Source organism: Caenispirillum bisanense (assembly GCF_900230255.1).
Lineage (GTDB): Bacteria > Pseudomonadota > Alphaproteobacteria > Rhodospirillales > Rhodospirillaceae > Caenispirillum > Caenispirillum bisanense_A.
This window is the reverse complement of sequence record NZ_OCNJ01000006.1, coordinates 335,319-380,146: the sequence shown is the minus strand read 5'-3', so window position 1 is coordinate 380,146 and position 44,828 is coordinate 335,319. Positions and strand designations below refer to the sequence as shown.

Genomic DNA, 44,828 nt, shown 5'->3' with positions numbered 1-44,828 from the left:
ATGGTGTCTGTCAGTATGCCTAGTCATACTCACAGTCAACAGCGAGCCGCCGCCCTACGCCAGCCCCTCGACCGCGACATTCGGCGGAGGGTTACTCTCCAGCCGCCGGGCCCACCTCCTCCCTGCAGCGTAAGCCCTACCTCCTCCCCGTCTGCCGAAGGCCTGGTACCCCTCGACGAAGCGCGGCGGACGAAGGCCGCGGCGCCTCACCCCTGCTGTGCCTGTGTAAGACGCATCTCTCGTCGGCCCTCCAGGGCCGCAGGCCGCCCCCAGGCCCAGCCGGTAGGGGTTACTTCCGCCGGCTCCGCCGGCACCTGTCCCACTAGGCCTCGACCCTCTCTCCCGCCAGCAGTGGTCGATGAACTCCAGTTGCGCCAGGGTGAGGATGCGGTTGCGGTCGAGCGACGGCTGGAACGAGAAGTCGAAGTCCGCCAGCGTCTTCACCTTCGTCAGCCGCGCCATCTGCAAGGCGGCCTTCACGCGGCGGCCCTCGCGGCCGGTGTATTCCTCGGCCAGCAGGGCGTCGAGGGCCTCCAGCGGCGAGACCTCGCCGCGCTCCAGTTGGCGGATGATGTGGTCGAGGATCTCCAGGGCGCGCGGCATCTTCAGGCCGACCAGGTGGCGCCGGAGACTTTCGACGGTGGAGGCCGATCCGGTCGGGGTCATGGCCGCGCCTCCGTCGCCAGGCGCCGTCCGATCTCGGCGTAGACGTCAAGCGGACGTCGCGGCACCTGGCTGCCTGCCACGCCGATGACGAGCGGCGGCGCCTCGCGCGGGGTCTGGCTGTTGGGCGGTGGTGGCGCCGTCCGGTGGCCGTCGGCGATGCGGCGCTGGCCGCCGCCGTCGAGCACCAGGTGGCTGGCGATCAGCCTGTCGTCCTCGAAGATCCGGATCTCCTCGGCGAGGACGTGGACCTCGACGGCGCGCCGCCGGGTGCAGTCCGGCACGCTGTAGAGATTGCCGCCGACGGAGACCATGCCGTCGCGGGTGATGCGCCGCTCCAGGCTGAGGACGGCGCGGAAGGGCCCGGCCGGCAGAGGCTTGAGGGTGGGCTGCTCCTCGCGGAAGTGCTCGACGACGATGCGCCGCGTGGTGGCGTGACGGCGGGCACTGGCCTCCTCGGTGCGCCACTGATCGAACTGACGGTTCAGGTTTTCGAGGTTGCGGAAGGTGCGGCCGAGGAAGAAATCTTGCCAGACCTAGCGGAACGGCCACTCGCCTTTGCCCTTGGTCTTGGCGCGGTACGGGCGGCACGCCTCGGGCACGAAGCCGTGGTGGGCGGCGAAGGCGAGCATCGTCCTGTTGTAGACGATGCCTTCCACCTCATCGCCCTGGACGGCTGTTTTCATGCGGTCGAACAGGACCTGCTCGGGCACGCCGCCGATGGCGGTGAAGGCGCCGGCGAGGCAGCGCAGCACCGTCTGGATATCCTGGTGGGGGACGAACCGGCCCCACAGGAAGCGGCTGTGGCCGAGCACCAGGGAGAACAGCCACACCACGCGCTCCGCGCCGGGCTCATCGGCGAGGGTGGTGCGGAAGTGGGCGAAGTCCACCTGGGCCTGGCGGCCGGGCGGCGTCTCGAAGCGGCGCTCGAAGCCGGAGCTGGTGGCAGGGCGGACACTGCGGACGTAGGTCTTCACGGCGGTGTAGCCGCCGCTGTAGCCGAGCTCGCGGATCTCGCGCATCAACCGCTTGGCCGTCAACTCCGGCAAGGCCTGGACGCGCTGGCGCAGGTAGTCGCGCCAGGGCGCGATGACCGGCTCCTTCGGCGGTCGCGGCCTGTAGCCCGGAGCCTCCAGGCCGCGCTCGATGTACTTGCACACCGTCTTGCGGTCGAGGCCGGTACGCCGGGCGATGGCCGACAGGGTCAGGCCCTGCCGGTGAAGATCGAGGATCATGACGACGTCCCCAAGTGTGACCACCGCATCCTCCGGCCCCGCTGCTGCTGAGGGGGATCATGGAGGATCGGCGAGCGCGTGACCCTGGGGGCGCGCCCCCAGGGTCACGCGCTTGTTGCGCCTGCATGGAGATTTTTCAAACGCCACATTTGGGGAGTATTCATCCGGCGCTCACATACGTCAAGCTCAGCCGCGCGAAGAAGCTCGATGCGCTCGCTGCTGAGCCGTCGCGTTGCCGTCACCTCGATCGTCACCGTTCGCGGTTCCCCGTTGTGCATCACCACGATCTGGTCGACCAAGAGGCTGTTGCCCATACGTACCGCCGGGTCGCGGTCGATGACCTGAGTGAGTGCATCGTTCGGCAGCTGGATCCTGGCGCGATGGCTCAGCGCTGCCCGCAGCACCCGCATCGCCAGGCGCAGTTCAGCATCGGTAGATGACAATCCTGCGGCAGACGCGCCGGCGGCCAGTACGCACCGGGCGCCGGGCTGGTGCGCAAAATGGTGGTCCCGTTCCTCACCCCTTCGGGCGATAAGCGACGCCCCGCACTCCGGGCAGGTGCAATCTGCGGCGAGGCCAGATGGGACCTGCTCGATGGACACGAGGTGCTCGCCGCGGACAGCCCAGGCGATATGGACGTCGGACATGGCGAGACCCTAAGATAGGTGCATCTGCTACTCGTCGTAGCATTCGTTGCGCCGCCGGCAACCGGAAAGAGACGGCACGGCCATTTGCCTTCCGCCGTCACCCCATCCGCGTATGCGCCGCACCTACCTTGTCCATCCTCTAAGCTGCCCCACTCCGCGCGTTCCAAGCCAAACTCTCCGCGCGTCGCCCAGTGCGTCCATACTTGCGTTCCCAGTGCGTCTTCCGTGCGTTCCAAGCTAAGTTCTTCTCACATTCCCAGTGCGTCCTCCTCCATGCTCCAGGTCAAACTCTCCGCATGCTCCAGGTCAAACGCTTCTCACGTTCCAAGCCAAACTCTCCGCGCAGCGCCCGGTGCATCCTCCTCGACATTTCCGCGTCAAACCCCCTCACGTCCCCCGTCAAACTCCCGGCGCGACGCCGTTACGTCCTCCCTGCGTTCCAGGTCAAACTCCCGCTGCATCCGGCTTGGCATCGAGCCCATGCACGCCGTCAAACTCTCGGCGCCAGGCGCGGATGGTCATCCCCATCATCCAGGGGCAACCGGAGAGGTGGCCCCAGGAATCCCGACAGGATGCTAAGCTGGTCCGCGACTGTCTGAAGGACCTGGATTGATGGGGAAAGTGACGAGGAAGCGCTACTCGGCCGAGTTCAAGGCGAAGGTGGCGCTGGAGGCGATCAAGGGGGAGCTGACGCTGGCGGAACTGGCTGCCAAGCACGGCATCCACCAGACGATGATCGCGGCCTGGAAACGGCAGGCCATCGAGGGAATGGCGGCGACGTTCAGCGGGAAGGCTGAGGCCGCGGGCGCGGCCAGTGAGGCTGAGGTGGCGAAGCTCCACGCCAAGATCGGGCAGTTGGTCGTGGAGCGCGATTTTTTAGCCAAGGCCTTCGGTCGATGAGCGTCGAGCGAAGGCGGCAGATGATCGAGCTCGACCATCCGGTCCTGTCGATCGCCCGGCAGTGCGCCCTGGTGTCGATCAGCCGGTCGTCGTTCTACTACAGCCCGACGGGCGAGAACCCGCTGAACCTGATGCTGATGCGGCTGATCGACGAGGCGTTCCTTGAGTGCCCGTTCTACGGCTCCCGTCAGATGGCCCGGCACCTGCGCCGCCACGGTTACGTGGTCGGGCGCAAGCGGGTCTCGCGGCTGATGGCGAAGATGGGCCTGTCGCCGATCTACCAGAAGCCGCGGACGAGCGCGCCGCATCCGCAGCACCCGATCTACAAGTACCTGCTCCGGGGTTTCGCGATCACGCGGCCGAACCAGGTCTGGTGCGCCGACATCACCTACATCCCGATGCGGCGCGGCTTCCTTTACCTGGTGGCGATCATGGACTGGGCCACCAGGAAGGTGCTGTCGTGGCGGCTCTCCAACACGATGGAGGCGGACTTCTGCATCGAGGCGCTGGAGGAGGCCCTGGCGCGCTTCGGCACACCGGAGATCTTCAATACGGATCAGGGCAGCCAGTTCACCAGCCCGCGCTTCACCGACATCCTGAAGGACAGCGGCGTGCGCATCAGCATGGACGGCCGCGGGCGCTGGATGGACAACGTCTTCATCGAGCGTCTCTGGCGGTCGATAAAGTACGAGTGCGTCTATCTCCATGCCTTCGAGAACGGCTCCGAGTTGCGCGCCGGCCTGGAGCGCTGGATTTCCTACTACAACACCCGGAGGCCCCACTCAGGCCTCAATGGACAAACGCCCGACGAGGCGTATCATCGCGCCGCACCGGCACCGTCTCCGGGGCGCGCCCCGGAGACGGTGCCGGCAACGGCCCTGGCGGCATGATCATGAACCGCGACTAGCTTAGTTCGGCCGCCAAACTGTCCGAACAACCGGGGCCACCTCTCGGCACACATCCGCCGTCAAACTCTCGGCCATGCCAGAGGTCAAGCTCCCCGCACATCCAACGTCAAACCTCCAGGGCATTCGGCGGGTGAACCATTGTGCGGCGGCGCGATGATCTCCTGCATGGCCGGCCCATGCTGCAGACGACGGCCACGGGGCGAAGTTGCCTCACCGAGGCCGATGACCGTGGGGCAAACCTGCTGCGGCAGTTGCGCGCTTGGCTGATGGCCGCCGCCATGGTCTGCGTGAATGCGGCTTGGCGTCATGCGGGCGAAGCCGGGGTGTTTTTCCAATGCCGGGACCGGCGGGCGCGGGGTACTCGGCCCGCTGATCGGCGGTTTGACTGCCGACGGTAAGGGTGGGGCCGATGCGAACCGGCGCCGTGGTGGGGCTGAAACAGGTAGGGCATGCGGGCGGCGTTGGCCGCCATGGTGGCGCTGAAGCCGGCGGACGGGTAGGTGGCGAAGACCGCCATGGTGATACTGAAAAGGCCGAGGATACGGGCGGCGTTGGCCCCATGGTTTGCCGACGATGGCGCAGGAGGTGCTGCTGGTGGCGCGTGGATCTCCGGCGCGCAGCCGGCGGATCATGACCGCGTCCAATGCTGTGCATGAGGCCCATGGGCGGAGGAGCAGGGTGGGGCGTATTCGGATGGGCGTAGCTGTAAACGGGAGGGGGAGGGCGGGGCAACCAGGGCGGCCGCGCTGCCCGGATCTCTTGGGCGGGTCGATTTGCGCAGGTTTGGCTGGGAGGGAAGTGGAGGTTTGACGGGTGAGAGCGCCGCGCTCAGCAGGACGTGCTGCACGGAAAGTCCACATGCTCACGTGCCATCTTGCTTCCGCAGCACTTCGACGAGCCGAGCCCTCACGACCTCGGCGGCCCGCAGCAGGCCCCGGGACCCGCGGCGCCCTCACCCCCGCGGTGCCAATGTCCGCCCACCCCATGCCGTACCGGCTGAGCCCGTCTATTCCAGGGTCATCGAGGCCAGCACATGCATATACAGCCGGAAGTCGTTGTGCGTGTCTATCACCGCCTGCCGGAAGGCGTGGCGCGCCAGGTCGGCGGCGCCGGCGGGTCCCTCGTAGTCCGGCGGCAGGCGTCCCGTCACCAGCGCGTCGATGGCGACCTGCAGGGCCGCGCAACCGTCCACCAGGTGGGCGTAGGCGACCCTGCCCGAGCCCGCGCTAACCATCAGCAGCGTCCATGCCAGGTCGTCCCGGTAGCTCCGCTGCGCCTTGACCGTCGCAGGGCGGCTGGCTATCGCTCCGCGCAAGATGAATTACTCAGCCCGCCCGAGTAAATCCCGCGCCTTCTCGGGAAGATCCGCGTGCTGTAGACTGTGACGATCTATCCCACGATCTCGCGGCCGTACAGCAGCAGGCCGGCATGGCCGATTGGCTGCCCGATGTCGGATACGCCGTAGATCAGCCGGGCGCGGCCGTCGTCGGAGCGAACCTTCGTCATGCGCCGGCGCATGGCGGCTTGATCTTCGGTGGCGCGGGGGCCGACGTGGCCGAAGGTGAGGGAGCGGGGGAGGGCGCGTGTCCGGGGCATGCTATTGCCCGGCGGGCCAGAATTCCGCGTCCATGATCTGCTCGAAGGTCCACGGGCAGGTCGCGGGGAAGGTCTCCTTCGGCAGGCCCGTCTCGGCCTTGGCAGAGTTCCGAGCGCGCTCGTACGCGCCGCTGATCGCCTCGTCCAGTATGGCTTTCAGGCTTGGATTGTCCTGCAGATGATCGGCGACATCCAGCCGCTGGTTGACCACGGTGACTTCCCAGCTCGCGCCACGACGGCTGGGCTGATGCTGCCATTTGAGCAGATGCAGGAGCAGGACCGTCAGGCGGCTGACGAGCTCGCGCTTCTCGGTCTTGCCCATGCTCTCGATCTCCTCGGCGATGTGCTCGATGTCGGCCGCGGCGAGCTTTCCCGCACGGAGAAGGGCCGCCTGCTCACGCGCCCAGGCGTAGAAGTCCTGCTCATACAGGGCGGAACCGGTCATGGCTGCATCCCTTGGTGTCGACTGCAGCCCCATGATGTATCAGACACGGGCCAATCACGCTACCCGAGTGGCGCCTTCACCCTGCGGCGATGCAGTACTTCCCCCGCACGGCTGTCTCGATTGCTTCCGCATCCCCACCGCGGCGCACCAGCGCCTCCAGCACCAGCAAATCCTCGGCCAGCGGCAGCGGCATCGCCTGCAGCTCTTAGGCACTGACGGCGACACCGCCCGACGTCGAAAACGTCCTTCCTGAAGTGCTTGACGAGCCTCTTCGCGTAAAGCGGACCGATGCCGCGGATCATACTCGAGCCCAGGTACTTCTCGATGCCTTCGAACGAGGAGGGGGCCGAGGTCTTCAGATAAAGTAGGTCTTCAGCTGCAGGCCATGTGTCCGGTAGTTGACCCAGGCGCCGATCGCCTTGCTCCACTCACCGGCCGATATCGTGGCAGCGTACCCGACCACCGTCACCAGATCCCGGTGCCCGCCAGCTTTTCCCCGCAGAACGCATAAGCCGCTGTGAGCGCTGTGGAAGGTGACGCGCTCGAGGACCCGTCGTCGTTCGGCTTGGCGTCCGCCATGGCCGTCAGCGGCCGGGGATCTGCGGTGGATCGGCCACCTCGTCGGCACCGCCTCCCTCACCATGGACCTCTTCGCGGATCACGCGGTCGGTGACCTCGGCGAGATAGCTGGTCAGCGCGTCGTCCAGCTGAGAGAACTCCGGCCAGAACACCGTGTCGATGAACGTCCGCGGCGCCTTGATCATGACCGTCTGGCGGTGTTGCCGCCGATAGCGGAACGGGCGCAGGCCATAGCGGCGGGCGAGCGCGCAGAAAAGCTGCATGGACCAGGTGTCGGGGATGCTGAACTTCATCTCCACCAAGGCTTCGGCCTTGGCTGTATCGGCCAGCCGTTGACGGATGCGGTCGGCCGCCGCCCCCGCTGCGGCCTTCTCGCCGGCGGTCTTGGCGCCGGCGAAGAGCGCTTCGATCTTCCGCAGCTTCTCGCGGAGCTCGTTCTCATTGGTCATTGATTCGATCGTGCCAGTCTGCTGCCCGAGCGTCTGCTGCGGAGCAGAACCAGCGGTCTCCCTCGCTTTTGTCCACTCGCTACTGATCTTACCAGGCTCCGCCGCGTGCTTGGTAGTGAGATGGCCCCCATGGTTTGGACAGCGAAGAGCGGTCTGCTGGCTCTGGCTGATCAGGGGTGATGGTCGTCAGGCCGCGTTCTGCGCCGGTGGAGGGGCTCGCCCCTCCACCGGCGCAGCGGCCATGAATACCTCGTCCGGGGTCCGGTAGGCCAGAGCCTGGTGGGGCCGCCGACTGTTGTAGAGGGTCAGCCAGCGGCCGATGCCCAGGCGGGCCTCGGTGCCGGTGGCGTAGGCGCGCAGATAGACGTCCTCGTACTTGAGGCTGCGCCACAGCCGCTCGATGAAGATGTTGTCCATGCAGCGCCCGCGGCCATCCATGCTGATGCGCACCGCGGCGCTCTCCAGCACGCCGGTGAAGGCAGTGCTGGTGAACTGGCTGCCCTGGACGCCCTTCTGTTCGTCAAGCGGCAACCTGCGTCTGGTTTATTTCCCGTAGCCTGTTTCTGATCAGGGAAAAGACTTCACGCGCGATGTAGCGCTTGAGGCAGCGAATGGCTTCGAGCTTGGAATGCCCTTCGGCGAGTCGCCTGGCGACGTAGGCCTTGGTTCGCTCCTCGGTGCGCAGACGGCCGATTGCGATGATATGGAGGGCGCTGTTGGCGGCACGGTCTCCGCCGCGATTCAGTCGGTGCCGATTCGTCTTCCCGGATGACGCGGGGACAGGACTGACGCCGCATAGGGCGGCAAAGCTGGCCTCTGACGCGAGACGCTCGGGATTGTCGCCAGCCGTTATGAGCAATTGCGCCGCCGTGCCGTGGCCGATGGCGTTGCAGGCGACGAGATCAGGAGCGAGCTCGTTGACGATACGCGCGATCATGACGTCGAGGTCGGCGACCTCGTCGTGTAGCTCAAGGTATCGCCGGGCAAGGGACTTCAGCGCTATCCGGTGCGCCGATAGCGGAGTCCGGTAGTCCGTGAGGTCCGGCCGCCATGCCGCCAGCGTTCGGATGAGGCGCATGCGCGTCATCTTCCGCAGCGTGTCGCGCAATTCCTCGGGCGCGGAAATGATGGTGTTGCCGATCAACTGCAAAGCCACGCGGCGCGCTGCTACCGCCGTCCTACGGCAGGCCCTGAGGACGCGGAGAGCCTCGATCATGCCGTCGCGCCGCTTCGGGGTGACCACCCGCATCCCAGCGAAGGCGGCGTGGGCAGCCGCTTCAGCGTCAAAGTCGTCATTCTTGCCCCGACGGCGCCGGTCGGCTTTGTCGGGTGCCGTTACTTCCAAGACCTCAATGCCGGCGGACTGGAGATGGCGCAGCAATCCTGCGCCGTACGTGCCGGTGGATTCCACGCCGACGCGGTCAAGCCTGCCGAAGGATTGCATCCACGCCACCATCTGGCGGTATCCGTGGCGGGTGGTCGCGAAGCTGGCGGTGCCGAGGAGCCGGTCGCGCTCGTCGACCACAGCAGCGACGTGAAGGTCTTTGTGGGTGTCGACACCGCCGACAATGCGGCGGTCATGCTTTGTGTCGTCCGGCGCCATCATGCCTCTCCTATGGAATTCCGTGTCGGAATCTGCGAGCGGCTTCGCGTGGCAGGGCGCCTGGACAAGACAGTCAAGCGACAGAACGTCAGGCCCTTCTCGGGTCACATGCGCCAGCGAGGCGAAACCTCGCCGCAGGGCATCGCGGACGGCGGACAGGTCCAGGGGAAGGCATGGCAGCCGATCAGTGTTTGGGTCACGCCGCGTCGAGATGCCCTGCGGGGTCAGCCACGGTAGCCGGTTCATCCGGGCAAGGCTCTGGCCGGCGTGGACGACTGACTTCGGCACACTGACTGTCGGTGTTGAAGATCTCCGGCCGGCCGTGGCAGGCCATGGCGGCCTCCAGCGCCTCGACGCAGAAGTCGGCGTGCAGGGTGTTGGACAGTCGCCAGGACAGCACCTTGCGACTGGCCCAGTCCATGATGGCGACCAGATACAGAAAGCCCTTTGGCATGGGGATGTAGGTGATGTCGGCGCACCACACCTGGTTGGGCCGGTCGATGGTGATGCCGCGCAGCAGGTACGGCCATACCCGGTGCTCGGGGTTGGGCTGGCTGGTGTTGGGCCGGCGCGACACCACCTGCAAGCCCATCACCCGCATCAGGCGCCGCACCCGCTTGCGGTTGACCACGAAGCCCGTGCGGCGCAGGTGCGCCGTCATCTTCCGCGAGCCGTAGAAGGGCGTCTCGGTGAACTGCCGGTCGATCTCGGCCATCAGCGCCAGGTCAGCACTGTTGTCGTTGGCCGGCCGGTAGTACAGAGACGACCGGCTGATACCCAGCAGGGCGCACTGCCGGGTCAGGGACAGGTCCGGATGGTGGGGAGTGATCATGGCTCGACGCTCCGTCCGGCTCAGCGCCCGAGCCTGCGAGACAAAAAATCGTTTTCCACCATGAGGTCCATGAGGTCACGTCCCCGGTCGTGGTGTAGGTGATGACGGTGGTCACCGGCGATCTTGCGGTAGGGTCGGGTTGCGACAGCCAACCTGAACCGAGGACCACCGATGACCGAAGAGATGATGAGCCTCCGCAGCCTCGTGGAGAAGACCCCGGATGCGGATCTGCTGCGGGAAATGATCGGCTTTGCCGCCGAACGCCTGATGGAACTGGAGGTCGGCGCCCTCACCGGGGCCGGCTATGGCGAGAAGAGCGCCGAGCGGCTGGCCCAGCGGAACGGCTACCGCGACCGCGACTGGGAGACGCGCGCCGGCACCGTCGAGCTGCGCATCCCGAAGCTCCGGAAGGGGAGCTACTTCCCGGGCTTCCTGGAGCCTCGCCGGATGGCCGAAAAGGCCCTCACGGCCGTGATCCAGGAAGCCTACATCCAAGGCATCTCGACGCGGTCCGTCGATGACCTGGTGAAGGCCATGGGCATGACCGGGATATCCAAGAGCCAGGTTTCCCGCCTGTGCGAGGACATCGACGTCCGGGTGAAGGCGTTCCTCGATCGGCCCATCGAGGGCGACTGGCCCTACCTCTGGATCGACGCCACCTACGTGAAGGTCCGGGCGCAGGGGCGCATCGTGTCGGTCGCCGTGATCGTCGCCGTCGGCGTCAACACCGACGGTCGTCGCGAGGTGCTGGGCATGGACATCGGCCCCTCGGAGGCCGAACCCTTCTGGACAGCCTTCCTTCGCAAGCTTGGCCGCCGCGGTCTGCGCGGCGTCAAGCTCGTGATTTCCGACGCCCACGAGGGCATCAAGGCGGCGGTCAGCAAGGTGCTCACCGCCACGTGGCAGCGGTGCCGGGTGGGGCCGTTGAGAAAGCCTTGTCCGCCATGCGGCGGGCAGAGACACTTCTGGTTCCGGCTCGCGTTCAAGAAGGCCCGGACGAAGATCATAGAAATCGCGCCAAGAATGGCTGCGGCCAGCCGCTTCAAGTTGATGGCGGCGGCCGTGAGGTAGGCCTGGACACGCATGTTCCAAAGCCCACGGCGGACGGCTCTGGAGAGGCCATGGCAGCCTTTGGATTCCCCATGGACTCCTTCAACCTTCCAACAATGTCGCCGGTAGAGCTCGTAGTCGCGGTCGGTCCAGTTTTGGCGTCGTCGGCGCGCCCGGAGGAGTGCCGCATAATCATCGCCGAGCACCACCGCCTTGTTTGACCGGCCCTTCGACAAGCATAACCGGGCGAGGTCGCATCCACGGCAGTCCCTCGCCCGCGACGTGAAGAAGCGCCCGTGCTTGGTCCGCCGCCCTGCCTTGAGTTTCTTCCCTCTCGGACACTTCAGGACGTCATGGCGCGCGTCGTACTTGAACCGGCGCATGGGAACCGGTGATCGGATCGGTTCCGCCTTTGGCGGGATGACCGCCTCGATGTTCTTTTCCTCCAGCCGGGCGTAGACCTTGGCGTAGGCGTAGCCGGCATCAGCCGTCACCGTTTCGGCCGGTACGCCGGTAACCGCCTCGATCCTGCCGATCGCCGGCAGCAACTCGCTGCCTTCGTTCTCTTCGCCGGTGGTGATGTGGACGTCGAGGATAACGCCGGACTGATCATCCACCGCGGTGTGCTGCTTGTACGCGGGTTCGAGCCGCCGGTTGCGTCCGTTTGTCGCCATCGTCGCATCGGGATCGGTGGTGCAGACCTTTTTGTACTTCCCGGTCTTCTTCGAGTTCCGCTCGCCCTCGGCTTCTTCGCCATTCTCCTCTTCAACGCGTTCCGTCCAACGCCGCGCAAGGGCCTCCCAGCTCACGTCGGCACGGACCAGCGACGCATCGACATGAACGACGTCGCCCTTGGCGATCTTGGCCGCCAGGCACGCGGAGACCGTCCGCTCGAAGATCCGCCGGAACCGCTCTTCGCCCCAGCGCTGCCTGATCCGCGTGAGGCTCGAATGGTGAGTCAGGCGCTCGGTTAATCCGAAGCCGGCGAACCAACGGACGGCAACATTGACCTGTGCCTCCCGCATCAACTTCCGGTCATGGACGAACCCGAGAAGGAAACCGGCCAGCATGAGCCGGAGCGCAGCCTCGGGATCAATCGAAGGGCGCCCGTAGCCCGCGCTGTAGAGATCCTGCACGTCGCTTCTGATCCACGAAAGATCAAGGACCCTATGTACCCGTCGAAGGATGTGATCCTCGGGCACCAGGTCACGAAGCGATCCGACGAAGAACTCGAACTGCTCAGCCCCGCGTTCCGACAGCATCTCGCGCCTCGATCATCAACTTCCTGACCGAGGGAATCATGAGCCGGGAGGTTTTTCAACAGCCCCCGGGTGCATTTCATGCGCAACCTCCTCGCCCATTCCGGGCGAAGCGGCCGCCGGGTCGTCTCGGCTTTTGTCGCCACGGCCTTCGCCCAGGACGACGCCGAGGCCGCCCACCAGCAGTGGCGCCGGGTGGCAGACCAACTCAGGCCCAAGGTCCCCAAGCTCGCCGGCTTCATGGACGAGGCCGAGCACGACGTGCTGGCCTACATGGACTTCCCGCTCCGGCACCGGGCGAAGCTGCACTCCACCAACCCGCTCGAACGCCTCAACGGCGAGATCAAGCAGCGCACCGAGGTCGTCGGCATCTTCCCCAACGAGGACGCCATCGTCCGCCTCGTCGGCGCCATCCTGCTCGAACAAAACGACGAGTGGGCCGTCCAGCGCTCGCGCTATATGACGCTGGAAACCATGGCGCCCATGAGCGATGATCCCGCTGTCAGCCTGCCGGCCATGGACCCCTGACACCACGATCCGGCCCATCCTGGATCGCCCGTGGCCCCGCGTCAGCTACACCATCTCCCGGGACACGATCCACCATGAGCTTGCCGATCTGCCGGTAGAGGTCGTCGGTAACTGCCGTGGCCTCCTTTTCAGCCCGACCGCCACCCTTCTCAAACACCGCCGCCGAGCCCTCGGTGAGCTGGCGCTTCCATTCGTTGACCAGTGTCTGGTGGACGCCATGCTTCGCCGCAATCTCGGCCACCGTCAGTTCGCCCCGCAGGGCCTCCAGCGCCACCTTCGCCTTGAAAGCCGCTCCGTGGTTCCGACGCGTCTTGCTCATGCTCATTGGTCCTTCTTCTCGTCATCGACGATCAGAACCAGAGCCAAGCTCCTTGTCCAGTTTTCCGGGGCCACCTCACTGTGGCCGTCGATGATTTGGCTGACCTGCTCGGGCCGAACGCGACGCTACTGGCCGACAAGGCCTACGACAGCGATGCCGTCCGCGCTCTCGCCGAGACAGCCGGTGCGTGGGCCAACATCCCGCCGCGCCGGAACCGTAAAGGGACCTTTGTCTTCAGCAAGTGGGTCTACCGCCAGCGCAACTTGGTGGAGCGCTTTTTCAACAAACTCAAGCAGTTCCGTGGTATCGCCACCCGATACGACAAGCTGCCGGAAAACTATCTGGCCGCCATCAAACTGGCCTCAGCCCGTATCTGGCTGCGCAGTTATGAGTCCACGGCCTAGCACGGATCAGCCGGCACAGGGAGGCGGCACACGCCCAGCAGGGCGCCGGGAGGAGCCGACCGGTACAGGAAGGGTGCTTCTCTGGTAGGGGTGTCCGCCCAACCGCAGAGGCCTCCCAAGCCACAGCCCTACAAATTCCGTTACCCCAGTGTTACCCTGGCGTCCTGCGGCTGCCGGATCAGGAAAAGAATGGGTCGCCAAACCATTGATCTGGCGACCCTTTTCTGGTGCCGGCAGCAGGGTTCGAACCCGCGACCCCCTGATTACAAATCAGGTGCTCTACCAGCTGAGCTATACCGGCGTTCCTTGAAATCTCTCGCTTTTCTCTTCGGCTGTCAAGGGCCTCTTGCTGTCGGGCTAGCATCTGGGCTAGCATCTGCGCGTCGTCAGTGGAGGGCTAGCATGAAGCTGAGGGATTCCGCAATCCGGGCTATCAAGCCAACGTCCGAGCGCGAGAGGTATCGCTTCGACGGTTACCCTGGCCTCGCTCTACGTGTTACGCCACGGGGCGTCAAGACCTGGGTGTATCATTACCGGGTCAGAGGCACGGGAACGCAGCGAGAACTGACGATTGGCAGGTTCGACACGATCGGTGAAGCCGATATCCGCGAGCGTTACAACGACCTGAGAAAGCGCGTGGCTCGGGGAGAAGATCCCGCCGCGCCGCCACCTCCTAAGCCGCAGGTTCTCACCGTCCGCGACCTTGTCGACTTCTACTTCAAGAAAAAGGCGGAACTCAACGAGCCGGTCCGGGCTAGCTCAGAGGCCGAGGCGAGGCGCCTCCTGAGCAAAGACATTCTCGATGCGTCCTGCGGAGACGGATCGGTGTATGGCGATCTGCCGGCCGACCAGCTCACCGAGGACATGATCAGGGAGATCCTGGCGCGGATCGTAGGTCGCGGCGCTCCGGTGGTGGCAAACCGCCTCCTGGCCTGGCTCAAGAAGGTCTATGCGATCGGCGTTTCCGAGAAGAAGGTCACTGAATCGCCGTGCCGCCATATCCGACGTCCGCACCGCGAGAAGGAGCGGTCGCGCGTGCTTTCGCTCAAAGAGTTCGGGGACCTGTGGAGCGCCCTGTGGAGCGACACCGCAATCTCGCGGTCGATCAAGCTCGCACTTCTGTTCTTGATGATCGTTCCGGCGCGGCGCAGCGAGATCCTGAAGCTCAAGGCCGGCGATATCGGCGCTGACGGCTTCGTCGAGCTACAGCCCGAGGACGTGAAGCAAGATCGCTTGCAGCGCTACTACATCCCGGAGCCTGCGAGAAAGCTGGTCGACGGGATCGAGGAAGGGTACCTGTTTCCGTCGCCTCGAGTGCTTGACAGGCCGATTGCCGGGAGATCGATCAGCCAAGCCGTGCGGCGCTATTTCACTGCGTGGGGCTTGAAGAAGTTCACGCCCCACGATCTGCGCCGCAGCTTATCGACTTTCCTGGCTAGTAGCGGCATCGACAAAAACGACATTAGCCGCATCCTTGGGCACCAGGTCGATGGCGATGTTACTGGCCGAATCTACGTGCAGTTCTCTTACGATCCGGTCAAGAGAGAGGCCGGTAGGGCCCTTGAGGCCCTGTTCAGCAATGTGCTGAGTGATGAGCCGGCGGCGTCCATGCAGGAGCATGAGCAACGCTCTTCTGCTTCTGCCACTCAACCCACGCCTCGATCTCCGACGACAGGTAGAACGCGGCAGAAAGGCCCACGTACCGCCGGCTCTGTGGGAACCCGCCGTTCCGCATGAGGCGATACATCGTTGCACGGCTGAGGCCCGTCATCTCGAGGACGGCCTTCTCTCGCAGCAGCTTCTCACTCTGAACTTCGTTCATGTTCTTGGTCCCTTGTCGACCGCACTTTCAGCGGCCCCATGTTGGCTCACGAGGGATCAGATAGTCCTGGCGCGGCGGCTGATAAGCCTGAATCTGCGCGGCCTACTCATTTTTTCAAGACACGTGGAAACGCCATGGTGCGCCCTCGGACGGCGTTTTTTGTCCGCGGACAAATGATGCCAGGGTACGGTCGGGAAACCCTGGTTGTCCGCGGACAAATGGCCGTCTGGGGGTCGTTTGGCGTATTTGTCCGCGGACAAACGTGGTTCTTCGGCTCAGGTTTTGCCCGCGGACAAGCCCACCATAGCGCGGCGCGGCGCAACTATATGGAATTATATTTCGCGCCATAATCGCGATGTGGGGCTCTCGAGGGCATTTTGTCCGCGGACAAACGACCGACGACCGTGCCGGTGAATCCTCATTTGTCCGCGGACAAACGATCCCGCGGCCGTCCTGCCCCGCTTTTGTCCGCGGACAAACGCCGCCATTAAGAAAAATGCGCCCCTGATGCGCCGCGCGAGCTTGACCTGCACGGCGATCCAGGTTCCGTGCTTGGCACATTGCCGCGACACGATTAAGCTTGCGACAATTGGGACGGCGTCCAGAGAGGGAGCCCGCCATGACCCGTCGCCAGAGGACGGCCGTTGCTCTCGCCGAACTGCCGGCATACATCGTCGCTGCCCTCGAGCGCCAGGCCGCCGAAACTGATCCCGAGGCCATGGCGCTCGACCGCCTGCTCACCGAGGATCCCGGTGAATGGATACCGGCGACCGCGGCCCTGCTTGGCACGGCACCGCAACCCGGTGGATCATGGCGCGCTTGGTCCTACATCTTGATCTGAAAGAGCGATGGACAGTCGCCGCCATGTTGGCAGTTATCTTTCCCGGCGGGTTCAGCGCTTAGGGTAGGAGCAGCACGAGAGAGAGGGGGCTTCGGCCCCGTTCTGAACTGGACGTTCACCGATTCCTGCCACCGTACAGGAAGCACGCCGCCGCGGGGCCAGCGCATCATGTCGCACAAAACAATCCTCCGGTTTCGGCCGGAGGTCTGGCGACGCAAGGAACAGCGAAGTGGGTTGGGTGAGGTGCGGAAATAGATCGGGCCAGGTGCCATTCCCCGTGAAGTAACCCGGACCAGCACTGCTCCACACGATACTGAAATAGGCTCCGGTCATTCGCCGGTAAGCTCTTCTCTGACTGCAATGACGTGCCTTAGCTTGCTGAGGCCATTCTCAACCGGAACATGCTGAGCCACCAGCTCGTGCGTCAGGCCCAGGATCTCTGCTGCGACGTCGACCTCAACATCTCGATCCCAATCAACGATCCCCTCGCGCGCCATGGCGTCCCTGAAAGCGGGGTCCCGGGCCAGTCGCTGCTTGATCGTCTCGTTGATGTCTGTCATTGGCACAACGCGAGTTGGTCACGTAGTTTAGCGAGACGGTCGATCCAGTCCCATGACGCAGGATACTCCTCCGCCGGCAGACGCGCCAGTTCCTCTGCCACCGCCGGCCCGGCCTTAGGCCATGGTGGGTATTAGAGATCGTTGTCGTACATCCGGCCAAGCAGCTCGTCAGCAGAACTGCGGCCACGGCTCGCGACGTTAAGCTGCGCATCCTTGACCTCCGCTGTCTTCTCGGCCTGGTCCGCTTGAGCGGATCGCCGCCCCGCCCGGTGCGCGAGCAGGAACGGCGCCACCGTCCCGAGGCACTCGACCAGGGCCGACAGGATGCCGGCCAGGGCTCCCATCACTTCTTGCCGATCTTGCTGTCGACCTTCACGCGCCCGACCACGGCCGCCACGCCGCCGACGCCAATGGCCACCGCGATCACGGCTCCGACGATGGCCTCAGCATTGCCGGAGATCGCGCCCCGAGATCGCTGTTGAAAGCGCCCGCACCCGCGACCGCGGCCGCGACAGCAACCAGCCCGCCCCACACGGCGCGGCTCTGGTACCAAGCCTTCATGTCGTCCGTTGTTTAGCACTCCTGCCGTTATGTTCCGTTATGTGCGTTACGTTACGTGCTGTTCCGTGCCGTTATTTCGAGACGAGCTCGAAGTGCGGCATGTTCCGGAACCGCTCGTCTTTCCAGGCGCCGTCCATGTCCCAGTCGGCGCCCCAGCGCAGCCGGACGCCGAGGCGCTCGGCGCAGTCGAGGATGTGGCGGGCTAGCGCGACGAAGCGCGGTATTTCGTTCCAGTCGACGGGATGGGGGGCGACCTCGACGGCCAGCGAGGGCAGCTTGTCGTGCTTGCTCTACGACAGCCGCAGCTTGCACTTGCCATCGAAAACGGCTGCGTCCCGGGTGGCCTGTTCGCGTTGCCCCTCAAGGATCGTGAAAAACTATGCCTCCGGGCGCCGTTCGGATCGCTTCCGAGATCGCGCGGCACAGGTCGGCGAGGAGAGGTGGCCCCGGCTGTTCGGACAGTTTGGCGGCCGAGCTAAGCTAGTCCCGTTTCATGATTATGCCGCCAGGGCCGTTGCCGGCACCGTCTCCGGGGCGCGCCCCGGAGACGGTGCCGGTGCGGCGCGATGATACGCCTCGTCGGGCGTTTGTCCATTGAGGCCCGAGTGGGGCCTCCGGGTGTTGTAGTAGGAAATCCAGCGCTCCAGGCCGGTGCGCAACTCGGAGCCGCTCTCGAAGGCGTGGAGATAGACGCACTCGTACTTCATCGACCGCCAGAGACGCTCGATGAAGACGTTGTCCATCCAGCGCCCGCGGCCGTCCATGCTGATGCGCACGCCGCCGTCCTTCAGGATGTCGGTGAAGCGCGGGCTGGTGAACTGGCTGCCCTGATCCGTGTTGAAGATCTCCGGTGCGCCGAAGCGCGCCAGGGCCTCCTCCAGCGCCTCCATGCAGAAGTCCGCCTCCATCGTGTTGGAGAGCCGCCACGACAGCACCTTCCTGGTGGCCCAGTCCATGATCGCCACCAGGTACAGGAAGCCGCGCCGCATCGGGATGTAGGTGATGTCGGCGCACCAGACCTGGTTCGGCTGCGTGATCGCGAGGCCGCGGAGCAGGTACTTGTAGATCGGGTGCTGCGGATGCGGCGTGCTCGTCCGCGGCTTCTGGTAGATCGGCGACAGGCCCATCTTCGCCATCAGCCGCGAGACGCGCTTGCGTCCGACCACGTACCCGTGGCGGCGCAGGTGCCGAGCCATCTGGCGGGAGCCGTAGAACGGGCACTCGAGGAATGCCTCGTCGATCAGCCGCATCAGCATCAGGTTCAGCGGGTTCTCGCCGGTCGGGCTGTAGTAGAACGACGACCGGCTGATCGACACCAGGGTGCACTGCCGGGAGATCGACAGGGCCGGGTGGTCGAGCTCAATCATCTGCCGCCTTCGCTCGACGCTCATCGACCGAAGGCCTTGGCTAAAAAATCGCGCTCCACGACCAACTGCCCGATCTTGGCGTGCAGCTTCGCCACATCGGCCTCACTGGCTGCCCCCGTCGCCTCAGCCTTTCCGCTGAACGTCGCCGCCATTCCCTCGACCGCTTGCCGCTTCCAGGCCGCGATCATCGTCTGGTGGATGCCGTGCTTGGCAGCGAGTTCCGCCAGCGTCAGCTCCCCCTTGATCGCCTCCAGCGCCACCTTCGCCTTGAACTCGGCCGAGTAGCGCTTCCTCGTCACTTTCCCCATCAATCCAGGTCCTTCAGACAGTCGCGGACCAGCTTAGCATCCTGTCCGGATTCCTGGGGCCACCTCTAGGCAGCCCGATAATGATCGTGTCCCAGGAGGTGGTGTAGCTGACGCGCTCCATCAGGCGCTCGGCAGCGAAGCCGATCAATTCCCTGATGACGGCCGCGGCCAGTTCCGCCGCCGGCCATGCCCGTTGAAAATTGATCATCAGGACAATACAGTCGGGCGGAAACGATAAACGCAGACGCCCAAGGGTCTTGCGCCGACCGACGCCGCCGACGCGCCCGGCATCGGCCGGCGGACCCGCCGGGACTTGGATGGAAAACGCGGATGACCTACGAGCCGGCACGCGCAACAGCGCGCGCGCATCAGATCGCGGCGGCCCCCTTCGGCGAGGCTGTGCGCCGATGAATCCGGTCGAGATCGAACAGGCCGTTTCCGATCTGGCCGAAGCCCCCTACGACGCCCAGGAATTCCCCTACACCTTTCTCGAAGCCTTCGGACGCAAGGCGACCGAGATCAAGCGCCTGCGCACGGGCGATGCCAACAAGTCGGACCTGGGCGGCGTGCTTCAGCGCAACAACATCCACATCGCCACCTGCCCTCCGGGCGCGGTGTCGGCGACCTTTGCCGCGCTGAAGGACAGCCCGGCGACCGTCAAGTTCAAGGCGAAGTTCATCCTCGCCACCGATGGCGAGGAGTTTCAGGCAGAAGACCTGACCAGCGGCGAAACCGTCGCCTGCGCCTATGCCGACTTCCCGAACTTCTTCGGCGTGTTCCTGCCGCTCGCGGGCATCTCGACCGTCAAGCAGATCCGCGAAAGCGCCTTCGACATCAAGGCGACGGGCCGCCTCAACCGCCTCTATGTCGAGCTGCTGAAGGACAACCCGGACTGGGGCACGGCGGAACGCCGCCACGACATGAACCACTTCATGGCGCGGCTGATCTTCTGCTTCTTCGCCGAGGATACCGACATCTTCAACGGCACCGGCCTGTTCACCGCCACGGTCGACCAGATGTCGAGCCGCGACGGCAGCAACGTGCACGAGGTCATCAGCGAAATCTTCCGCGCCATGAACGTGAAGATCGCCGATCGCGCCGCCGCCAATCTGCCCCGCTGGGCCGACGTCTTCCCCTACGTGAACGGCAGCATGTTTTCGGGCTCCGTCGAGGTGCCGCGCTTTTCCAAGATCGCGCAGCGCTACCTCAGCCATATCGGCGGGTTGGACTGGACCAAGATCAACCCCGACATCTTCGGCTCGATGATCCAGGCCGTGGCGGACGACGACGAGCGGGCCGTCCTCGGCATGCACTACACCTCGGTGCCTAATATCCTGAAGGTGCTGAACCCGCTGTTCCTCGACGACCTCAACGCGGCGCTGGAAGAGGCGGGGGACAACAAGCGGAAACTCCTGAACCTGCGCAACCGCATCGCCAAGATCCGGGTGTTCGACCCGGCCTGCGGCTCGGGCAACTTCCTGGTCATCGCCTACAAGCAGCTCCGCGCCATCGAGGCGGAGATCAACCGCCGCCGGGGCGAGCGCGACCGCAAGACCGACATCCCGTTGACCAACTTCCGCGGCATCGAGATCCGCGACTTCTCCGCCGAGATCGCTCGCCTGGCGCTGATCATCGCCGAATACCAGTGTGACGTGCTCTATCGCGGCCAGCAGGAGGCGCTGGCCGAGTTCCTGCCGCTGGACAGTCAGAACTGGATTATCTGCGACAACGCCCTGCGGCTGGATTGGCTCTCGATCTGCCCGCCGACGGGGACGCGGGTGAAGCTGAGGTCCGATGATCTGTTCGGGACGCCGCTTGACCAGGCTCAGATCGATTTTGAGAACGAGGGTGGGGAGACGTATATTTGCGGAAACCCGCCCTACAAGGGGAATGCGAGAAAGTCTGATGAACAGAAAGAGGACCTTGAGCGGCTACTTGAGGGCCGATTCGAAAAATGGGGCTTGCTTGATTATGTATGTGGCTGGTTTGTAAAAGCCTTTGATTTTGCAAAAAAGATGCCTGCTCGTTTCGCATTCGTGTCTACCAATAGCGTAGCCCAAGGTCAACATGTAGCCAATTTCTGGCGCCCCCTTTTCGGGGATGGGCTGCGGTTCTTTTTTGGCATCAGGTCTTTTAAGTGGTCAAACCTTGCGGCCAATGACGCCGGAGTTACGGTTGTTGTCGTGGGCGGCGCACTTGAAGGTAGCGGTGCCGTCTTGTTTGACGGAGACAGCCGCATCGAAGTGTCAAACATCAATGGATACCTGCTCCCGCAGGGAAACCACTGGGTAGCAGGAGCTCGAAAGTCTATATCGGCCCTGCCATTAATGATTAAAGGCAATTACTATGGCATGTCAGATCACTTGCTGCTTGATAAAGATGCTGCTGCCGATCTTATTAAACAAGGCTTGCCGGAACAAAACATCAAGAAGTTCTTCGGATCCACGGAGATAATCAATGCTAAGCCTCGGCGCTGCTTGTGGTTCCCGGGAACGCTTGACGAGAATACAGTAAGAATCCCTGAGGTGGAAAAGCGGATCAAAGAGGGGGTGGCAAAAAGGCGAAAGTCGAGAGATGCGGTTTCTAACGGGATGGTCAATCGGCCACACCAGTTTCGCGAAATGAAATCGCCGAAAAAGCATACGCTCGCGGTGCCGGTTGTATCCTCGGAGAATCGAGAATACTTGCCGGTTGATTTGCTCGGCGACGATTCTGTTATATCTAACAAAGCATTCGCCCTCTACGACGCTCCCCTGTGGAACATGGCCCTCATCGCCTCTCGTTTGCATTGGGTCTGGATCGGCACGGTCTGCGTTCGCCTTGAAATGCGTTTCAGTTACTCCAACACCCTCGGCTGGAACACCTTTCCCCTCCCCAAGCTGACCGAAAAGAACCGTGAGGATCTAACCCGCTGCGCCGAAGACATCCTTCTGGCGCGCGAGGCGCATTTCCCCGCCACCATCGCCGATCTCTACGATCCCGAGACGATGCCGGCCGATCTCCGCGCTGCCCACGAGCGTAACGACGAAACGCTGGAGCGCATCTACATCGGCCGCCGCTTCAAGAACGACACGGAACGCCTCGAAAAGCTCTTCGAGATGTACACCAGAATGACTACGAAGGTATCGACATGACTTACTCCATCTTGAATGCCTTCGACCTCATGGCGCGGCTGAAGCAGGAGATCGCGAAGGGCGGGACCGTGGATCTCGCCGTGGCCTTCTGGGGTGCCGGCGCGGGCCAAGAGCTTGGGCTGGATGGCGGCCGCAAGGCGCGCATCGTCTGCAATCTCGATATGGGCGGGACGAACCCCCACGAGATCCGCGCCCTCAAGGACCTTGGGTGCGACGTCCGCGCTCACTCTCGGCTGCATGCGAAGCTGGGGGTGGTCGGCGACTCGTTCTCCTTCCTCGGGTCGTCCAACATGTCCGCCAACGGGCTTGGCTTCGAAGGCGAGGACACCGCGGGGTGGGAGGAAGCCAACGTCGCATTCCCGACCGTGGACGCATCCGTGGAGCAGCGCTTCCACGACCTGTGGACGGCGGCGGACACCATCACGGAAGAACGGCTGAAGCAGGCGGAAGAGGCATGGTTGCTGCGTCAACGGACCAACCGCACCATCCTACCGCCCGACGCCAAGCGCAGGACGTTTCTCGAGACTTTGAAGGAAGATCCTCTGTTCTTCGAAGCGTTCAACGTCCATGTGGTCGTCTACGACGAGCTGGATCCTGAAGATCAGGCCGTAGCAGACCAAGGTCACGCGAAGGCCCAACGCCTGTACGGCTCCGAATTCTGGGTCTATTGGGATTGGACGGACCTTCCTCGGGACGCGATCCTCGTGGACTTCCGCAAGCCTCGCCGCGGCTATCTCGCCTTCGACGGCATCTATCGGCGGGACCCCACCTTTAAGGACTTCAATGAAAGCGGAGAAAGCTTTCAGCCGGCCTACAAGATAAATGACATAGAGGGCCTGGAGGTGGGGCAAGACCGCGATGCCCTGCGGGTTGCAGTCAAGCGCTACATTTCCGATCATGCGCAAGACGAATCCTATTGCTTCCCTATTAATGCTCTTCGCGATTACCTGTGAGCGGCAATATGCAAAAGAACATTCCCTCCGTCTCCGTCACCTATCCGGCCACCGGCAGCTCCACCAAGTCCAACGAGCTGGGCATGCGCACCATGCAGGAGCGCGCCTACGACAAGCGCGGCGAGCAGTACCTGCTGATCAAGTCGCCGCCGGCCTCGGGCAAGAGCCGGGCGCTGATGTTCATCGCGCTCGACAAGCTGTACAATCAGGGCATCCGGCAGGCCATCATCGTGGTGCCGGAGAAGTCCATCGGGTCGAGCTTCGCCGACGAGCCGCTGTCGCAGTTCGGCTTCTACTGGGATTGGACGGTCGCGCCGCGCTGGAACCTGTGTAATGCGCCGGGCGGTGACAGCGGCAAGGTCGGCGCCGTCGGGAAGTTCCTCGAAAGCGAGGATCGGATCCTCGTCTGCACCCATGCGACCTTCCGCTTCGCCGTGGACCAGTTCGGCATCGAGGCCTTCGACGACCGCCTGATCGCGGTGGACGAATTCCACCACGTCTCGGCCAACCCCGACAACAAGCTGGGCGCTCATCTCGGCGCCCTGATCACCCGAGGCAAGGTGCACGTGGTCGCCATGACGGGATCGTATTTCCGGGGCGACGCCGAAGCCGTTCTGTCGCCCGAGGACGAGGCGCGCTTCGAGACCGTCACCTACACGTACTATGAACAACTCAGCGGCTACAGCTATCTCAAGACGCTCGACATCGGGTATTACTTCTACAACGGGCCTTACGCCGACGAGCTGCTCAAGGTCCTGGACCCGACCGAAAAGACCATCCTGCACATCCCGAACGTCAATTCGCGCGAGAGCACCAAGGACAAGCACCGCGAGGTTGAGCACATCATCGACGCCCTCGGCGATTGGCAGGGCACCGATCCCGCCACCGGCTTTCAGCTCGTGAGGCGCCCGGACGGCACGGTGCTGCGCATCGCCGACCTGGTCGACGACGATCCGGCCAAGCGCGACAAGGTGGCAGCGTCCTTGAAGGACCCGAGCCGCAAGAACGACCGCGACCATGTGGACATCATCATCGCGCTCGGCATGGCCAAGGAAGGCTTCGACTGGATCTGGTGCGAACATGCGCTGACTGTCGGCTACCGCTCCAGCCTGACCGAGATCGTGCAGATCATCGGGCGCGCCACGCGCGATGCGAAGGGGAAGACCCGTGCCCGCTTCACCAACCTCATCGCAGAGCCCGACGCCTCCGAGGAGGCCGTGCGTGAGGCGGTGAACGACACGCTCAAGGCCATCGCTGCGGGGCTGCTGATGGAGCAGGTCCTGACGCCGAAGTTCGAGTTCAAGCCCAAGACGCCGGCGAACACGGCGCAGGAAGGCTTCGACTACGGCCAGGGCGGCTACGACGACAGTAAGTGCAACGTCGGCTTCAACGAAGAACGGGGCGTCTTCCAGATCGAGATCAAGGGGTTGACCCAGCCCAAGAGCCCGGAAGCCAGTCGCATCTGCCAGAATGACCTGAACGAGGTGATCGCCGCCTTCGTGCAGGACAAGACGGCAATGGAGCGCGGCCTGTTCGATGGGGAAATGGTGCCTGAGGAACTGACGCAGGTGCGGATGGGCAAGATCGTCCGCGACAGGTACCCCGATCTGGACGAGGTGGACCAGGAAGCGGTGCGTCAACACGCGATCGCCGCGATGAACTTCACCCAGCAAGCCAAGCAGGCTTTGGTCGGCGACGGTTCGGAGCCGGCGGCGAACACCGCCTTCGTGGACGGCGTCCGGCAGTTCGCCCTCAGCGTCCGCGATCTGAACATCGATCTGATCGACAGCATCAACCCGTTCAGCGAAGCCTATGCCATCCTCGCCAAGACGATGAGCGAGCAGAGCCTCAAGGAGGTCGCCGCCATCATCGAGGCCAAGAAGATCAAGCTCACCCTGGAAGAAGCGCGCGACCTGGCAAAGCGGGCCGTTCGCTTCAAGCACGAACGCGGCCGCCTGCCGTCGCTGACCTCCGCCGACGCCTGGGAAAAGAAGATGGCGGAAGGCGTGGCGTTTCTCGCCCGCATGAAGCAGGAGGCCATGAATGGCTAACGACTTCACCGACGAGGACGACGCGCTGTTGGCCGAACTCGGGATCGAGGTCGAGCAGAAGAAGCAGTCCGCCAGAACGCCGCGTGAAGAGCGGATCATCGCGGGTTTCGAAGACATCCAGAAGTTCATCGTGGAGCATGGGCGCCTGCCCCGGCCCGATGGCAGCGACATCTTCGAACGCATCTATGCCGTGCGCCTGGAACGTCTGCGCAACCTGCCGGAGGCCACCGCTCTGCTGGCCGATCTGGATCACGGCCATATCCTGACCGGAGCGGCTCCGGCCGACGACACCGCAGAGATGGACGACGACGCGCTGCTGGCGGCGCTGGGGGTCGAGGTCGAGGCAAGCCCGCTCACCGACCTCAAGCACGTTCGCTCGACCGCGGACCGCAAAGCCGCCGAGGACGTAGCCAACCGCCGGCCTTGCGACGATTTCGACGCCTTCAAGCCGCTGTTCGAGAAGGTGCAGCGCGACCTGGAGACGGGGCAGCGGGAAACCCGCCCCTTCAAACTCAAGGCGGAAATCCAGAAGGGCCGCTTCTTCGTCGTGGAAGGGCAGAAGGCATACGTCGCCGAAATGGGCGAGCCCATCCTCACTGATCAGGGCAAGACCGACGCGCGCCTGCGGGTGATCTTCGACAACGGCACCGAGAGCAACATGCTCCTGCGATCACTGCAAAGGGCGTTGAACAAGGACGAAACAGGCCGCCGCATCACCGAGCCGGTTGCCGGGCCCCTATTTGCCGATGCGCCGGAGGAGGGCGACGGCACCACCGGCACGATCTACGTCCTGCGCAGCAAGTCCGACCATCCGATGATCGCTGCCAATCGGGAGTTGGTGCACAAGATCGGCGTCACCACCCTCAGCGTCGAAAAGCGGATCGCGGGAGCGCACCTTCAGCCGACGTTCCTGATGGCCCCGGTCGAGGTCGTGGCGACCTATGACCTGTACAACATCAACCAGACGCGCCTGGAGAACCTGATCCATCGCATCTTCGGTCCGGCCCAGCTCGACATCCAGATCCCCGATCGCTTCGGCCGGCCGGTCACGCCGAGGGAGTGGTTTCTTGTACCACTCTTCGTAATCGATGCCGCCGTTGAGCGAGTTCGTGACGGCTCCATCACGCGCTACCGGTATGACCCTGAGCGTGCCGAGTTGGTTGAGGAAGGGGTGGAATGAAGATGCGGACGGTGGTCGCGGCCCTGGACGAGTCCCCGGTCGTGGTGTAGCTGACGGAGGTGGTCACCAGTGATCTTGCGGTAGGGTCCGGTTGCGACAGCCGATCTGAACCGGGAGGACCGCCGATGGATCGCAGCGAACGCAACCGGCCGGTGAAGGCCGCAGGTCAGGATCTGCGCTTGGCGTAAGCTGCTTTTCCTGCCTTGCGACGCTTGGCGATCATGCCCAGGCGGAGCCGGATGACTCGCTCTCCGATGTCATCGGGGTCGTACGGGCCGCCATACCAGGTGAGCAGCCGCTGGTGATCAGGATGACCGGGCGTGGTCGCGGCCTCCAGGATGTCAAAGTAGCCGGGCACGCCGCCGACGTCTTCCGGCGGGCCACGGCGTTCACCGTCGAGCAGGCGGGGGTGGGCGACATTCGGATCTGCCGTGCCGAACGCCTCCACGACGACCCGATGATGCCAGTCGTCGCCGAAGTCGTAGACATAGGTGAATGCCTCGACGCCACGATCGAGGATCGCCCGCAGCTTCGTCGTCTTCGCGTTCATGACCTTGCGGCCCCAAAACTCGGCCTCGGGATCAGGAATGCCGTAAAGCTTCTCGCCGACACGGAACTCGAAGAGGTGATAATCCTCCCACCCGAACGCCGCCTGGATGACGTCGTGGAGTCCCTTGAGCGGCATGTCGAGGGGGACGTCGACGCGGCGCCAGATCTCCGGCTCGATCTCCTCCAGGCTGATCCGCAGGCGAACAGTATCCTCGATGGTCATGGTCAGGCAGCCTCCTCCTGTCGCTCAGCCGGCGGCATCCAGTTCCACGGCAGAAGCTCGTCGAGCCTGATGATCGCATGTCCGCTCCCAATTCGACCATAACGAGGGCACGTCGACCTTTTGTCCGCGGACAAATGCCGTACTGGGAAGCCAGCCTCAAGCGCCTTTGTCCGCAGACAACTAGGCTACCGAGGGTCGGCGTAGGGGTACTTTTCGGAGGACAAGCAGCGACCGAAGTAGCGCGTTCAACTGGCTGTCCGCGAACAACCTGCCGCCAGAGCAAGGAAGCGGGATCATTTGTCCGCGGACAAACGGTCATCCAAGGCAGCGCCAGATAATTCCGCCATTATCGAAAAAGCTGCCGCACCATGACGGCCAGCTCTCTCATGTCCGCGGACAACTCGACCACCACTGTAAGTGTCCACAGACGGCTGCCTTGGAAAACTGCTGGTTCTCTCCTGAATGCACCGAGAACGAAGCCCGTCAGCCTCTCATCATAAGTATTTCTGGCTTCTATTCTGAAACGCCGGCTTAGTACCTTCAAGTATCGTAACAACATTTTCGTTCGACCTAGCATCTTCTATAGAGCCCGCATAATAGCTGATAGACGATTGATTGCGTCGATCGAAACTCGCGGCGATGATCTGCTCAGCATCGCACACCACTGCAAGGTTCGGGTTGTGCGTCACCATAATAATTTGCCGTGTCTTCTTCGCCTCGTTGATCACCGGCACGAGAAGGCTGACAATGGTCTCGTTGTCAAGATTTTCCTCGGGCTGGTCAAGGATTATCGGGTTTCGGCCCTTGTCGACGAGTAGGTAAAATATAAGCAGCAAGGCGCCCCTTTGCCCTGGTGACAGCTGCTCAATCGGCGTGTTTTGAAACAAAAGCGTGTATTTTGGCTCGATATAATCCAGGCCGTAAAGATAATCATAGACCTCTTCGGGTTTGCGGTCCTTGCGCAGGATCGCCCGCACGCCTCCAGCCTGCGGCGCAACGCGCTTGGCCGACGCTGTCAGTACCTCTTCCATGGCCGCAACGAAGCCCACCGAAGCATCGGCCGTGGCAAATCCGTATTTGTCGCATTGTTCCTTCACTTTGGTGCGGCTCTCGTCGTCGCCGCGCAACTCTCCTACGCTCTGCTTCACGATGCCGAATAGATTTTCGGAAATTACATCCGGATAAACGGCAAGGTTGGACTGGAACTGGAGCTTGTACTCTTCGCGTATCAATGCGTTTTCAGCGATCAACTTCTGCAAAGGAGTAAACAAATCTGCGCGCTGCTGGCGTTGTTCCTCAAGTACCGCAAATATTGAACGAGTGGTCTTGTCACGGTCGGCGCGCAGGTTCTCCAGTATTTCCGGCATTTTGGCAACTTGCTCGATCCGAGCGACGAGACCTAGCTCGCTGTCAGGAACGTCAGCCCCCCCACGGATTTCGGCGAGTTGCTCTTCCCATCGGCGCAAAGCGCCTAGATAATCTTGCCGTAACCGCTGCGGCTCATTAAGCAGTCGTGTGGCTTTTGCCCGCTCTTCCTCGATCCGCGCCTTTTCGGCGCCGTTGGCGCTGATGCGGTCTGCCGCTTCGACAAGAGCGCTATCGCTCTGAGCGATTGCATCCGTCAGCGGCGTCCGGTTGATCTTAAGCGTGATAACTTGGTCGATGGCTAGGCCTACCTTGGCCAGCTCGGGCGCAATCTGTGCTGCGATAGCGTTGAATTGTCCCTCAAACAGATCGACCTGATCTTTAACTGCACGAGCGGCTTGTCGGCGGAGGGCTGCCTCTTGCTGTGATGCCATGGCAGCCTTGAGTTTCTCCTCGCGCATCTGATCGGTCACGGCGAGCCCTTGCAGTGCATCCGACGCGGCTTGCTGCTCCCCGGTCATCTCGCTTGACGGCTCAGGCACCTCGATCGGCTTACTCTCGTTAAGTTCGGCCAGTTGCACCCGCTTGAGCCGCAATTGTTCCTCAAGATGGCTCCTAACGTCAGGATGCAGCCGATCCTCTGCGGCCACGATCCGCTGATTGAGCAGGCCAAGGTTCTTCCGCAGCTCGCCGAGCCGCTCACGAAATATGCGCTCATGCTGCTCGATGAGCTCCTCAAATGTCATCGCATCTAGGCGCCGATCCGCAGGCGTGTGGGAGAAGATGACATCCCGCAGTTCGCGCTCAAATGCGTTTGAAGCACCAGAGGCATGGTCGTTGCACAACGCTTCAAAGCGCCCTTGCGGAATGTATTTCACTAACTGCACTCTATCGGCTGGCGGGTCGTCGGCCAGATTGGCCTCGCAGGGATCACCGGCGAGCCAGTGCATACGACCGTTGAACTGGCGCGCAGGCTCGCCGGACTTGCCGCGGAAACGGTCGCGTTTGAGAAAGGAAAAGTGCTTCTTTTCCTGCGAGTTACCCAGCACTGCTATGACATCAGCAAGCGCGCTCTTGCCGCTGCCCTTGTTACCGATGATAGCAACAAGATCCTTGTTGAGTTGTAGGTTGACGCCGTCGAACCACTTCTCAGGCAGTGTGGACCCCGGCACCTTCGCCAATTCGATTCGGTCGATGTAGAAGGTCTTGTGATCCCGCGCCCTCGCAAGTTTGGGTGGAAGCGTCCCTATATGGCAGCGTTTCTCCGGTTCGCGGACAGCTTGGCGCAAGCCGGCCCAGGTCGGGTCGGCCTTGATCCAGGTGATGCGGCCGCTCGGATAGTCGCCATAACCACGCGCATCGTTAGTGCCATCCCCGGTGAACTGATGGGCGTCGCTGCCCGAAACTGGGAGCCGTGGCACCCCACCGAGCGCGTCCTGGAAACTGTCGAAGAATCTGGCATTGCCCTCGGTCCTACGGCCGACAAAGGCATGCCACGTTGCATCATCACGGGCCTCAAAGATCGGCGACGATTCAAACAGGCTCATCGCGTACGCGTAGTGCTTCATGACGTCGACTTGGTCTAGGCCGTCGTTCGTCGTGAATGGCATGAAGCCGATAGCCATACCGTCGGGCACAGCCTTGATCGCTGTCTTGTAAGATTCAGGCTTGATCTCGGCGATCCTACAGCCAGCCTCCAGAGCTTTAGCATCGTCTGCATCCACGTCTGCCTTCTTGAATCCATGCTTGGCAAGCAAGTCCGCGGTGACGCGACGCGCATAGGCTTTCAGGCCATGCTCCGAGAGCGGCAGGTCGACTAGCTCAAGCCTAAGCATCGAAAGGAAGTCGCGCAGCAGTTGGTCCTGAATCTGGTCGCTGAAGATGACATGCGCGTTGAGACGACCATTCATCGGTGCGCATAGCCGCAGCTCGATACCCGGAAACACTGTTTTCCCGAGTTTCGGCGCGCCTGGTTGCGCTAGCCGCCGCTTGAGCGCGAACCAGCCGTCGAAAGTCCAGTAATCCATCAGCGCAAAAACCGCCGGTGGCGCCGCGTTAAGTGCCGCGGTCATTGCATCAAGGACCGCGGCATCGTGATCATCGTGGCCGCCACCACGAAGCCGCTGGCCCTTCCAGAAGTAGGACGCGGGCGAATGGATGTGCAAGTCCCACTGACGCCATTCTGATCCTCTAGGATAGTTGCTCATCCGCTTCCCCCATAGGTAGATCTCTTCCCCGCTCCGACAGCATCGCGAACGTCCCTTCGCCTCTGGTCTTTGCAGGCGTCGGTTTCGGAATTTACAGCGGACAATCGCCCGTGTCATGTGCGTTGGTGACCAACAGCGGGGGCTTTTTCAGTGGAGACGCCACCGCGAGGTATTCGCTCATCCAGGCGCCACTTACGGTCGGTAATCGGCCCGGGGCTTGCCCCTGGTGTCCTGCGGCAGCAGGGGCGCGAGGCGGTCATGCTGCTGATCTGACAGCCAGAAAATGAGAATACGTCACGATAGCTCCCTTCCTGGGAGCTGAGGGGGTGGACCGCCATACATGAATCAAATCGTGAGCCGCTGGGAAACCGATCTATGGGTCCTGACTCTAGGTGAGGCATTTGTGCGCGGACAAACCTGACGGCGCAATATACGCCCAAGATATTCAGAATGGAGAAGGCGAAAGTCTTCGCGTTGATCCCACTAGATATGCTGCGTTATCATCGCTGTGGAGTTCGGGGAATCCGGGGTGAAGATTGGTGAAGGGGCGTAATCGGCGACGGTTTTTACAGTAGGCAGCAAGCCATGCTTTTGTGGCGACACTGCGTGTTGCCACAAAAGCGGATTTTGGGGCTCCGCCCCAAGCCCGGGCTGAAACGGGGGGAGGCAGTAATGTCGAAGGACCACATGATCAGGATACGGGCGCGCGAGGACGAAGTTCTGGCGATAAAGCGCCTAGCGGATGGTGCTGGTCTTAGCATGTCCGAATACATTCGCCGCCGCGCGACGGGGCACGCAGTACCGGCAAACGCCGTGGCTCTCGGGAGGATTGCGGGTGATCTGGGGCGGATCGGCGGGAATATCAATCAGCTAGCGCGGGCTGCGAATACGGGCAAGTTGAACCGCCTGTCTGAAGATGATCGCACGGCTTTGCGGATCCTGGCCCGACGAATCAAAGATTTGCGAGACGTCATCGTCGGGAGTTCAGAGTCATGATTTCAAAGGGCATCCGCGGGTCGTGCTTCCGTGGTTTGATGAAGTATCTAACGCGACAGGACGGTGCAGTGATTGCGGCTACATGGAACCTGGGTTCGCTAGATCCTGTGCACGTTGTCTGCTTTATGAAGCTGACGGCAGAGGCTTCTAGGTGCAAGAAACCGGTCTATCACGTTCCGATCCGCCCGGACCCCGGCGATAGGCAGTTGACGGATCAAGAGTGGATCGATGTTGGTTCCAGGCTCCTGCGGGGCCTACACCTGGGCGGGCACCAAGCCTTCATCGTGCTCCACGGCAGTGGGCCGACTAGGCACGCGCACCTAGTTGTCAACCGCGTGTGTGATGGCAGGGCGGCGCCGCTTCGACATGATTACGCCGAACGCGAGAAAATACTTCGGGGCTTGGAGTGCAGCCTCGGGTTGCGGAGGGTTGCCGGACGGTTCTATGACGAGGAGGGCCGGGATCGGCGCGAGACGGAGGCTGCGGCTCGGCTTCAAGGCGCTTTGCCACCTGAGAGGCCAGTAAAGCGATTTACCGACGGAGAAAGGCGCCGCACCGGTCGCGAAGGCAGCAGGTCGCGCATCCATGTTGTCGTACCTCAGATCTATCGCTCGGGTCACGCTGGTCATTCATTCCAACAGGCGCTGGCCGATCGAGGCCTTGTCCTCGCCCGAGGCCGGAAGAGCGGCTTCGTCGTCGTTGACGTCGGAAACGATACGAGCGCGTCGTTGAGCCGCGTGTTGCGGCGCGAGGAGCGCCAGCGCGTTCTTGACGGTTTAGGAGCCACTACGCTTCCCACCCGCGAAGACGCTTCGCGATGGCTTGAGCGGCATAAGTTGGGCGCGGCTGTAGCAGTAGTGGCGCCGGGTGCCTTGAGGAACCACCGCCGCGGCCTGGCGCCGGCCATGCCCAGCCGCAGTATCGCAGCAATCCAGGCCGGCTTCGAGCAGTCCGGTGATCACGTTCGTCGACCGGTGCAGCTACCATCGATTATTCCAGTCCGGAAAGCTCAAAGTGAACGGACTACGGCACTGGAACGAGATCGCTCGTGCTTTCGGTCGCTAATGCCGGCTCCTGTCAGTCGGCATGCTGCGCTGGTACAAGCGCAACTCGCAGATCTCATGGCACAGTTCGCGGCAACGCGGGATCCGGGGCTCAGAGCCGCGCTCGCCGCTGCGATCAAGAAGAAAGAGGAAGAGCTACACCGCGAGAATGCCATGGCGCGGCTCAACCACAAAATACACCGCTCGAGATTGAAGCAGCAGGGTCGCTCTGAGCGATAGTTCGGCACGCCAGTACGTGCCTCCGGCCGGCAGCGCTGCGCGCTGGTTCCGGCGCGAGGCGCCGGCGGCGCAAGCGCCGGCTTTCTAAAGGGGAGTAAAAGGCTGCCACCGCCTACGGCTCCGGCTACGCCACCATATACCGTCACGGACCGTGTCTCACTCTCGGCTGGTCATAGCAGGATCGTTGCTCATGAGCGCCTGGTTTCCAGCGTCATGTAGCGGGCGCTCACTCGTCATTCTGTTCGAGCAGGATAGCGTCGACGAGGCGGACGATGGCGTTCTCGTTGGGGAAAACGCCGACGACCTTGGTGCGGCGCTTGACCTCGCCGTTGCACTTCGTGCTGGGCCTTCTCCATGAAGCTGGCGAGCTTGGGAGCGTTGGTCGGCAGGTTAGGTGGTGGATGAGGGCTTTCCTTTTCGATACCAAGTGGCCCGCGACATGCCGAGAGCTTCCCAAGGTCTTGTGGCCTTTGCGGAGCCTGCCTGGACTTCAGCGCGATACTCTTCTCGATCAACAACGCCCAGCCGACGTCTCCGCGCCTTCTCGCGTTCAGTGGCCAGTTGTCGACGAAGGTCCGCGTTGATGATGGCGCGAAGCCCGGCATCGCGCATCTCCGCGGGTGTCACCCCCAGCCATTCAACAATAGTCGATGCCCGAAAGCGGTACCGCGGGTCGATAACCTCGCCATTCCAGTTGAGCGTTTCTCCGCGCGCCGCGGCTGCGGCACGTCGATAGACGGTGCTCATACGGCTGTCGGTTTCGTGATCTGTCCAGGTCGAGCCAGCTTCTTGGGCTAGGGCATAGCATTCTCGTCGCAAAGCTTGCAGAGGTACGAGGTGCGTCATGGCGGTACAGGCGAGAAATAGCCATGCGTCGCGGTGGCCAGGGGGCAACTGCCCGTTCCAACGATGCTGCCGAAGCCGCTGAAGGTCTGTCAGAACAGCCTCCCACCATGTTGCGGCGGTGAGGTGTATCGATGGAGCGCCGGAAGCGTGACCGGCAGCGCGGCGACGCGCCCTTTCGGCGGTCAGCGAAATAAGGACGTCTCGCTCGAGCGGAAGTATTTCATGAGCGAGATGGTCAAAGGTGTAGCGCGTGAAAGAGCTTCGGTGCGGCCAAGTTAGCCGAACTTGTTCTCCGCTTTTTGAGTTGACGCTACCTGCTAAACGAAACACGCGGGCGGCGTCGAGAGCACGACGATCTGAACAGTGTCCGGCAAGCGCGTCAGCTAGATACCGCTGAACGACTTGCCAGCGGGGTAAAGCTGCTCGTGGAATTGCGTCGATTAGCCAGGTAACTAGGAGCCCTCGGCCCGTAAAAAGAATATACGATGGCTCGGGGATGTTTGAGTCCACCAGGGAACGCAGCACATCTTGTGTGACGGCTTCGGGTGTCGAATGCGCTAGAGATGGCATATGAAAATAATCAAGATCAACGTAGCAGGCGCCCAACGTGAGCAATTGCGAAACCCTGCGCCACCCCAGGAATGATTGCTGAGACACGAATATGTCGGTGCCGCCGACCACGTTCTCTACTTCATCTCTTAGGTCCTCGACAGGAACTAGGCGCTCCCGCCACTTGTCTGTTCTGACTGCTAGTGCGGCACCGCCACTTCCTCCATCTGGATGGAGAAGAGAGACATGTTCGATTCCCGACAGAAGGCGCGGGGAGCTGAGGTTGTACTCAGCCTGTTGATATTGGTCTTTCTGCAATAAAAGCAATTTTTTCTCCGCCCATTGCCGTTGGCTGCATGCGTCTGCCCCCGCGGTAGACGTCATGGACAGCGTTCCCTCGGATCAAATAGCACTTGATCAAGTTCTGACCAGTGCGGGCGGAGCATTTTATGAAGCGGATTTACGAGGCGGCATCAGGGCTTAGTTAATTGCATTTTGCAAGAAAGTCCGCGTCGCCTAGAATTGGCTGCCTGCTTTTCGCGTGAGGTGGGTTTAGCGGATTTTTTATTGGCGGAAAAATTTCGCGAGTGGGTTGACCTTCATTGCGGGAGGTATATCTGTATCGAAGGTACTACGATACGGTACCGTACTACGGGAGTATTCCTATGCAGGTGAAGGCAACAAAGGAAGCTGTGGAAGTGGCAGCTGCCCAGCTCATCGCGCAAGGTGAAAACGTCACTTTGGACGCAGTTCGGCGGATCACTGGGGGCAGTAACAGCACCGTGGCACGGCTGCTTCGCGAGTGGCGCGCGGCTAATGAGGGTCACGAGGCAGTCCTATCGGGTTCTGATCTCGCAACGGAGACCGCTGATGCTGACGAGCTTGCAGTAATCGACGGAACAGCACAGAAGATTCGGCAGGCCGTCGAGGATATGGCGCGTCATTTCCAAAGGGGCTGCGCGCAAAGGCTAGCTGACCAGCAGCGAGCCCATGACGCTCTACTGACGCAGGAGCGCGAACGGCACGGCCGCGCTGTTAGCGCCGCGTTAGAACGCCAAGCACGGGCGGAGGCTGAACTAGACGCAGTCGCGACCGAGAGCGAAGAGCGAGCACAAAAAGTCGAGCAACTGTTAGCTGAGAATGCGGCTCTGGAGCAGGAGCGTGACGACGCTCGGGTGCAGGAAGGGGTTCTGCGGAAGGAGCTGAGCGATGAACGGACCGCACATGAGCGCGCGGTTGCTCAAGCCGACAGCTGTCTAGCAGCGGCGAAGCTGCGAGGTGATCAGGCCGAAGCGCAGGCAAATCTGCTTCGGGAGGCTGCGCCGAAAATGGAGGAGAGGGTAAGCTGCTTGTCCGACCGCCTGGAAGCGGTGCGCCGTGATCTCGACGCTGCTAATGCCGAGGTCGCTGAGCAACGACATCGCGCCGCTCTCGCTGAAGCTATGGCGGATGAGGTAGCAAAGCGCGCCGCGCAGGCTGAGGAAATAGTAGCTGACCTGCGCAAGCGTCTTGCGACGGGCCTGGAATCGTCCGGAAAGTCTTGATCGCTCGTGAGCACAGGTGGGCATGCCTGCTCGGTGGCCTGGGACGGGAGGAACTGATCGTGGATGAGGCTATCGGTGATACCGTAATAGGCTACCGCCTGCATTCATTAGCGGGTTCGCCACCTAAGAAGGCTCTAAGCCTAGCGAAGGTCTGTATCTACCGCGGGCACGCCTACGTGGTGGCCGACTGCATGACGGTCGTTGGGGCTGCTGATGACCGCTGCCTCGGCGCGATCCTTCGGAATGTTGCGGCCGCCGTCGCCGGGCTCGAGTGCGTGAAGCTGGTGCCGGAGGAAGATCTGCCGTCGATCAAGGCTAGCTGGCATGACCAAGTTCCGGAGCCGGTTGCGCGCATTGCTGAGATCAGCAGGGATGCCGCTCGATGACTAACCGCTCGTCCAGACGAACGCCTACGTCACGATGCAGAACCTGATGCGTGTCGGCCTGGACCTGGTGTCCGCCAAGTGCGAGTGGCCGCGAATTGCGGGCGGGCCGTCAAGATCTGCTGGACGCGCGAGGGAGAGCGATCATGCCGAAGAACATGACTGTTGGTGATCTGCGGGCCGCACTCGCCAAGTTCACCGACGACATCCCTGTCTGTGTCTCCCTCTGGGAGGGAACCGGCGGCACGGAGTACGCAGAGATCGCGATCGTCGAATATTTTCGTCGGCGGCAGCTAGAGAGGCAGGCACTGCGCCGCGTCCATCAGTCTGTCGGTAGGTGACGAACCAACCGCCTCGGCTAACTGTACTGTGGAGGCCAACCTGAACGGTGACATTTGATGCCAAGGATGACCGTGGATGATCTGCGCGCTGCACTTGCGCAATACAATGGAAAAGTGCCAGTGACCATATCAGTGCTCGATCACGATCGGATCATCGAGTGCGACGACTTTTGGGTTATCGACATGATCAGGGTTCAGTATTCGAAGCGAACGGGGCAGCCGATCCCGAACTCGGGCAGACTTGTCGGGGTTAAGATATCGGTCGATTGTCGCGGAGGGGCGCCAGATGAAGACCTCGAACCGGTGGATCCAGATTCGGGATTTTGATGGCCTCCGGCACAGGCTGCGGCCGTGGAGCATTATCGCGCTGTCAGACGCAGATCATGCTGGCGACACTACAGCGATCACGATCCAAGGCGGCCGCGTCATCATTATCGCTGAGCCGCTGGACGTTGTTGCAGCCGCTGTAGAGAAACATGAAGCGGTAGGAGGGCGGGGCCATGCTGACCTTGAGCGCTGAGATCAGCGAGATTTCATGTATTCAGATCGAGTCGAGCGACGTCGGGGCTCTTAAAAACTATATCCGCACCGGGACTGGCGCATCGGTCGCAATCACGGGCCCCGCGATAGCAGAGAAGTTGGCGCGTGCGCTGGCCGAGGCGCGTATGCACGCCCACCTTTAATTCTCCTTGACGAGTCTGCGGTCGACGATCTGCGGTTCGGGCGCATGGAGTCATCCACGCGCCCGTTCTCATGCCTGGAACCACACAAGATGTTGTGTTCGGCGGATCGCGCGGATTTCGTCGCCTGGGCCAACAAACGCGCCCCGGGCTAGCAGTCGGGCTAGCAAAATAAGCGAGCGGCCTGAGCCCGGGAAAGACAGCATGACATCGTTCGTAGTGGAAAATTTGAGCAATTCTGCTGGTTTAAGGATTCCCTAGGGGTCTCAGGTGGTCTTGCTTTGTTCTTGACGACCTGATTACAAATCAGGTGCTCTACCAGCTGAGCTATACCGGCGTGCCGTCTATATACGCGGGCGGGGCACCGGGCCGCAACACCTAGCCGCCGTCGGGGCCTTGTCGGCGGGGACCGGCGGAGCTACCTCCGGGGTATGACACCGCCTTCCGCCACCTCCGCCTGCGTGCCGCCCGGCCTGCGGATCTATGCCGTCGGCGACGTGCACGGGCGGGCCGATCTGCTCGACGTCCTGCACGCCCGCATCGTCGCCGAGGTGCGGCGGGACCGGCCGGCGCGGGTGGTGCTGGTCGGCCTCGGCGATCTGGTCGACCGCGGGCCGGCCAGCCGCGGCGTGGTGGAGCACCTGCTGGCACCGCTGCCCGAAGGGTGGTCGCGGGTGACCCTCGGCGGCAACCACGAGGACATGATGCTCGGCGCCATGGACGGCAGGCCGGGGGCGGCGGCAGCCTGGCTCGGCAACGGCGCGCGGGCGACGCTCGATAGCTACTACGCCGCCGCCGGCCGCCTCACGCCCGCCGACGACCGCGCGGCGGTGGCGGGGCTCGCGGACGTGATGCCGCCGCGCCACCTCCGCTTCCTGCGCGGCTTGAAGACGACGTGGCGCTGCGGCGGGTACTTTTTCGTCCATGCCGGCGTGCGGCCGGGCGTGCCGCTGGACGACCAGGACCCCGACGACCTGCGCTGGATCCGCCGCCCCTTCCTCGACAGCGAGTGCGACTTCGGCGCCGTGGTGGTACACGGCCACACCATCGCCCCGCGACCGGTGGAGCGGCCCAACCGCATCGGCGTCGACACCGGCGCCTTCGCCGGCGGCCCACTGACCGCCGTGGTGCTGGAGGGGGCGACTCGGCGGTGCCTCCAGGCATCGGAGGGATGGGTGTAGCTGCCTCCATAAGATGCTGAAATTGGCGTGAAACTCTCTAAGGCTGCTGCCCGATGCCCGGATGAGGGCGGTGCGGGCGCGTGCGCGCGGCGCGGCGTTGCAGCCGGAGCGGGAGACCGCTAATGCTTGGCCGTGATGGGCTTCGGCAGGGGGATGCCCGCATGGGCGGTCGGAGGAGCAGGATGACGGCGGCGGTGGCGCTGGCGGCCGTGGCGGCGGCGGTCGGTGCCGGTCCCGTCGTCGCGCAGGCACCCGCCGTGGCGTTCGAGCCGGTGCCCGGCCTCGACGTGGTCGATCAGGTGGTGACGGCGCTCGCCTTCGAGCCCGACCCCGCCTTCGCCGCCCTGCTGTTGGAGGCCGCGGTGCTGCACCTGGACGGTGCCGACCCGGCGGTCCTGGCCGAACTGCTGGATGCCGTCCTGCTGAGCCTGCCCGAGGACGCCGCGCGCCGCCTCGCCCCCGCCCTGGTCGCGCAGCTGGCGGGCCGCGACGCCGACCTGTTGGCGGATCTCGCCGCGGCCGCGGCCCCGGTGCTCGGCGTCGAGGCCATGGACCTGGGGGCGGCGGCGCATCGGCTCAGCGCGCCGGTGGCGGCCGTGCCGTGGGCCGGCGGTCATCGCACCGGCACTACGCCCACCGCGGTGCTGCGGGCGGAAATCCCGCTGTCGGGCATCGAGCCGCTGCCGCTGGACACGCTCGTCCCGCAGGCGGCGGCGGACCTCGACCTGACGTGGTGGGTGGAGCGCTTCCTGGAAGTGCTGCCCTACCTGACGCAGGCCGATCTGCAGGGGATCGCCACGCTGTGGGGCCTGACGCCCGAGGATCTGCTCGCCCTGCAGGACTGGCTGGCGGTTCAGGGCATCGACCTGCCGGCGGCTCCGGCTCCTGCGCCGCTGCCGCTGCCGCCGCCCGACCCCGGCCTCACCGCGAGCCCGTGGTGAGGCCATGCGGCGGTTGCTCCTGTCGGTCCTCATTCTGCTTTCCGCCGCGCCGGTCCACGCCGCCGACGCGCCGCTGCCGGCCCCCGGCGAGCCGTTGGAGCCGCGCCAGGCGGCGCGCAGCGGCTATGCGCCGCAGGGCCTGCGCCTGGGCGCGGTGACGCTGTTCCCGGAGGTCGACCTGCGGCGCGGCTACCGCGAGGAGATCTTCGCCATGGGCGACGGTGCCACGCGGCGCGGCTGGGTCTCCACCGCCGCGGCGCGCCTGCGGGCGGAGGCGACGGAGGGGCCGTGGGGCGCGGCGCTGCGGGGCGACGTGGAGCGGGCGACGGGCCCGCAGACCTTCGTCGGCGACGGCATCCAGGGCGGCGGGGCGCTCGATCTTCGGCTCGGCCTCGGGCGCATCGCCGTCGCCGATGCCGAAGCCGGCTGGCAGCATCGGCTGGAACCGCGCATCGCGCCGACCGTCGCCGGTCAGGCGGCGGAGCCGGTGCCGGTGTCCTCCGCCCATGCGGCGGCGGGCCTGCGCACCGCCCATGCCGTCTTCACCGGCGCCGTGCGGGCCGAGGTGCAGCGCCTGTCCTTCGGCGACGTGCCGCGCCTCGGGGCCTTCAACGGCGCGCCGCTGCCGACGGAGACCAACGGCGACCGCGACCGCACCAAGGCCATGCTGTCGGGCGAGGTCGCTTGGCGGCCGGGCGGCGTTTCGGCGGTCTACGTCCGCGGATCGGTCGCCGACATCGACTATGCGCAGGACGCCGATGACGCCGGCTTCCGCCGCGATGCCGCGACCCACGAATTGCTCGCCGGCGTGGCGCTGGGCCGGCCGGAGGACTGGCGCCTGTTCGTGGAGGTGGGGCGCATCGGCCGCAGCAGCAGCGACCCGCGCATGCCGGCGGTGTCGGCGCTGGCGGTCAATGCCGGGGCGACCGTGGCGGTGACGCCGCTGGTGACCGCCCAGGTGGCCGGCGAGACGCTGGTGGCCGAGACGACGCGGGCCGGCGTGCCGGCGGTGCTGGTGCGGCGCGGCACGCTGGAGATCGAACACGAGGTGCTGCGCAGCGTCATCCTGCTGACCACCGGCGAGGTGGCGTGGCACCACTACGTCGACGACGACCGCGACGACATCGCCTTCTCCTACGGCGGCGGCGTGCGCTGGCGGGTCGGGCCGCTGGCGCGGGTGGAGCTGATGCTGCGCCAGGACTCGCTGAACACGGAAGTGGAGGCTGAACGCTGGCAGGCGGTCGAGGGCACCCTGCGGCTGGCGGCGAGGTTCTGATGCGGGCGGTGGTGGCGGCGGTGCTTCTCCTGTGCCTCCTCGTGCTCGCCCCGCCGGTACGGGCGGAGGCGCCGGCCTATCGCCTGGGGCCGGGCGACGCCCTGCGGCTGACGGTGTTCGGCGAGGACGACCTGTCGGGCGCCTTCACCGTCGATGGCTCGGGGCGCGTCTCGCTGCCGCTCATCGGCGAAGTGCGGTTCGGCGGCCTGACGCTGCCCGAGGCCGAGGCGGCGGTGACGGCGCGGCTGGCCGACGGCTACCTGAAGGAGCCGCGCGTCGCGCTGGAGGTCACCAACTACCGGCCCTTCTACATCCTGGGCGAGGTGCGGGAGCCGGGCTCCTTCCCCTATGCGGCGGGCATGACGGTGATGTCGGCGGTGGCGCTGGCCGGCGGCTTCACCTACCGCGCCGACGAGGACGACATCGAGATCACCCCGGGCGCCCGCGACGGCTCCCCCGCCGGCCCGGCGCAGCAGGCGACACCGGAAACGCCCGTGCTGCCGGGCGATGTGGTGCGCATCGGCGAGCGCTTCTTCTGATGGAGCGCTGGGCCTTCCGGGCGGCGCTGGCGGTGGTGGTGCTGGCACCGCTGGCGCTCGGCGCCAACCGGCCATGGGCGTGGCAGGCGCTGGCGGCCGTGTTCGCCGTCCTCTGCTTCGTCCCGCAGAGCGGCAGGGCAAGGGTGCCGCGGGGTGCGGCGGTGCTGTGGCTGGCGGCGCTGGCCTGGGCGGCGGTGCAGGTCTTCGGGCTGGCCCCGCCGGTGCGGCCCGATCTCTGGGCGCAGGCGGCGGAGGCGCTGGGGCAGCCCGTGCCGGCGCGGGCGGTGCTTGATGCCGATGCTGCGGCGGCGGGGCTGCTGCGGCTGCTCACCTGGACGGTGGCCTTCTGGCTGTTCCTGCACTGGGCGACCTCACGCCGGCGGGCGGCAGTGGTGGTGGCGGCGATCGGCTGGGCCGGTGTGGCGTGGGCCGCCGTCGCGCTGGCCCTGCTGGCGGCGGGCGACCGCCTCCCGTTTGGGGAGAAAGTGCAGCACCTGGGCTTCGCCACCGGCCCCTTTCCCAACCGCAACACCCTGGCGCTGTGGCTCGGCATGGCGGCCTGTGCCCTGGCGGCGGCCGGGGTGCAGCGCGGGGTGTGGCGCTCGGTGCGGCGTGGCTGGGCGTGGTGGCTGGGCGCCGCGACGCTGGCCGCGGCCCTGGCGGCGACGCAGTCGCGGGCGGGGCTGGTGGTGGCGGCGGTCGGGCTCGCGGTGGCTGTGGCGCGGCTGGCGCGGCCCGGTTGGGCGCTGGCGGCGGTGCTGGCCGGGGGGATGCTGCTGGTGGCGACGCCGGTGAGCCTGCGGCTGGCGGCGACCGCATTGGACCCGGCGGCGGAGCCGCGGCTGGTGGTCTGGGCGACGACGCTGGAGGGCATCGCGCGGGCACCGTGGACGGGCATCGGCCTCGGCGCCTTTCCCGCCGCCTTCGCCGAGGTGCGGCCGCGCGCGCTGTTGCAGCCATGGCGCTACGCCCACAACAGCTATCTGGAACTGGCGTGGGAACTGGGGGTGCCGACGGCGGTCGCCGTGGTGGCGGCACTGGCCGGCATCGGCTGGCGGCTGCTGCGGACCGGCTCGACGACCGCCGCGGCGGGCCTCGGGGCGCTGGTGGCGGCCGGGCTGCACGCCCTGGTCGACTTCAGTCCGCAGGTGCCGGCGGCGGCGCTGCTGCTGGCGGTGCTGCTCGGCTCAGGCTGCGGGCGAGCAGGCGCGGTCCCGCGGCATCCCGTGCCCTCCGCCGATCCACCGCCCAGGCCAGCGCCGCCTGATCCAGCACCAGGGCCTGTTCCGCCGGGGTGAAGCCGTCCCACGCGGTGGCGGCGAGCGGCAGGCGGGCGAACAGCAGCGGCCGGTCGGTGGGCGCAGCGCGCATGGACAGTGCCACCGCCGCCGCCACGGCGCGCGGCGGCTCGCCCTCCTGATGGCGGTCCCAGGCGAGGCGGGCCCAGCCGTGCGCGTCGAGCGGCCGCCGGGCGAAACGGTCTTCCAGCCCATCGGGTGCCGCCGCCGTCCACCCCAGCAGGCCGGCCAGCGCCAGCCCGAGCGCGCCCGAGACCAGCCGCCTCACCCCCGTCGCGCCCCGTAGTAGGACGCATAGCGGCCATAGACACCGGCGGCGTCGCCGTAGCCGTAGCGGGCGTGGCGGGCGAGGTCGACGCGCGTCACCACCGGCAGCGGCTCCACCCCGGCGGCGAGCAGTGCCCGCACGCCTTCCGCCGCCACCTCGCGCGGCGTGTCCTCCCACCGCACGGCGAAGAGCACGTGGTCGGCGCGGCGGGCGAGCAGCCGGCCGTCGGCCACCGGCAGCACGGGTGGCGCATCCACCACCACCACCTCGAACCGCGCCTTGAGGGTGGCCAACAGGTCGGCCAGCGCCGGCGCCTCGGCGATGTCGAGCGCCGCGAAGCCGGCCCGGCCCGCCGGCAGCACGGTCAGGGCGGAGCGCGGATCGGCCACCAGCGCCGACTCCAGGTCCGCCGTCCCGGCCAGCACGTCGACCAGCGTCGGCCCCTCGGCGAGCCCGAGCGCCGCCGCCACGGACGGCCGCCGCAGGTCGCAATCCACCAGCACGGCGCTGCGCCCTGCCTGGGCGGCGGCGCGGGCGAGCCACAGGGCGAGGGTGGTCTTGCCCTCTTCCGGCAGCGACGAGGTCACCGCCACCACCCCGAGCGGCGCGCCGCGCGCCTTGACCATGAGGGCGGCCCGCAGGGTCCGCACCGCTTCCGCCGCCGCCTCGGCGGGGGCGTCGAGCACGGCGTCGGGCACCGGCCGCCCGCGCGGTGCCAGCGGGATCATGGCGAGCGGCGGGCGGCCCGTCGCCGCCTCCACGTCGGCGGCGGTGCGCAAGGCCCGGTCCAGCCGCTCGCGCAGGAAGGCGAGCGCCACCCCGGCCGCGAGCGAGGCGGCGACGGCGACGAGCAGGGCCGGCAGGCGGCGCGGGAAGCTCGGCTCCACCGGCGCGACGGCGGCGGAGACGATGCGGGCGTCGGGTTCCTGCAGGCTCTGCTGCTGGGTGGTTTCCTTGAAACGGGCGAGGAAGCTCTCGTACATCAGGCGCGTCGCCTCCGCCTCGCGCTCCAGTTCGCGCAAGGTGATGGCGGCCTCGTCCTCGCGGGCGTCGCGGCCCTGCAACTCGGCCAGGCTGCGGACGAGGCTGTCCTCGCGGGCGCGGGCGACGCGCACCTCGTTCTCCAGCCCCTTGGCGATGGCGGAGACCTCGGCGGCGATCTTGCGGCGCAGGTCGTCCAGTTCCGCCGTCACGTCGATCATGCGCGGGTGCTTGTCGCCGTAGCGGGCGGCCAGTTCCGACTGCCGCCGCAGCACCGCCGTTTCCTGCTCCTTCAGCTTCTGTACCAGCGGCGAGGCGATGGCTTCCGGCGCCGTCGCGGGGTCGCGGGCGCCGCGCATGGCGGCCAGCCGCGCCTCCGCCTCCGACCGCCGCGACTTGGCCAGGATGAGCTGGCTGTTGACCTCGGCCATCTGCTGGCTGGTGAGCGCGGTGCCGCGCGCTTCCGTCAGGCCGTGGGCGGCGCGGTAGTCGGCGACGGCCTGCTCGGCCAGGCGCACCTCGTCGCGCAAGGCGGCGATGCGGGCGTCGAGCCAGGCGTTGGCGCGGCGGGTGGCGTCGAACTTGGCTTCCAGCTGGGCGGTCAGGTAGGCCTCGGCCAGCGCGTTGGCGAGCGCCGCCGCCCGCGCGGGCCGCTCGCTCTCCACCTGCACGGCGATGACGCGGGAGCGGTGGACGGGCTTCACCGCCACCGCCTCGCGGAAGGTGTCGAGCGCCGCGGCATGGGCCTCCGGGCCGGCCGGGTCGCGCGGCAGCGGGCGGCCGAGCAGCAGGCGGTCCCACCCCTCCGGCAGGGCGCGCAGGGCGGTGCCGAGCAGGCCGGGCGGCGTGAGGGCCGGGTTGAACTCGGGGTCGTCGTAGATGCCGTGCGCCGTCGCCACCGTATGCAGCAGGGCGCGGGCGTGCAGCACCTCGGCCTCGGTGAAGACGGTCTGGGCGTCGGCGGGGGCGCCGGCCAGCACCGCGTCCATGGCGACCACCCTGGCCGGCGGGGCCGCCACCATGACGAGGGTGGAGGCGGTATAGCGCGGCGTCGCCAGGAGCAAGGCCAGCGCCGTCAGCCCGACGCCGAGGCCGGTGACGGCGACGATGGTCGCCCGCCGCCGCCACGGCACGGCGAGCAGCGCCCGCAGATCGGCGCCCGGCAGGGCGGAGGCGACGGTGGC

General features: G+C 64.9%; 34 protein-coding genes, 1 tRNA gene and 9 pseudogenes (1 of these 44 only partly in view). 22 read left to right on the top strand and 22 right to left on the bottom strand.

The genetic code is table 11. From position 1 onward, the window contains the following. Positions 1-54 precede the first annotated feature (54 nt). The 3 genes and pseudogenes from CRP50_RS26365 to CRP50_RS15630 form a co-directional block, all read right to left on the bottom strand. The gene (locus tag CRP50_RS26365; protein ID WP_141415174.1) at positions 55-666 is read right to left on the bottom strand and encodes an ATP-binding protein; all 612 of its coding nucleotides are present in this window, start codon (positions 664-666) and stop codon (positions 55-57) included. Then, positions 663-1,922, bottom strand: a pseudogene (istA, locus tag CRP50_RS15635) (IS21 family transposase). Before istA ends, CRP50_RS26365 begins: the two are co-directional and overlap by 4 nt. A gap of 80 nt (positions 1,923-2,002) precedes the next feature. Then, the gene (locus tag CRP50_RS15630; protein ID WP_097280103.1) at positions 2,003-2,545 is read right to left on the bottom strand and encodes a competence protein CoiA family protein; all 543 of its coding nucleotides are present in this window, start codon (positions 2,543-2,545) and stop codon (positions 2,003-2,005) included. Positions 2,546-3,157: 612 nt separating this feature from the next. Here CRP50_RS15630 and CRP50_RS15625 point away from each other — a divergent pair. Further along, positions 3,158-4,335 (top strand): IS3 family transposase gene (locus tag CRP50_RS15625; RefSeq protein WP_097280102.1). Its coding sequence is split into 2 segments (ribosomal slippage): positions 3,158-3,431 and positions 3,431-4,335, totalling 1,179 coding nucleotides; the frame shifts between segments, so codons are not numbered across the junction. Positions 4,336-5,359: 1,024 nt separating this feature from the next. Here CRP50_RS15625 and CRP50_RS15620 read toward each other — a convergent pair. The 6 genes and pseudogenes from CRP50_RS15620 to CRP50_RS15585 all read right to left on the bottom strand — a co-directional run. Then, positions 5,360-5,587 carry a hypothetical protein gene (locus CRP50_RS15620; protein WP_097280101.1) on the bottom strand — a complete coding sequence of 76 codons (228 nt, stop codon included), beginning with the start codon at positions 5,585-5,587 and terminating at the stop codon, positions 5,360-5,362. A 363-nt stretch (positions 5,588-5,950) separates the two neighbouring features. Then, positions 5,951-6,394 carry a DUF29 domain-containing protein gene (locus tag CRP50_RS15610; protein WP_097280099.1) on the bottom strand — a complete coding sequence of 148 codons (444 nt, stop codon included), beginning with the start codon at positions 6,392-6,394 and terminating at the stop codon, positions 5,951-5,953. Between the two features lie 584 nt (positions 6,395-6,978). Further along, positions 6,979-7,422 carry a hypothetical protein gene (locus tag CRP50_RS15600; RefSeq protein WP_097280098.1) on the bottom strand — a complete coding sequence of 148 codons (444 nt, stop codon included), beginning with the start codon at positions 7,420-7,422 and terminating at the stop codon, positions 6,979-6,981. Positions 7,423-7,608: 186 nt separating this feature from the next. After that, positions 7,609-7,926: pseudogene (locus tag CRP50_RS15595) on the bottom strand (transposase); the annotation flags it as partial. Positions 7,927-7,942: 16 nt separating this feature from the next. Next, positions 7,943-9,025 (bottom strand): IS110 family transposase, encoded by a 1,083-nt coding sequence (locus CRP50_RS15590; protein WP_097280124.1) that lies wholly within the window; start codon positions 9,023-9,025, stop codon positions 7,943-7,945. A gap of 265 nt (positions 9,026-9,290) precedes the next feature. Next, positions 9,291-9,905: pseudogene (locus tag CRP50_RS15585) on the bottom strand (IS3 family transposase); the annotation flags it as partial. Positions 9,906-10,028: 123 nt separating this feature from the next. On the opposite strand from CRP50_RS15585, the pseudogene CRP50_RS15580 reads away from it, so the two are divergent. Then, positions 10,029-10,787 (top strand): annotated as a pseudogene (locus tag CRP50_RS15580) (IS256 family transposase); the annotation flags it as partial. Between the two features lie 92 nt (positions 10,788-10,879). Here the strand turns inward: CRP50_RS15580 and CRP50_RS15575 are convergent. Further along, a pseudogene (locus tag CRP50_RS15575) lies at positions 10,880-12,169 on the bottom strand (transposase); the annotation flags it as partial. Between the two features lie 66 nt (positions 12,170-12,235). Here CRP50_RS15575 and CRP50_RS15570 point away from each other — a divergent pair. Beyond that, positions 12,236-12,694: pseudogene (locus CRP50_RS15570) on the top strand (transposase); the annotation flags it as partial. On the opposite strand, the gene CRP50_RS15565 reads toward CRP50_RS15570, so the two are convergent. Beyond that, positions 12,669-13,019 (bottom strand): transposase, encoded by a 351-nt coding sequence (locus CRP50_RS15565; RefSeq protein WP_097280095.1) that lies wholly within the window; start codon positions 13,017-13,019, stop codon positions 12,669-12,671. The pseudogene CRP50_RS15570 and the gene CRP50_RS15565 overlap by 26 nt on opposite strands. Positions 13,020-13,093: 74 nt before the next feature. Here CRP50_RS15565 and CRP50_RS15560 point away from each other — a divergent pair, with 74 nt between their 5' ends. After that, complete coding sequence (locus CRP50_RS15560; RefSeq protein WP_281257940.1) at positions 13,094-13,417, top strand: transposase; 324 nt, start codon at positions 13,094-13,096, stop codon at positions 13,415-13,417. A 225-nt stretch (positions 13,418-13,642) separates the two neighbouring features. Here the strand turns inward: CRP50_RS15560 and CRP50_RS15555 are convergent. Continuing rightward, a tRNA-Thr gene (locus tag CRP50_RS15555) sits at positions 13,643-13,718 on the bottom strand. Between the two features lie 101 nt (positions 13,719-13,819). On the opposite strand from CRP50_RS15555, the pseudogene CRP50_RS15550 reads away from it, so the two are divergent. Further along, a pseudogene (locus CRP50_RS15550) lies at positions 13,820-14,926 on the top strand (tyrosine-type recombinase/integrase); the annotation flags it as partial. A 64-nt stretch (positions 14,927-14,990) separates the two neighbouring features. Here the strand turns inward: CRP50_RS15550 and CRP50_RS26550 are convergent. Next, positions 14,991-15,164: a helix-turn-helix transcriptional regulator gene (locus CRP50_RS26550; RefSeq protein WP_416045213.1), complete on the bottom strand. Its 174-nt coding sequence runs from the start codon at positions 15,162-15,164 to the stop codon at positions 14,991-14,993. Between the two features lie 694 nt (positions 15,165-15,858). On the opposite strand from CRP50_RS26550, the gene CRP50_RS15540 reads away from it, so the two are divergent. After that, positions 15,859-16,080 (top strand): hypothetical protein, encoded by a 222-nt coding sequence (locus CRP50_RS15540; protein ID WP_097280092.1) that lies wholly within the window; start codon positions 15,859-15,861, stop codon positions 16,078-16,080. A 329-nt stretch (positions 16,081-16,409) separates the two neighbouring features. Here CRP50_RS15540 and CRP50_RS15535 read toward each other — a convergent pair whose 3' ends face one another. From CRP50_RS15535 to CRP50_RS15525, 3 genes are all read right to left on the bottom strand, one after another. Continuing rightward, positions 16,410-16,640, bottom strand: coding sequence for a hypothetical protein (locus tag CRP50_RS15535; protein ID WP_097280091.1), 231 nt, complete (start codon positions 16,638-16,640; stop codon positions 16,410-16,412). A 131-nt stretch (positions 16,641-16,771) separates the two neighbouring features. Next, positions 16,772-16,987 carry a hypothetical protein gene (locus CRP50_RS15530; protein ID WP_176525196.1) on the bottom strand — a complete coding sequence of 72 codons (216 nt, stop codon included), beginning with the start codon at positions 16,985-16,987 and terminating at the stop codon, positions 16,772-16,774. A gap of 711 nt (positions 16,988-17,698) precedes the next feature. Next, positions 17,699-18,876 (bottom strand): IS3 family transposase gene (locus CRP50_RS15525; RefSeq protein ID WP_097280089.1). Its coding sequence is split into 2 segments (ribosomal slippage): positions 17,699-18,603 and positions 18,603-18,876, totalling 1,179 coding nucleotides; the frame shifts between segments, so codons are not numbered across the junction. Between the two features lie 407 nt (positions 18,877-19,283). Here CRP50_RS15525 and CRP50_RS15515 point away from each other — a divergent pair. From CRP50_RS15515 to CRP50_RS15500, 4 genes are read left to right on the top strand one after another with little or no spacing between them, the layout of a single operon-like run. Continuing rightward, positions 19,284-22,010: a class I SAM-dependent DNA methyltransferase gene (locus CRP50_RS15515; RefSeq protein ID WP_097280087.1), complete on the top strand. Its 2,727-nt coding sequence runs from the start codon at positions 19,284-19,286 to the stop codon at positions 22,008-22,010. Further along, positions 22,007-22,963 carry a phospholipase D family protein gene (locus CRP50_RS15510; protein WP_097280086.1) on the top strand — a complete coding sequence of 319 codons (957 nt, stop codon included), beginning with the start codon at positions 22,007-22,009 and terminating at the stop codon, positions 22,961-22,963. The genes CRP50_RS15515 and CRP50_RS15510 overlap by 4 nt, the downstream gene beginning before the upstream one ends. Positions 22,964-22,971: 8 nt before the next feature. Next, on the top strand, positions 22,972-25,014 hold the full coding sequence (locus CRP50_RS15505; protein ID WP_097280085.1) for a DEAD/DEAH box helicase: 2,043 nt from the start codon (positions 22,972-22,974) through the stop codon (positions 25,012-25,014). Beyond that, a complete protein-coding gene (locus CRP50_RS15500; protein WP_097280084.1) occupies positions 25,007-26,194 on the top strand; it encodes a GIY-YIG nuclease family protein in 1,188 nt (395 codons plus the stop codon). Before CRP50_RS15505 ends, CRP50_RS15500 begins: the two co-directional genes overlap by 8 nt. A gap of 166 nt (positions 26,195-26,360) precedes the next feature. Here the strand turns inward: CRP50_RS15500 and CRP50_RS15495 are convergent, their stop codons facing one another. From CRP50_RS15495 to CRP50_RS24850, 3 genes and pseudogenes are all read right to left on the bottom strand, one after another. Then, on the bottom strand, positions 26,361-26,966 hold the full coding sequence (locus tag CRP50_RS15495) for a plasmid pRiA4b ORF-3 family protein (RefSeq protein ID WP_097280083.1): 606 nt from the start codon (positions 26,964-26,966) through the stop codon (positions 26,361-26,363). A 494-nt stretch (positions 26,967-27,460) separates the two neighbouring features. Then, positions 27,461-30,538, bottom strand: coding sequence for a TrlF family AAA-like ATPase (locus CRP50_RS15490; protein ID WP_097280082.1), 3,078 nt, complete (start codon positions 30,536-30,538; stop codon positions 27,461-27,463). 198 nt (positions 30,539-30,736) lie between these two features. Next, positions 30,737-30,829: pseudogene (locus tag CRP50_RS24850) on the bottom strand (IS5/IS1182 family transposase); the annotation flags it as partial. Between the two features lie 381 nt (positions 30,830-31,210). On the opposite strand from CRP50_RS24850, the gene CRP50_RS15485 reads away from it, so the two are divergent. Both CRP50_RS15485 and CRP50_RS26545 read left to right on the top strand, forming a co-directional pair. Then, positions 31,211-31,534 (top strand): plasmid mobilization protein, encoded by a 324-nt coding sequence (locus CRP50_RS15485; protein ID WP_176525195.1) that lies wholly within the window; start codon positions 31,211-31,213, stop codon positions 31,532-31,534. Continuing rightward, a complete protein-coding gene (locus CRP50_RS26545; protein ID WP_141415173.1) occupies positions 31,531-32,817 on the top strand; it encodes a relaxase/mobilization nuclease domain-containing protein in 1,287 nt (428 codons plus the stop codon). Before CRP50_RS15485 ends, CRP50_RS26545 begins: the two co-directional genes overlap by 4 nt. 188 nt (positions 32,818-33,005) lie before the next feature. Here the strand turns inward: CRP50_RS26545 and CRP50_RS15480 are convergent. Both CRP50_RS15480 and CRP50_RS25200 read right to left on the bottom strand, forming a co-directional pair. After that, positions 33,006-33,148, bottom strand: a pseudogene (locus CRP50_RS15480) (transposase); the annotation flags it as partial. A 59-nt stretch (positions 33,149-33,207) separates the two neighbouring features. Continuing rightward, the gene (locus tag CRP50_RS25200) at positions 33,208-34,596 is read right to left on the bottom strand and encodes a hypothetical protein (RefSeq protein WP_141415172.1); all 1,389 of its coding nucleotides are present in this window, start codon (positions 34,594-34,596) and stop codon (positions 33,208-33,210) included. Between the two features lie 281 nt (positions 34,597-34,877). Between CRP50_RS25200 and CRP50_RS25195 the strand changes: the two genes are divergently transcribed. The 10 genes from CRP50_RS25195 (at position 34,878) to CRP50_RS15440 (ending at position 42,395) form a co-directional block, all read left to right on the top strand. Further along, on the top strand, positions 34,878-35,756 hold the full coding sequence (locus CRP50_RS25195) for a hypothetical protein (RefSeq protein WP_141415171.1): 879 nt from the start codon (positions 34,878-34,880) through the stop codon (positions 35,754-35,756). A gap of 59 nt (positions 35,757-35,815) precedes the next feature. Beyond that, positions 35,816-36,142: a hypothetical protein gene (locus CRP50_RS25190; protein WP_141415170.1), complete on the top strand. Its 327-nt coding sequence runs from the start codon at positions 35,816-35,818 to the stop codon at positions 36,140-36,142. 143 nt (positions 36,143-36,285) lie between these two features. Continuing rightward, positions 36,286-36,480 carry a hypothetical protein gene (locus tag CRP50_RS15470; protein WP_097280079.1) on the top strand — a complete coding sequence of 65 codons (195 nt, stop codon included), beginning with the start codon at positions 36,286-36,288 and terminating at the stop codon, positions 36,478-36,480. 72 nt (positions 36,481-36,552) lie between these two features. Then, positions 36,553-36,807, top strand: coding sequence for a hypothetical protein (locus tag CRP50_RS25615; RefSeq protein ID WP_176525194.1), 255 nt, complete (start codon positions 36,553-36,555; stop codon positions 36,805-36,807). A 173-nt stretch (positions 36,808-36,980) separates the two neighbouring features. Next, a complete protein-coding gene (locus tag CRP50_RS15465) occupies positions 36,981-37,163 on the top strand; it encodes a hypothetical protein (RefSeq protein WP_097280078.1) in 183 nt (60 codons plus the stop codon). Between the two features lie 428 nt (positions 37,164-37,591). After that, on the top strand, positions 37,592-38,341 hold the full coding sequence (locus tag CRP50_RS15460) for a metallophosphoesterase (RefSeq protein ID WP_097280077.1): 750 nt from the start codon (positions 37,592-37,594) through the stop codon (positions 38,339-38,341). A 182-nt stretch (positions 38,342-38,523) separates the two neighbouring features. Next, entirely contained in the window at positions 38,524-39,282 is a 759-nt protein-coding gene (locus CRP50_RS25180; protein WP_097280076.1) for a hypothetical protein, read from the top strand. Positions 39,283-39,286: 4 nt separating this feature from the next. Then, entirely contained in the window at positions 39,287-40,558 is a 1,272-nt protein-coding gene (locus CRP50_RS15450; protein WP_097280075.1) for an outer membrane beta-barrel protein, read from the top strand. After that, positions 40,558-41,097 carry a polysaccharide biosynthesis/export family protein gene (locus CRP50_RS15445; RefSeq protein WP_097280074.1) on the top strand — a complete coding sequence of 180 codons (540 nt, stop codon included), beginning with the start codon at positions 40,558-40,560 and terminating at the stop codon, positions 41,095-41,097. The genes CRP50_RS15450 and CRP50_RS15445 overlap by 1 nt, the downstream gene beginning before the upstream one ends. Beyond that, a complete protein-coding gene (locus CRP50_RS15440) occupies positions 41,097-42,395 on the top strand; it encodes an O-antigen ligase family protein (protein ID WP_097280073.1) in 1,299 nt (432 codons plus the stop codon). Before CRP50_RS15445 ends, CRP50_RS15440 begins: the two co-directional genes overlap by 1 nt. A 264-nt stretch (positions 42,396-42,659) precedes the next feature. Here the strand turns inward: CRP50_RS15440 and CRP50_RS15435 are convergent, their stop codons facing one another. Beyond that, positions 42,660-44,828, bottom strand: partial view of a Wzz/FepE/Etk N-terminal domain-containing protein gene (locus tag CRP50_RS15435; RefSeq protein ID WP_097280072.1) — the 3' portion only. The gene runs 33 nt beyond the window's last position; only the last 2,169 of its 2,202 coding nucleotides appear in the window; its start codon lies beyond the right edge, outside the window; its stop codon occupies positions 42,660-42,662.

Bases quoted from the DNA above. Each gene is read 5' to 3' on its own strand.
- CRP50_RS15600 (WP_097280098.1), bottom strand. From the start codon at position 7,422: ATGACCAATGAGAACGAGCTCCGCGAGAAGCTGCGGAAGATCGAAGCG.
- CRP50_RS15515 (WP_097280087.1), top strand. From the start codon at position 19,284: ATGAATCCGGTCGAGATCGAACAGGCCGTTTCCGATCTGGCCGAAGCC.
- CRP50_RS15620 (WP_097280101.1), bottom strand. From the start codon at position 5,587: ATGGTTAGCGCGGGCTCGGGCAGGGTCGCCTACGCCCACCTGGTGGAC.
- CRP50_RS15535 (WP_097280091.1), bottom strand. From the start codon at position 16,640: ATGACAGACATCAACGAGACGATCAAGCAGCGACTGGCCCGGGACCCC.
- CRP50_RS25195 (WP_141415171.1), top strand. From the start codon at position 34,878: ATGCAGGTGAAGGCAACAAAGGAAGCTGTGGAAGTGGCAGCTGCCCAG.
- CRP50_RS15590 (WP_097280124.1), bottom strand. From the start codon at position 9,025: ATGGCGCCGGACGACACAAAGCATGACCGCCGCATTGTCGGCGGTGTC.
- CRP50_RS15610 (WP_097280099.1), bottom strand. From the start codon at position 6,394: ATGACCGGTTCCGCCCTGTATGAGCAGGACTTCTACGCCTGGGCGCGT.
- CRP50_RS15505 (WP_097280085.1), top strand. From the start codon at position 22,972: ATGCAAAAGAACATTCCCTCCGTCTCCGTCACCTATCCGGCCACCGGC.
- CRP50_RS25180 (WP_097280076.1), top strand. From the start codon at position 38,524: ATGACGGCGGCGGTGGCGCTGGCGGCCGTGGCGGCGGCGGTCGGTGCC.
- CRP50_RS15495 (WP_097280083.1), bottom strand. From the start codon at position 26,966: ATGACCATCGAGGATACTGTTCGCCTGCGGATCAGCCTGGAGGAGATC.
- CRP50_RS15540 (WP_097280092.1), top strand. From the start codon at position 15,859: ATGACCCGTCGCCAGAGGACGGCCGTTGCTCTCGCCGAACTGCCGGCA.
- CRP50_RS15510 (WP_097280086.1), top strand. From the start codon at position 22,007: ATGACTTACTCCATCTTGAATGCCTTCGACCTCATGGCGCGGCTGAAG.
- CRP50_RS15470 (WP_097280079.1), top strand. From the start codon at position 36,286: ATGCCGAAGAACATGACTGTTGGTGATCTGCGGGCCGCACTCGCCAAG.
- CRP50_RS26365 (WP_141415174.1), bottom strand. From the start codon at position 666: ATGACCCCGACCGGATCGGCCTCCACCGTCGAAAGTCTCCGGCGCCAC.
- CRP50_RS25200 (WP_141415172.1), bottom strand. From the start codon at position 34,596: ATGACGTCTACCGCGGGGGCAGACGCATGCAGCCAACGGCAATGGGCG.
- CRP50_RS15460 (WP_097280077.1), top strand. From the start codon at position 37,592: ATGACACCGCCTTCCGCCACCTCCGCCTGCGTGCCGCCCGGCCTGCGG.
- CRP50_RS26545 (WP_141415173.1), top strand. From the start codon at position 31,531: ATGATTTCAAAGGGCATCCGCGGGTCGTGCTTCCGTGGTTTGATGAAG.
- CRP50_RS15565 (WP_097280095.1), bottom strand. From the start codon at position 13,019: ATGAGCATGAGCAAGACGCGTCGGAACCACGGAGCGGCTTTCAAGGCG.
- CRP50_RS15465 (WP_097280078.1), top strand. From the start codon at position 36,981: ATGCTGACCTTGAGCGCTGAGATCAGCGAGATTTCATGTATTCAGATC.
- CRP50_RS15485 (WP_176525195.1), top strand. From the start codon at position 31,211: ATGTCGAAGGACCACATGATCAGGATACGGGCGCGCGAGGACGAAGTT.
- CRP50_RS15490 (WP_097280082.1), bottom strand. From the start codon at position 30,538: ATGAGCAACTATCCTAGAGGATCAGAATGGCGTCAGTGGGACTTGCAC.
- CRP50_RS15445 (WP_097280074.1), top strand. From the start codon at position 40,558: ATGCGGGCGGTGGTGGCGGCGGTGCTTCTCCTGTGCCTCCTCGTGCTC.
- CRP50_RS15500 (WP_097280084.1), top strand. From the start codon at position 25,007: ATGGCTAACGACTTCACCGACGAGGACGACGCGCTGTTGGCCGAACTC.
- CRP50_RS15630 (WP_097280103.1), bottom strand. From the start codon at position 2,545: ATGTCCGACGTCCATATCGCCTGGGCTGTCCGCGGCGAGCACCTCGTG.
- CRP50_RS15440 (WP_097280073.1), top strand. From the start codon at position 41,097: ATGGAGCGCTGGGCCTTCCGGGCGGCGCTGGCGGTGGTGGTGCTGGCA.
- CRP50_RS15450 (WP_097280075.1), top strand. From the start codon at position 39,287: ATGCGGCGGTTGCTCCTGTCGGTCCTCATTCTGCTTTCCGCCGCGCCG.
- CRP50_RS26550 (WP_416045213.1), bottom strand. From the start codon at position 15,164: ATGTATCGCCTCATGCGGAACGGCGGGTTCCCACAGAGCCGGCGGTAC.